Source organism: Oxalobacteraceae bacterium OTU3CAMAD1, from assembly GCA_024123915.1.
Lineage (GTDB): Bacteria > Pseudomonadota > Gammaproteobacteria > Burkholderiales > Burkholderiaceae_D > Rugamonas.
On the sequence record CP099650.1, the window covers coordinates 2,535,204 to 2,591,947 of the forward strand.

The 56,744-nt window shown below is 63.7% G+C and carries 54 protein-coding genes and 1 pseudogene (2 of these 55 cut by a window edge); 33 read left to right on the forward strand and 22 right to left on the reverse strand.

Features of this window, described 5'->3' with window-relative positions:
- Positions 1–515, reverse strand: partial view of a sterol desaturase family protein gene (locus NHH88_10865; GenBank protein ID USX16249.1) — the beginning only. 643 nt of this gene lie to the left of the window's left edge; the window shows 515 of its 1,158 coding nt (coding positions 1–515); it begins with the start codon at positions 513–515; its stop codon lies off the left edge, out of view.
- A 238-nt stretch (positions 516–753) separates the two neighbouring features.
- Here NHH88_10865 and NHH88_10870 point away from each other — a divergent pair, with 238 nt between their 5' ends.
- A complete protein-coding gene (locus NHH88_10870; GenBank protein USX16250.1) occupies positions 754–1,203 on the forward strand; it encodes an Hsp20/alpha crystallin family protein in 450 nt (149 codons plus the stop codon).
- A 37-nt stretch (positions 1,204–1,240) separates the two neighbouring features.
- Here the strand turns inward: NHH88_10870 and NHH88_10875 are convergent, their stop codons facing one another.
- Positions 1,241–2,179 (reverse strand): hypothetical protein, encoded by a 939-nt coding sequence (locus tag NHH88_10875; GenBank protein USX16251.1) that lies wholly within the window; start codon positions 2,177–2,179, stop codon positions 1,241–1,243.
- Positions 2,180–2,307: 128 nt separating this feature from the next.
- Between NHH88_10875 and NHH88_10880 the strand changes: the two genes are divergently transcribed.
- From NHH88_10880 to NHH88_10895, 4 genes are all read left to right on the forward strand, one after another.
- Positions 2,308–3,147 carry a M15 family metallopeptidase gene (locus NHH88_10880; GenBank protein ID USX16252.1) on the forward strand — a complete coding sequence of 280 codons (840 nt, stop codon included), beginning with the start codon at positions 2,308–2,310 and terminating at the stop codon, positions 3,145–3,147.
- A gap of 114 nt (positions 3,148–3,261) precedes the next feature.
- Positions 3,262–7,026, forward strand: coding sequence for a type VI secretion system membrane subunit TssM (tssM, locus tag NHH88_10885; protein ID USX17318.1), 3,765 nt, complete (start codon positions 3,262–3,264; stop codon positions 7,024–7,026).
- Positions 7,023–7,991 carry a type VI secretion system-associated protein TagF gene (tagF, locus tag NHH88_10890; protein ID USX16253.1) on the forward strand — a complete coding sequence of 323 codons (969 nt, stop codon included), beginning with the start codon at positions 7,023–7,025 and terminating at the stop codon, positions 7,989–7,991. Before tssM ends, tagF begins: the two co-directional genes overlap by 4 nt.
- A gap of 38 nt (positions 7,992–8,029) precedes the next feature.
- Positions 8,030–8,818 (forward strand): OmpA family protein, encoded by a 789-nt coding sequence (locus NHH88_10895; GenBank protein ID USX16254.1) that lies wholly within the window; start codon positions 8,030–8,032, stop codon positions 8,816–8,818.
- Between the two features lie 92 nt (positions 8,819–8,910).
- On the opposite strand, the gene icmH is transcribed toward NHH88_10895, so the two are convergent.
- Genes icmH through tssJ form a run of 3 tightly spaced genes read right to left on the reverse strand, consistent with a single transcriptional unit; the run spans position 8,911 to position 11,648 of the window.
- On the reverse strand, positions 8,911–9,693 hold the full coding sequence (gene icmH, locus NHH88_10900; GenBank protein USX16255.1) for a type IVB secretion system protein IcmH/DotU: 783 nt from the start codon (positions 9,691–9,693) through the stop codon (positions 8,911–8,913).
- Entirely contained in the window at positions 9,690–11,048 is a 1,359-nt protein-coding gene (gene tssK, locus NHH88_10905) for a type VI secretion system baseplate subunit TssK (protein ID USX16256.1), read from the reverse strand. The genes icmH and tssK overlap by 4 nt, the downstream gene beginning before the upstream one ends.
- 15 nt (positions 11,049–11,063) lie before the next feature.
- Positions 11,064–11,648: a type VI secretion system lipoprotein TssJ gene (gene tssJ, locus NHH88_10910; GenBank protein USX16257.1), complete on the reverse strand. Its 585-nt coding sequence runs from the start codon at positions 11,646–11,648 to the stop codon at positions 11,064–11,066.
- Between the two features lie 167 nt (positions 11,649–11,815).
- Here tssJ and NHH88_10915 point away from each other — a divergent pair, with 167 nt between their 5' ends.
- The 9 genes from NHH88_10915 to NHH88_10955 all read left to right on the forward strand — a co-directional run bounded on the left by NHH88_10915 (position 11,816) and on the right by NHH88_10955 (position 21,595).
- Positions 11,816–12,400, forward strand: a complete 585-nt coding sequence (locus NHH88_10915) for a hypothetical protein (GenBank protein ID USX16258.1) — start codon at positions 11,816–11,818, stop codon at positions 12,398–12,400.
- Between the two features lie 36 nt (positions 12,401–12,436).
- Positions 12,437–12,946: a type VI secretion system contractile sheath small subunit gene (tssB, locus tag NHH88_10920; protein ID USX16259.1), complete on the forward strand. Its 510-nt coding sequence runs from the start codon at positions 12,437–12,439 to the stop codon at positions 12,944–12,946.
- A 1-nt stretch (position 12,947) separates the two neighbouring features.
- A complete protein-coding gene (tssC, locus tag NHH88_10925; protein ID USX16260.1) occupies positions 12,948–14,435 on the forward strand; it encodes a type VI secretion system contractile sheath large subunit in 1,488 nt (495 codons plus the stop codon).
- 36 nt (positions 14,436–14,471) lie between these two features.
- Positions 14,472–14,963, forward strand: coding sequence for a type VI secretion system tube protein Hcp (locus tag NHH88_10930; GenBank protein ID USX16261.1), 492 nt, complete (start codon positions 14,472–14,474; stop codon positions 14,961–14,963).
- A gap of 93 nt (positions 14,964–15,056) precedes the next feature.
- Positions 15,057–15,530: a type VI secretion system baseplate subunit TssE gene (gene tssE / locus NHH88_10935; GenBank protein USX16262.1), complete on the forward strand. Its 474-nt coding sequence runs from the start codon at positions 15,057–15,059 to the stop codon at positions 15,528–15,530.
- A 2-nt stretch (positions 15,531–15,532) separates the two neighbouring features.
- A complete protein-coding gene (tssH, locus tag NHH88_10940; GenBank protein ID USX16263.1) occupies positions 15,533–18,160 on the forward strand; it encodes a type VI secretion system ATPase TssH in 2,628 nt (875 codons plus the stop codon).
- Positions 18,161–18,172: 12 nt separating this feature from the next.
- The gene (gene tssA, locus NHH88_10945) at positions 18,173–19,051 is read left to right on the forward strand and encodes a type VI secretion system protein TssA (GenBank protein USX16264.1); all 879 of its coding nucleotides are present in this window, start codon (positions 18,173–18,175) and stop codon (positions 19,049–19,051) included.
- A gap of 128 nt (positions 19,052–19,179) precedes the next feature.
- Entirely contained in the window at positions 19,180–20,910 is a 1,731-nt protein-coding gene (locus NHH88_10950) for a methyl-accepting chemotaxis protein (protein ID USX16265.1), read from the forward strand.
- Between the two features lie 46 nt (positions 20,911–20,956).
- On the forward strand, positions 20,957–21,595 hold the full coding sequence (locus NHH88_10955) for a DTW domain-containing protein (GenBank protein ID USX16266.1): 639 nt from the start codon (positions 20,957–20,959) through the stop codon (positions 21,593–21,595).
- Here NHH88_10955 and NHH88_10960 read toward each other — a convergent pair whose 3' ends face one another.
- From NHH88_10960 to NHH88_10970, 3 genes are read right to left on the reverse strand one after another with little or no spacing between them, the layout of a single operon-like run.
- Positions 21,596–24,487, reverse strand: coding sequence for a hsp70 family protein (locus tag NHH88_10960; GenBank protein ID USX16267.1), 2,892 nt, complete (start codon positions 24,485–24,487; stop codon positions 21,596–21,598). It lies immediately after the preceding gene.
- Positions 24,488–24,489: 2 nt separating this feature from the next.
- Entirely contained in the window at positions 24,490–26,355 is a 1,866-nt protein-coding gene (locus NHH88_10965; protein ID USX16268.1) for an Hsp70 family protein, read from the reverse strand.
- The gene (locus NHH88_10970; protein USX16269.1) at positions 26,352–26,960 is read right to left on the reverse strand and encodes a DUF2760 domain-containing protein; all 609 of its coding nucleotides are present in this window, start codon (positions 26,958–26,960) and stop codon (positions 26,352–26,354) included. The genes NHH88_10965 and NHH88_10970 overlap by 4 nt, the downstream gene beginning before the upstream one ends.
- Before the next feature lie 263 nt (positions 26,961–27,223).
- Here NHH88_10970 and NHH88_10975 point away from each other — a divergent pair, with 263 nt between their 5' ends.
- Entirely contained in the window at positions 27,224–28,378 is a 1,155-nt protein-coding gene (locus tag NHH88_10975) for a PA0069 family radical SAM protein (GenBank protein ID USX16270.1), read from the forward strand.
- On the opposite strand, the gene NHH88_10980 is transcribed toward NHH88_10975, so the two are convergent.
- Genes NHH88_10980 through NHH88_10990 form a run of 3 tightly spaced genes read right to left on the reverse strand, consistent with a single transcriptional unit; the run spans position 28,370 to position 30,559 of the window.
- Positions 28,370–29,017 (reverse strand): gamma-glutamylcyclotransferase, encoded by a 648-nt coding sequence (locus tag NHH88_10980; protein ID USX16271.1) that lies wholly within the window; start codon positions 29,015–29,017, stop codon positions 28,370–28,372. The genes NHH88_10975 and NHH88_10980 overlap by 9 nt on opposite strands.
- A 42-nt stretch (positions 29,018–29,059) precedes the next feature.
- Complete coding sequence (locus NHH88_10985; GenBank protein ID USX16272.1) at positions 29,060–29,587, reverse strand: NAD(P)H-dependent oxidoreductase; 528 nt, start codon at positions 29,585–29,587, stop codon at positions 29,060–29,062.
- 57 nt (positions 29,588–29,644) lie between these two features.
- On the reverse strand, positions 29,645–30,559 hold the full coding sequence (locus tag NHH88_10990) for a LysR family transcriptional regulator (protein USX16273.1): 915 nt from the start codon (positions 30,557–30,559) through the stop codon (positions 29,645–29,647).
- Between the two features lie 90 nt (positions 30,560–30,649).
- Here NHH88_10990 and NHH88_10995 point away from each other — a divergent pair, with 90 nt between their 5' ends.
- From NHH88_10995 to maiA, 3 genes are read left to right on the forward strand one after another with little or no spacing between them, the layout of a single operon-like run.
- Positions 30,650–31,201: a VOC family protein gene (locus NHH88_10995; protein ID USX16274.1), complete on the forward strand. Its 552-nt coding sequence runs from the start codon at positions 30,650–30,652 to the stop codon at positions 31,199–31,201.
- Positions 31,198–32,223 carry a fumarylacetoacetate hydrolase family protein gene (locus NHH88_11000; GenBank protein ID USX16275.1) on the forward strand — a complete coding sequence of 342 codons (1,026 nt, stop codon included), beginning with the start codon at positions 31,198–31,200 and terminating at the stop codon, positions 32,221–32,223. The genes NHH88_10995 and NHH88_11000 overlap by 4 nt, the downstream gene beginning before the upstream one ends.
- Positions 32,220–32,867, forward strand: coding sequence for a maleylacetoacetate isomerase (maiA, locus tag NHH88_11005; GenBank protein USX16276.1), 648 nt, complete (start codon positions 32,220–32,222; stop codon positions 32,865–32,867). The genes NHH88_11000 and maiA overlap by 4 nt, the downstream gene beginning before the upstream one ends.
- Positions 32,868–33,136: 269 nt before the next feature.
- Here maiA and NHH88_11010 read toward each other — a convergent pair whose 3' ends face one another.
- Genes NHH88_11010 through NHH88_11025 form a run of 4 tightly spaced genes read right to left on the reverse strand, consistent with a single transcriptional unit; the run spans position 33,137 to position 37,424 of the window.
- Positions 33,137–34,303 carry an ABC transporter permease gene (locus tag NHH88_11010; protein ID USX16277.1) on the reverse strand — a complete coding sequence of 389 codons (1,167 nt, stop codon included), beginning with the start codon at positions 34,301–34,303 and terminating at the stop codon, positions 33,137–33,139.
- Positions 34,304–34,310: 7 nt separating this feature from the next.
- The gene (locus NHH88_11015; protein USX16278.1) at positions 34,311–35,468 is read right to left on the reverse strand and encodes an ABC transporter permease; all 1,158 of its coding nucleotides are present in this window, start codon (positions 35,466–35,468) and stop codon (positions 34,311–34,313) included.
- A gap of 28 nt (positions 35,469–35,496) precedes the next feature.
- Positions 35,497–36,192, reverse strand: coding sequence for an ABC transporter ATP-binding protein (locus NHH88_11020; protein USX16279.1), 696 nt, complete (start codon positions 36,190–36,192; stop codon positions 35,497–35,499).
- A complete protein-coding gene (locus NHH88_11025) occupies positions 36,189–37,424 on the reverse strand; it encodes an efflux RND transporter periplasmic adaptor subunit (GenBank protein ID USX16280.1) in 1,236 nt (411 codons plus the stop codon). Before NHH88_11025 ends, NHH88_11020 begins: the two co-directional genes overlap by 4 nt.
- Positions 37,425–37,591: 167 nt before the next feature.
- Here NHH88_11025 and NHH88_11030 point away from each other — a divergent pair, with 167 nt between their 5' ends.
- From NHH88_11030 to NHH88_11090, 13 genes are all read left to right on the forward strand, one after another.
- Positions 37,592–38,941, forward strand: a complete 1,350-nt coding sequence (locus NHH88_11030; protein USX16281.1) for a hypothetical protein — start codon at positions 37,592–37,594, stop codon at positions 38,939–38,941.
- 123 nt (positions 38,942–39,064) lie between these two features.
- On the forward strand, positions 39,065–39,844 hold the full coding sequence (locus NHH88_11035; protein USX16282.1) for a uracil-DNA glycosylase: 780 nt from the start codon (positions 39,065–39,067) through the stop codon (positions 39,842–39,844).
- Between the two features lie 140 nt (positions 39,845–39,984).
- On the forward strand, positions 39,985–40,461 hold the full coding sequence (gene iscR, locus NHH88_11040) for a Fe-S cluster assembly transcriptional regulator IscR (GenBank protein USX16283.1): 477 nt from the start codon (positions 39,985–39,987) through the stop codon (positions 40,459–40,461).
- Positions 40,462–40,505: 44 nt separating this feature from the next.
- Positions 40,506–41,762 (forward strand): IscS subfamily cysteine desulfurase, encoded by a 1,257-nt coding sequence (locus tag NHH88_11045; GenBank protein USX16284.1) that lies wholly within the window; start codon positions 40,506–40,508, stop codon positions 41,760–41,762.
- A gap of 24 nt (positions 41,763–41,786) precedes the next feature.
- Complete coding sequence (gene iscU, locus NHH88_11050; protein ID USX16285.1) at positions 41,787–42,176, forward strand: Fe-S cluster assembly scaffold IscU; 390 nt, start codon at positions 41,787–41,789, stop codon at positions 42,174–42,176.
- 67 nt (positions 42,177–42,243) lie between these two features.
- Complete coding sequence (gene iscA, locus NHH88_11055; protein USX16286.1) at positions 42,244–42,567, forward strand: iron-sulfur cluster assembly protein IscA; 324 nt, start codon at positions 42,244–42,246, stop codon at positions 42,565–42,567.
- Positions 42,568–42,573: 6 nt separating this feature from the next.
- Positions 42,574–43,092, forward strand: coding sequence for a Fe-S protein assembly co-chaperone HscB (gene hscB / locus NHH88_11060; protein ID USX16287.1), 519 nt, complete (start codon positions 42,574–42,576; stop codon positions 43,090–43,092).
- Positions 43,093–43,205: 113 nt separating this feature from the next.
- Complete coding sequence (gene hscA, locus NHH88_11065) at positions 43,206–45,086, forward strand: Fe-S protein assembly chaperone HscA (GenBank protein ID USX16288.1); 1,881 nt, start codon at positions 43,206–43,208, stop codon at positions 45,084–45,086.
- A gap of 25 nt (positions 45,087–45,111) precedes the next feature.
- Positions 45,112–45,453, forward strand: a complete 342-nt coding sequence (gene fdx / locus NHH88_11070) for an ISC system 2Fe-2S type ferredoxin (GenBank protein USX16289.1) — start codon at positions 45,112–45,114, stop codon at positions 45,451–45,453.
- A gap of 1 nt (position 45,454) precedes the next feature.
- Positions 45,455–45,649, forward strand: coding sequence for a Fe-S cluster assembly protein IscX (gene iscX, locus NHH88_11075; protein USX16290.1), 195 nt, complete (start codon positions 45,455–45,457; stop codon positions 45,647–45,649).
- Positions 45,636–46,547, forward strand: coding sequence for an SAM-dependent methyltransferase (locus tag NHH88_11080; GenBank protein USX16291.1), 912 nt, complete (start codon positions 45,636–45,638; stop codon positions 46,545–46,547). The genes iscX and NHH88_11080 overlap by 14 nt, the downstream gene beginning before the upstream one ends.
- Positions 46,548–46,570: 23 nt before the next feature.
- Positions 46,571–47,593 carry a low-specificity L-threonine aldolase gene (gene ltaE / locus NHH88_11085; GenBank protein ID USX16292.1) on the forward strand — a complete coding sequence of 341 codons (1,023 nt, stop codon included), beginning with the start codon at positions 46,571–46,573 and terminating at the stop codon, positions 47,591–47,593.
- Complete coding sequence (locus NHH88_11090; GenBank protein ID USX16293.1) at positions 47,590–48,333, forward strand: rRNA pseudouridine synthase; 744 nt, start codon at positions 47,590–47,592, stop codon at positions 48,331–48,333. Before ltaE ends, NHH88_11090 begins: the two co-directional genes overlap by 4 nt.
- Positions 48,334–48,340: 7 nt before the next feature.
- On the opposite strand, the gene NHH88_11095 is transcribed toward NHH88_11090, so the two are convergent.
- The 7 genes and pseudogenes from NHH88_11095 to NHH88_11125 all read right to left on the reverse strand — a co-directional run bounded on the left by NHH88_11095 (position 48,341) and on the right by NHH88_11125 (position 54,015).
- Positions 48,341–49,372, reverse strand: a complete 1,032-nt coding sequence (locus NHH88_11095; protein ID USX16294.1) for a PEP-CTERM sorting domain-containing protein — start codon at positions 49,370–49,372, stop codon at positions 48,341–48,343.
- Positions 49,373–49,526: 154 nt separating this feature from the next.
- Complete coding sequence (locus NHH88_11100; GenBank protein USX17319.1) at positions 49,527–51,575, reverse strand: prolyl oligopeptidase family serine peptidase; 2,049 nt, start codon at positions 51,573–51,575, stop codon at positions 49,527–49,529.
- Positions 51,551–51,646: pseudogene (locus NHH88_11105) on the reverse strand (energy transducer TonB). The gene NHH88_11100 and the pseudogene NHH88_11105 overlap by 25 nt, the downstream one beginning before the upstream one ends.
- A gap of 81 nt (positions 51,647–51,727) precedes the next feature.
- Complete coding sequence (locus tag NHH88_11110) at positions 51,728–52,270, reverse strand: RDD family protein (protein USX16295.1); 543 nt, start codon at positions 52,268–52,270, stop codon at positions 51,728–51,730.
- Complete coding sequence (locus NHH88_11115) at positions 52,260–53,027, reverse strand: DUF3106 domain-containing protein (GenBank protein USX16296.1); 768 nt, start codon at positions 53,025–53,027, stop codon at positions 52,260–52,262. Before NHH88_11115 ends, NHH88_11110 begins: the two co-directional genes overlap by 11 nt.
- A 2-nt stretch (positions 53,028–53,029) precedes the next feature.
- Positions 53,030–53,449 (reverse strand): DUF3619 family protein, encoded by a 420-nt coding sequence (locus NHH88_11120; protein USX16297.1) that lies wholly within the window; start codon positions 53,447–53,449, stop codon positions 53,030–53,032.
- A complete protein-coding gene (locus tag NHH88_11125; GenBank protein ID USX16298.1) occupies positions 53,446–54,015 on the reverse strand; it encodes an RNA polymerase sigma factor in 570 nt (189 codons plus the stop codon). Before NHH88_11125 ends, NHH88_11120 begins: the two co-directional genes overlap by 4 nt.
- A 549-nt stretch (positions 54,016–54,564) precedes the next feature.
- On the opposite strand from NHH88_11125, the gene NHH88_11130 reads away from it, so the two are divergent.
- Both NHH88_11130 and ilvN read left to right on the forward strand, forming a co-directional pair.
- Positions 54,565–56,316, forward strand: coding sequence for an acetolactate synthase 3 catalytic subunit (locus tag NHH88_11130; protein ID USX16299.1), 1,752 nt, complete (start codon positions 54,565–54,567; stop codon positions 56,314–56,316).
- 1 nt (position 56,317) lies between these two features.
- Positions 56,318–56,744, forward strand: the 5' portion of a protein-coding gene (ilvN, locus tag NHH88_11135) for an acetolactate synthase small subunit (protein USX16300.1). Its footprint extends 65 nt past the window's final position; only the first 427 of its 492 coding nucleotides appear in the window; the start codon lies at positions 56,318–56,320; its stop codon lies off the right edge, out of view.

Sequence of the window (56,744 nt, forward strand, 5' to 3'; positions counted from 1 at the left end):
TGAATGATGTCGGTCTGCCACTCCTTGCGGAATAGCAGCTGGCCTTTGTAGAGCGGGAAGAGTTTTTCCAGCGCGGCGAAGATGATGGTGGAGCCGAGCAGATCGAGGATGAACCAGTCCAGGCCAATGTACGGCGTGTGGTCGGGGAAATCGGCGACAGGCACGTGGGAACCGCCGGCCGCTACGCTGATCAGCACGAGCGCGCCCGCCACCGCGTTGAGGCTACGCCTGCGCTTGAAGAGCACATTGAGCAGGCTGATCGAGCCGGACAGCACCAGCGCGGCAAACAGGATATGGCGTATCACATCTGGCGAGTAGGCCTGGCGCAGTTCGGGCGTGGTCAAGTATTGCGGGTAGTGGAACGCCGCCACGCCAAGCAAAGACAGTATCGCCAGCGTCAACGCCAGCACGCCGCTGGCTAATCCGACTCCCTTCGACAGGGGTCCGCTTTGCTTGAGCAGGTCGCTCGTCTCCTGAACCGCGGTACCGACCTGACTGATGACTTTGTATTCCATCACACCCTCCAAATATTGCAAATCTGCAATATTGGAAATGATAACCCAACTTAGGAGCACTGGGTTTGCGAGGGCCTTGACTGGTATCAACTTTCGCTACCGATGCCGTGGCAGGCTACTTCGCTACTGGTCGTTGCAATACCACATGGGGCAATTTTCATTTGACGCAGATCAAACCTGGTGCCGGGTCGCTTCCTATCATATTGGCATATTCAACCACTAGCCACAGGAGGATATTATGGCTAACAGTCTGATGCGTCTCGATCCGTTCCGAGACATCGCCCGCTTCGATCCCTTCCGCGATATGGATGAGTTGTTCCGTGACTTCTCGCCGCAGGTGTGGCGCCAGGAGCAAACCCCGCGCATGCGCATGGATGTGACCGAGACGGAGAAGGAGTACACCGTCAAGGCCGAGATTCCCGGCGTGCAGAAGGAGGACATCAAGGTTGCTGTCAATGGCAACCAGGTCTCGCTGACGGCGGAAATCAAGGAGGAGAAGAGCGCGGACGGTGGCGGCGCCGGTGGTACCTTGCGCAGCGAGCGCTACCACGGCCAGCTGCATCGCAGCTTTACGCTGCCGCAGGAGGTCGATGACGACCAGGCCGGTGCTCGGTATGAGAACGGTGTGCTGACGTTGACCTTGCCGAAAAAAGTCGGCACTGGCGGCAAACAGCTGGCGATTCAATAACAGATTAAATAAAGTTCAAATCACCCCCGGCCGGCAATCAATTTGCCGGCGCGCGGCAGGTCGCGTCCGATTCCCAGCGTCCGGAACAGATGCGCGAGCGGCACAGCATGCCCTCGATCAGGCCCAGCTGCTTGCAGCGCGCCAGCAGGTCAGCAGTGCTGTCGCCTTCGCGACGCTCGACGATGTCGCGGCTGCGTTCGGGCGCGACGACGGCGGGCTTGCCGGCGTGCGCCACGAGTGCGGTGAGCAACGCGACATCGGTGTCATTGGCGGGCGGGGCAGCTGTCTTGCCGCGTGATGCCGCAGCCGGGGCCGCCGTGGTGCGCGGAGTCGCGGCGCTGGCGGCGGTGGTGTTGGTGTTGGTGGCGCCGTTATATTTGTTGATGGCGCTGGTGCTGGCTGGCTTTTGATACGTGGCGCCGACCGAGGCGACGCGCGGTGCATGGGCGGCCAATGTTGCTGGCCCCGGCGTTGGCGTCCCCGCCACGGCTGCAGGCAGCGTGTAGGCCGCCGGTTCCATCGCGCGCGGCGCCGTCGTTGTCTCCGCTATTGCTTGAATCTCATTCCTGCTTTGCGCCTGCTGCGACGCCGGATCGTTCACGATCGCCGCCGGCAGTTCAGCCGGCTCCACGATCACTTCCCCCGGGTCCACGTTGGCATTTTCCAGCCGCGTGCTTGCCTGTATCTTCTCATCCATTCGCGCATACCGAGGCGATGTGCGCGTGCTGCTATAGCTTGTCTTGAAACCGCCCGATGGGGCGCTTCTTTCATGCATTATCCAGGCGATGCCGCACATCGCCAGCAGCAGCAGGCCCAGGCCCACGGTCCATCCGTCGATAGCCCAGCTGGCGGCGCGCGCCGGCTTGGACGCCGGCAGGCGCGCGCCGTGCTCCAGATGCGCGAGGATGCGCTTGGCGCCGTCCGTTGGTGCGCTCGACGTTCCCATCAAGTCCGGCTTCCGTTTCGATGTGTCCACAATATTCCCTTCGAATTTGATCTGGTCTTTCACGCCGATCGCCGATCAGGCCTACGATGAAACGTTATTGACCCGGTCGCTTGCCAGTGTCCATCCGGCGGCCAGACTTTGCTTTGACGGAGCGCACCATGTTTCTCTTTTCAGTGTTGATGTTTTTCGTGTTCGCGTGTGTTGGTGCCTGGCTGCTGCTGTTTCCGGCGGGACGCGACCTGATGACGCATTCGGCCAGCGCGATCGGGCGCCGTCTGGAGCAGCGCTTGCGGCGCGATTATCAACAAGGCACGCAACAGGCGTCGGCGCTGGGACGCGAGGCGCGCGGCGGCGCCGGTAGCGCCTTGCGATTCGTGCAACGGCGCTATCCGCTGATACTGGCCGCGTCCGTGCTGATGACCGTGCCGCCGCTGCTGGCTCTGATGCTCAGTGGTCGCGACATGCTGGGTGGATATGACGGCGCCGGCCATGTCACCAACGACCAGGTGGCCGATCTGCTCAAGGGCGAGCAACTGGTAACGCCGGCGCCGTTGCCGCCAGTGACGTTCACGACGGCCGAGGTGACATTGGTGCGGCCGATGCTCGACAGCGCCAACCGCAACTGGCAATTGCTCGACCCGGACTTTTCCCGCCGCATGCTGCTGGTGTTCCGGATCATGAAGGAGCGCCACGGTTACGACATGGCGATCCTGGAAGGCTACCGCAGCCCGGAGCGGCAGAACTCGCTGGCGGCGGCCGGTTCCAACGTCACCAACGCCAAGGCTTTCCAGAGCTATCACCAGTTCGGGCTGGCGGCCGACTGCGCGTTTCTGCGCGACGGCAAGCTGGTCATTTCGGAAAAAGATCCGTGGGCGATGCGCGGTTACCGCCTGTACGGCGAAGTGGCCGAATCGGTCGGCCTGACTTGGGGCGGACGCTGGACGATGATGGATTTCGGCCACACGGAACTGCGCGTCCCCGGCACTGTGCGCAAATAGAACAGGGCGCGGCCATCATTGTGCCCGCTCAAGAATTCGAGACATGATTGGTGGCAACATTGATCGGTCCGCCTTCCTTTCAAGCGCTGTCGTCCAAGCCCTGACCGAACCATGATGCGAAAAATTTGGCACTTCCTGACCGATACCCGTCACCTGACGATTTTTGGTTTGGCCGCGATGGCGGCGATATTCTATTTAAGCGCGCAAGTGCTGGAGCTGGCGCTGATCTGGGCGCTGGGCGCGACCGCCCTGATGCTGGCGCTGGCGGGCCTGGTGTGGCTATGGCGGTGGTCGCGCGCCAAGCGCGAGTCCGAGAAGCTGGCCGACGCCATCGGCACCAGGGCCGTAGCCGAGGAGCCGCCGAAGGATCAGGCGGGCGCCGAGGTCAAGGCCATCCGCGAGAGCCTGCTAAAGGCCATCGAGACGATCAAGGGCTCCAAGTTGGGCATCGTCTCCGGCACGCGCGCCTTGTACGAACTGCCTTGGTACATGATCATCGGGAATCCGGCCGCCGGCAAAAGCACGGCGATCACCAACTCCGGCTTGCAGTTTCCTTTCGCCGACGGCAAGGTGGTGCAGGGCGTCGGCGGCACCCGCAACTGCGACTGGTTCTTCACGCCGGACGGCATCCTGCTCGACACGGCCGGCCGCTACTCGGTCATGGACGAACACCGCGCCGAGTGGTTCGGCTTTCTCGATTTGTTGAAGAAGTACCGCCGCCGCGCGCCGATCAACGGCATCCTGATCGCCGTCAGCATCGCGGAGCTGCGCGGCGACGATCCGGAGGCTGGCATCAAGCTCGCGCTCAGTTTGCGCAAGCGGGTGCAGGACCTGATCGAGCGGCTGGAAGTTTTCGCGCCGGTGTATGTGGTGTTCACCAAGGCCGATCTGATCGCAGGCTTCGGCGAGTTCTTCGCCAAGGCCGAACGCGCGGAGCGCGAGCGCGTGTGGGGCGCGACCATGCCCTACAAGCGCAAGGCGACCAGCCAGCAGCTGCTGGCGTTTTTCGACCAGAGTTTCGCGGAGCTGTGCGACGGCTTGAAGGAGCTTAGCCTGGCTAATATGAGCCAGCAGCGCCGCGAGCGTATGGAGCCCGGCGTGTTCACCTTCCCGCTGGAGTTCGCGACGATCAGGGCGCCGCTGCGGGCGTTTCTGGCGACGCTATTCGAGGAAAATCCGTTCCAGTTCAAACCCGTGTTTCGCGGTTTTTACTTCACCAGCGCGCTGCAGGAGGGTATGCCGGTCAGCGAGCAATCGCACAGGGTGGCCAAGCGCTTCGCACTGTCGGTGCCGGATGCGCAGGCCGTCGCCGGAGCGGGGCAGTCCGGTTTCTTCCTGCAGAATCTATTCCGCAAGGTGATCTTCGCCGACAAGGACCTGGTGTCGCAGTACGCCAGCAAGCATAAGGTGCGGCTGACGTATGCCGCCTTCTTCGGCGCGGTGCTGTTACTGGGCGCGTCGCTGGGCGGATGGAGCTGGTCGTACTTGGGCAATCGCCAATTGGTCAGCAACGTCCAGGCGGATCTGGATAAGGTGATCAAGCTGCAGGACAAACGGCTCGATTTGCAGTCGCGGCTCGAGGCGCTGGAGATCCTGCAGGACCGCATCGAACAACTGGACAAGTACCGCGACGAGCGGCCGTGGTCGCTGCGCATGGGCCTTTATCAGGGCGGGCTGCTGGAGCAGAAGCTGCGCGAGGAGTATTTCTCCGGCGTTCGGGAGGTGATGATCAAGCCGGTCGTCGCCAACCTGGAGACGCTACTGTCCGAGATGAATTCCCGCGCCGATGAATTGCAGGCGCCGGGCGCCACCCCCGCGCAGCCTGCGGGCGAAACCACCGCCGTTGCTCCCATGGCCCCGGTCAACCGCCAGTTCCAGCAAGCCTCCGCCGGCAACGTGGAAGACGCCTACAACGCGCTGAAAAGCTACCTGATGCTGGTCGATAAATCGCACGCGGAGCCCAGCCATCTGAACGATCAACTGACCCGTCACTGGCGCGTGTGGCTGGAGAACCACCGGGGCGCGATGCCGCGCGAGCAGATGATCCACAGCGCCGAACGGCTGATGACCTTCTACCTGGCGCAGATCGCCGATCCGTCGTGGCCGCGCGTGGAACCGAAGCTGGCGCTGATCGACCAGGCGCGTGAGAATCTGAAGCGCGTGGTGCGCGGCATGCCGGCGCGGGAACGCGTCTACGCCGACATCCGTGCCCGAGCCAATACCCGCTTCCCGGCGATGACGGTGGCGCGCATGGTCGGCGAACAAGATCAGGCGCTCGTTACCGGCAGTCACGCGATCGCCGGCGCCTACACGCGTGAAGCGTGGGAGAAGTATGTTCAGGGTGCCTTCCGCGAGGCGGCTACGCGCGAACTGCAAAGCGCCGACTGGGTCTTGAAGACCGCCGCGCGCGACGACCTGACGCTGGAGGGCAGCCCGGAACAAATCGAGAAGGGCCTGACCGATTTGTACAAGGCCGATTACGCGCGCGAATGGCAGAAATTCGTGCAGGGCGTCACCATCGCCAATTTGAATGGTTTCGATGCCGCCGTCGTCGCCATGAACCGCTTGGGCGATCCGCAATCGTCGCCGATATCGAAGCTGCTGACCACAATCTATCAGCAGACGTCGTGGGACAACCCGGCGGTCATGAGCACCGAGTTGAAAGAGGCGCAGTCGGGTCTCGTCAACTGGCTCAAGAACACCTTGCTGCGGCGCGGATCGTCGCAAATCAACGTCAATGTGCAGTTGGACCAGAGCCGCGTCGACAGGCCGATGGGACCTATCGGCCGCGAATTTGCCGGTGTCGGCAAGCTGGTCGCCGCCAAGGACAAGGATGCATCGCTGATGCGCGCCTACATGGACACCTTGTCCAAGTTGCGCAGCCGTTTGAATCAGCTGAAGAACCAGGGCGATCCAGGTCCCGGCGCGCGTCAGTTCATGCAGCAGACGCTCGAAGGCACCGGCTCCGAGCTGGCCGACGCGCTGCGCTACGTCGACGAGCAAATGCTGACCGGGATGAGCGACTCGCAGAAGCAAGCGATACGGCCCATCCTGGTGCGGCCGCTGATGCAGACCTTCGCGGTGCTGATCGGGCCCGCCGAGACGGAGATCAACAAGACCTGGCTGGCACAGGTCTACGAACCGTTCCAGCAATCGCTGGCCAATAAGTATCCGTTCTCGCCCAACGCCCGCATCGAAGCGGCCAGCACGGAGATCGCACAGTTCTTCGGTCCCGACGGATTGATCGCCAAGTTCGCTACCACCGCGATGGGACCTTTGGTGCTGCGCCGGGGTGACGTGCTGGCGCCGCGTACCTGGGCCGACATGGGCATCAAGCTGGCGCCGCAGACGGTGGCACGCTTCCCCGGCTGGATAGCGCCGATCGGCGCCGGCGGCGTGGCTGCGTCGTCGGCTGCCGCACAAACCGTATTCCAGCTCCAGCCGATGCCAGCGCCGGGCACTCTGGAATACACGGTCGATATCGACGGCCAGCAGATCCGCTACCGCAACACGCCAGCGCAATGGACCAATATGGTCCACCCGAGCACCCAGGGCGCGTCGGGTGCGCGCATCACGGCAGTGTCGTTCGATGGCCGTAGCGTCGAAGTGTTCAACGAACCGGGGCAGTTTGGCCTCAAACGCATGATCGATGCGGCGGCCAAGCAAAGGCGCGAAGGCGGCGTGTTCGAGCTACGCTGGACCAACGGCGCTATCACAGTGGCCATGGGCCTGAAGATCATCAGCAGCCCGGAAAGCAGCGGCAACGCCAGCGCGCCGCAGGAACAGGGCTTCCGCGGCATGCGGCTGCCGGAAACCATCGTCGGCGCACCAGCCGCCCCCTCAGCACCCGCTATCGCGGTCACTGGAGCGCCACAATGAAACGCCTCCCACAGAATGTACGCATCGGCTACTTCGGCAAGCTTCCGTCCCGGGGTGATTTTATCAAGGCGACCAATAATCTGGCGCTGGCCAATTTGCTTGACGGCTGGCTGGCGGAGGTGATGAATCTGTTGAGCACCGATCCGCGCTGGAAGATCAATTACGACGCCATGCGTCCGTTGCAGTTCGCCTTCGTCGGCACGCGCAGCAGACGCGCGATCGCCGGCCATCTGGCGGCCAGCAGCGACGCCTCGCAGAGGCGCTACCCGTTTTTAAGCATGACGGCCATCGAAGTCGAGTCGCCGCGCACCTTCCTCGCGCTCAGCCCCGTGGTTCTGGCGCCGCTGTGGAACGAGCTGGAACAACTGTCCGCCGACGTGCTGGACGCGGCCGACCCCGACCCCGCGCTGCAGGTCCTGGCCGCCAGCACTTTCGATGTCGAACCCGGATCCGCCGAGCACGAAATCGCGTTCGTCGATTTCCTCGACCGTCACAACATCGCCAGCCTGGAGGCGATGCTGGGCCGCGACTCGGCGCGCCGCATGATACTGGCCATCGGGCTGCTGCTGCAGCCGGTGCGGCGCAGCGCCGAGGCGCGGCTGGAGAAAAGCCTTGCGCTGCCATTGCCGCAATCGGCCCGCCAGCGCTATCTGGTCGCCGCGTTCTGGCTGGACCTGATCGCGCCGTTCCTGCACCAGGCGGATTTCGAACTGTGTGTATTCGTGGCCGATATCCGCGAGCAGCCGTCGCTGGTGATCGGCTTCGGCGGCGCCGCTCCCGAAGCACTGCAGGCCATCATCGATCCCGCATGCGCCGTCGAACAGCAGATCAACTTCGATTATTCCGGCTGGGTCGATGAATTGATCGCCAACGACGCCGGCGTGCAAAAGCTGTCGGCCTATCTGGAGCAGGGCCAGTTGTCGCTGCGTTCCGTCCAGGCGCTGTTCCACGAGACTTTCGTCTGATTTACACACTTCGATTCCATCCAAAGAGGAGCTTTTCGATGCGCCAGCGGACCATCTGGCCGGCGGTGATGCCGGCGTTGTTATCGACATCGATCTATTGTGCGGCACAGGCCCCGGCGCCAGCCACACCCAAACCTTGCCAGGTGCTGGTCAGCGGCTCGGTGCCGGACGAGGCCAGCAAGGCGGCCATGCTCGCCCGAGTGCGGGAGCTGTATGGCGCGGAGCGGGTGGTCGACCAAGTGTCGATCGCGCCGGTGTCGCTGCCGCCCAACTGGAACGGCTACGTGCAAAAACTGATCGGTCCCAATCTGAAGTTGATCAGCAAGGGCGAAATCAAGATCGACGGCACCAACGTCACCCTGCGCGGCGAGGTGGCCAACGAGGCGCAGCGCCAGCAGATCGCCAGCGACTTCGCCACCAGCCTCAATCCCAGCTACACGGTCAACAATGGCCTGCGCGTGAGCGCGGCCGAACAAAACTTGCTCGACGAGACGCTGGCCAAGCGCATCATCGAGTTTGAGAGCGGCAAGGCGACGCTGACCGACTCCGGCAAGGGTATCCTGGACGAGATGGCGGCGGCGATGCAGAAGGTAAAAGGCAAGAAGGTGGAGGTGATCGGGCACACCGACAATGTCGGGCTGCGCGACAGCAACCTGGCCTTGAGCCACGCGCGCGCGCAGGCGGTGTGCAGCTACCTGGCCGACAGGGGGATCAGCCAGGAGATGGTGATGGTTTCGGGGCAGGGGCCGGACCGTCCGGTGGCCGAGAACAGCAGCGCCGACGGCCGCGCGCGCAACCGTCGTATCGAATTCCGCATCGCGCAGTGACGCAAACCCCCTGTGCCCTTAGCGATACGCTAGCCGTACCTCTTAGGGGTCGTACCCGCCGGGTACGACCCCGCTTGGCCGTGCGGGTTAAATCACGGCAGCGTGATCGTCACATACGCCGGCCGTGGCGCAAGCTTGACCAGATCCGAGTAGCCCGCCAGCGTGTTCTGCGTGTCGTGCGACAGCGAGGACTCCAATCCGATATAGGCCGCCAGGCCGATCACCGCGAACAGCGCGCACAAGGCCCACAACGGCGTATTGCTGCGCAATTTGTTGACGATCTGGTCGGGCCGTTCGGCCTGCGGCGCGAAGCCCTTGCTCTTGCCTTGAATGTGCGCGATCTCGTCGCCGAGGCGTGCGGTCATGTAGGCCAGCTTGTCGGCGGCGTCGAGCGCGTATTTGCCGCGAAAGCCGATCAGCAAACACATATGGAAGACCTGTAGCGCCGGCAGCCTGGCGCCACCGGTGCTGCGTAGCGCTTCCAGACGGTCGAAGAAGTGTTCGCCGGCCAGTTGGTCGCCAAAGATCACCAGTTGCAGCGGACGGCGCTCCCACGCGAAGCGCATCGGGAACTGCGATCCCAGGATGATCTCGTCGAGCGCGGCGCAGAACGCATACTTGGCGTCGTCGATATCCTCGCCTTGCGCGCGCAGCTTGCGGGCCTCGCTGTCGAATTCCGCCAGGTAGGCGGTGATGGTGTCCAGGAAGTCCGCTTCGCCCGGCGGGGCGCTGCCGTTCTTCAGCATGAACAGCAGATAGAAGCCTTCCTGCAGCAGATCGAGCAGGGTTTGTACATGGCCGTAGCCCGGCTGGATCTGCCGGCGCTGGCCGCCCATCAGCGTCGGGATCGCGCGGCGTTCGACTTGGGGCGTCATGCTGTCACCGCGATCAGGTTGATGCGCAGGTCGCGTATGCCGCTCGGTACATAGATCGAGATCGACTGCGCTTTGAGCATCTGTTCATACAACACGCCTTTGCTTTCCAGCGCAAAGTAGTAGGTATCCGGTTGGACCGGAATCGCCGCCGGCACCTGGGGCGCGTGGGTGATTTTTACGCCCGGCATGGCCGTCAGCACGCATTTTTCCACGTCGTCCGGCGCGCCGGCCTTGACGCGCAGCGGCACGATCTCCACCAGCTCCAGTGCGGACAGCGAGGCGCTGACGGCGAGATAAAGCGTGGTGCGCTGGTCGATTTTTCCGGAATCGAGCTTGCCCAGGTGGTAGCTCGGTTTTTCTTCCGACAGCGCTATCGAGAAGTACTTGGTCGAGATCACGGTGTCGAGCAAATCGCGGATGATGTCATCGAGGCCGGAGAAGCATGCCGCCATGTCGTCGTGCCGGTAGCAGGGCAGGTGGACCAGCGAGTATTGTTTCGAGTAAGTCATCAGGGCGCCGGCCAGCCCAAGCAGCGATTCGAACAACCGCTCGGGATGCAGCTCGGGATTGCGCACGTAGTGCATCAACGAAGCGGCCGAAGTGCTGACCGTGTGCAGCAGCCAGAATGACGACACGTCGCCGGAACGGAATTCGATGACGTTGCGGCTGGGCTCACGCATGTGGCCTTGCAAGGACTGCACCTTGGCCTGCAGGGCGTCCATCAGGCGGTCCAGCATGGCCTTCAGCGCAGGGGGGCTGGCGATCGACAGGCCTGGTGGGATAAACGAAGGATCGGGTTCGAAACCGCCGGTGACCAAGCGGCGCAGGCGTATCACCGGCACGCAGTCGTAAGCGCCGAGCGGCTCCTGGTCGGATACCAGCCGCACCGATTTCTTCAGATAGCTGACTTCCGCGCTGACTGCGCGCGTGTACAAGTCCGGTGTTTCACTGGTTGTTTGGCGATAGCGGGCGCCGGCCTGCTGTTCATCTTTTTGCGGGCCGTTTGATGCCGCGTTGCCGCCGCCGGGCGCCAGCGCGGGCAGGGCGGCGTACCACGTCACTTCCTGCAGGTTCGGGGGCAGGGTGGACAGATCGATCGCCACCGGCAGCGGTTCGCTCGACGGCGCGTCGACGATCTCGCCATCCTGGAAGATGATGCACAGCGCCTGCAGGCGCAGACGATCGGCCTTTAGTGCGTCGTGATCCCATTCGATGCGCCGTACGCCCCACAGGTAGGGATGCAGCGCCTGCGCGGTCTGGTGCAGGCGCGCCTCATGATACTGGTCCTGTTGCTGGAAGTGCTGTGGACGCAGGAACACGCCTTCGCCCCACAGGACCTTCGATGGAATGCTCATGTTGACTCCTTCAGGTTATTGGCAGCGCACTGCCGCCAGAGGCTTGCCGGTTTCATTGACCGCCGTTGTTGCGACGGCGCCCGCGCCGACGCTCATCGCGCACGCATGCAAGCCAACGGTGATGCCGGATTTTTCCGCGTCGGCGGCCGCGAACGACAGGCGCCAGCGCTGCTCGGCTGGCGCCTGGAACAACGCGACGACGCCGATGAAATAGGCTTCACGCGTGACCTTCTCGACCACCTCGTAGCGCTGGCCGGGAATCAGCATCACCTCTTTGACTTCCAGCAGATCGTTACCGAGTAATTCGCGTTCGGTTTGCGCGTTGAGGAAAGCATTGAAGTTCATTTGCTGGAATGCGGCGGTCTGACGCAGCTTGTAAATCCGCGTCGCCAGCGCCATCGGTTGCACCGCCTTGCCGGCGTTGAGGTTCTGCGCAGCGTGCAGCTTGATCGCCACATTGCGCGGCGGCTTTTGCGCGTCGGGCAGCTCCGGCGGCTTTTGGACGCCGGCGATTTGCAGCGCCGCCCCCGCGATGGAACCGGCCGCGCAGCCTTGCAGGGCAAGCAGTCCCGCTATCACGATCATAGTTGTTCCGTTCATGTTTTCTCCAGACGATCCATGCATTAGAACGAAAGCCGCAGCGATCGAATTTGCGGCGGCGCAAGCAATTTGGAAGGGGACGAATAATTGATTAGACGCAACTAGTGCTGTTGGCGTTCATGAATAATGGCTCTCTCGTATCTGGTTTCGCAAACAAGGAGAGAGTGATGAATATCGCAAGAACATGGTTGCCCTGCGTGGCGAGTCTGATTCTGTTGTCCGGCTGTGCGACCGACGGCGACATGGTCCGCACCAAAAAGCCGCAGGCTTCCACGCTGGAGCAGGCGCTGACCGAGGCCGGCACCGCGCTGGCCGCCGGCGAAGGCGACAAGGCGCAGGGCATCCTGAAGGCCGCCGCCACCAACTACCCCGCCGACAAGGCGCCCTGGCTGCATATGGCGCAAATCAAATTCGACCGCGCCAGCTACGGCGAGGCGATCACCAACGCGCTGGAGGCGCTGCAGCGCGACCCGAACGACAAGCTTGGCAACAGCATCGTCGCCGTCAGCGGACTGCGTCTGTCGACCAAGGCGCTGGCGGACCTGAGCCGGCAGAATAATTTGAATGGTTCGCTGCGTTCGGAGGCGCAGGAGCTGGCCAAACTGCTGCGCGGCAGCTTGGGCGAGGACGTGCTGGTGCCCTCGTCGAAGGACGCGCGCAAACCCGCTCCCGCCAAGAAAAACACAGCCACGGCGCCCGCCAAGACCAACAGCCAGACCAACAGCAGCGATCCTTTCGGCGGCTTGAAATAAGCCGCTTTCCTTGTTTCCCTTTTTGATGGAGTTTGTATGGCAAATGGTGACAGTGTCCAAAAGCGCCTGACCAAAGTGCGTCCACCACGTGTGCAGATGACGTATGACGTGGAGATCGGCGATGCGATGGAAAACAAGGAGCTGCCGTTCGTGGTCGGCGTGGTCGGTGATTTCGGCGGCAATTCGGAAGTGGGGAAGAAGCGCCTGAAGGACCGCAAGTTCGTCGGCATCGACAGCGACAACTTCGATGAAGTGATGAGCGGCGTCGAACCGGTCGCGCGCTTCAAGGTGCCGAACCAGCTGGCGGGCGACGATACCAGCTTCAATGTCGAACTGCACTTCAAGGCGATGTCCGACTTCCGGCCGGAAGCCGTGGTGCGCCAGGTCGAACCGCTTAGCCGCCTGTTGGAGGCGCGCGGCAAGCTGGCGGACCTGCGTAACAAACTGGCCGGCAACGACAAGCTGGAGGACATCCTGAGCGAGGTCCTGAGCAGCACCGACAAGTTGGCCAAGCTGAAATCGGCCAAGCCGGTAAAGGGAGACTGACATGTCGGCACAAATCAATCAACTGCAGGAAGCCGCCGTCACCACCGAGGACGTCAACCTGCTGGACCAGATCGTCGAGCAAAGCAAAGTCGCCAAATCGACGGTGGAACACGAGCGCGCGAAGGACATCATCTCGGAACTGGTCAGCCAGGTACTCGATGGGACGGTGGTCATGTCGAACAACCTGTCGGCGACCCTCGACGCACGCGTCGCGGAGCTGGATCGGCTGATCTCCAGCCAGTTGAGCGCCATCATGCACGCGCCGGAGTTCCAGAAGCTGGAGCAGAGCTGGACCGGCCTGCACTACCTGGTCAAGAATTCGGCCACCGGGCAAGGTTTGAAAATCCGCATGCTCAACGCCACCAAGCGGGAACTGGTCAAGGACTTCCAGTCCGCGCTGGAGTTCGACCAGAGCTCGATGTTCAAGAAGGTCTACGAAGAGGAATTCGGCACCTTCGGCGGCGCGCCTTACGCCGCGCTGCTGGGCGACTTCGAGATCTCGCGCCAGCCGGAAGACATGTACTTCGTCGAGCAGATGTCGCACGTTGCGGCGGCGTCGCACGCGCCGTTCATCGCCTCCGCCGCGCCCGAGTTGTTCGGGTTGGAAACCTATGGGGATCTGGGCAAGCCGCGCGATCTGTCCAAGGTGTTCGACACCGTGGAATACGCCAAGTGGAAGGCCTTCCGCGAATCGGAGGACTCGCGCTACGTCGGCCTGGCGTTGCCGCGCTTCCTGGGACGCCTGCCATTCAATCCCGTCGACGGCACCACGGTCGAGGGCTTCAACTTCGTCGAGGAAGTCGATGGCACCGATCACCAGAAGTACCTGTGGTGTAACGCCGCCTATGCCTTCGGCGCCAAGCTGACCAAGGCCTTCGACGATTTCGGCTGGTGCGCGGCGATACGCGGCGTCGAAGGTGGAGGGCTGGTGGACGACCTGCCCACGCATACCTTCAAAACCGACGACGGCGAGGTGGCGCTCAAGTGTCCGACCGAGGTCGCCATCACCGACCGCCGGGAGAAGGAACTGAGCGATCTGGGATTCATCTCGCTGGTGCACTGCAAGAACACCTCCTATGCGGCCTTCTTCGGCGCCCAGTCGGCGCAGAAAGCGAAGAAATACAGCTCCGAGGCGGCCAACGCCAACGCGGTGCTGTCGTCGCAGCTGCAGTACATCTTCGCCGTGTCGCGCATCGCCCATTACATGAAAGCCATGATGCGGGACAAGGTCGGCAGCTTCGCCTCGGCCTCCAACGTCGAGGACTTCCTCAATCGCTGGCTGATGAAATATGTTCTGTTGGACGATAACGCCAGCCAGGAACAAAAGGCGCAGTTCCCGCTGCGCGAGGCGTCCGTCCAGGTGCACGAGGTGCAAGGGCGTCCCGGCGTGTACCGCGCCGTGTCCTTCCTGCGGCCGCACTTCCAGCTCGACGAGCTGTCCGTTTCCCTCCGACTGGTCGCGGAGCTTCCGCAGTCGACCAATAGTTAATCTTTTTTTCACCACCACCTGAGACTGGAGCATGCAATGGCAATCGACGTCTATCTTCACATTGATGGCATCAAAGGCGAGTCGACCGACGACCGCCACAAGGATTGGATCGAATGTAAATCGGTCACTTTCGGCGTCGACCAGCCGAAATCGGCCACCGCGTCCACCGGCGGCGGCCACACGGCCGAGCGTTGCGAACACCGCGATATCGTCTTCTCAAAGCTGGCCGACTTGTCCTCGCCGATCCTGTTGCAGACCTGTTCCGCCGGCCGCACCATTCCAAAGGCCCGGCTGGAATTCCTGCGCGCGGACGCGCAGGGCGAGCGCGTTAAGTACTTCGAGATCGAGATCGAAAATGTGCTGATCGGCGCCGTGTCGCCGTCGGTGCACGAGGGCGACATCCTGACCGAGGAAGTCGCACTGAAATTCTCCAAGATCAAGTGGCGCTACACGCAGCAAAAAATCACCGGCGGCGCCGGCGGCAACACCTCCGGCGGCTGGGATTTGGCCAGCAACCGTATCGTCTGACGATCCCCCCAGCGCCCGTCGTTTCGCGTTGCGACGGCGCGCTTTTTTGGGCCAGGCCGGCCTGGCCTGGCCTTTTTTTTATGAGGGCTTCCGATGAATGGCTTTACACCTGGCCTGCTTGACCGTCTGCTGGGCGAGCAAAGCGCCGCCTCCCGCCCAGGCCATGGCCTGACGCTGGAACAACTGAAGGATTCCGTGGCGCGCGACCTGGAAGACCTGCTCAACACGCGCTGCGCGCTGTCCGACGAATTGTTGGACGCCTACCCCGAGTGCGCCGGCTCCATCGTCAACTACGGATTGATCGACTTCGCCGGCATGTGCCTGAGCAGCAGCGAGGATCGCGCCCGCATTTGCGCCGCGCTGAAAACGGCGATCGAACGTCACGAGCCGCGCCTGCGCAATGTGCAGGCTTGGCTGGAGCGCGAAAGCGGCTCCATCAACCGCGTCAGCTTCGCCATCAGCGCCACGCTGGCCGGCCTGCCGATGACAGAGTCGGTCAACTTCGACGCGGTGCTGCAACCCTCATCCCTGCATTATTCAATCAACCGCAGCGCCCGCGGAGTCTAAACATGAACCTGAATCTGAAAACACTGATCGGAAAATTGAATGACACCACGCGCCTGGCCGCCACACGCGCCGCCAGCATCTGCGTGGCGCTTGGCCAGTATGAAGTGGAGGTCGAGCACCTGTTCCTGGCCCTGCTCGAGCAGGAGCGCTGCGATGTGGTGCTGATCGCGCGCCAGTGCGGCGTCAGTATCGACACGCTAGAGGCCGATCTACATCATGAGGTTAGCCAGTTCAAGACGGGCAGCACGCGCACGCCGGTGTTTTCGCACCATTTGCCGCTGCTGCTGGAGAACGCGTGGCTGATCGCATCGCTGGCGACACCACAGCCCAATGGCATTCGCAGCGCGCATCTGCTGATCGCGCTGTTGACCGACCCGGAACTGTCGCAGATCGCGCACCGCGCGTCCTCCGCGTTTGCGCGGATTCCGATCGATGAAGTCAAGCACCGGCTGGAGAAATACACCATTGGCTCGCAGGAGGAAACCATCGCCGCGTCCACGGCCGGCGTCGAACCGCTCGTGGCGCCGCTTGCCGATGCCGAGCGCCTGAGCGGCCCCCGTACGCCGGCGCTCGACCAGTACACCACCAGCCTGACGCGCGTCGCCAGTGAAGGCAAGCTTGATCCCGTGATAGGCCGGGAGACCGAAGTGCGCCAGATGATCGATATCCTGCTGCGCCGCCGCCAGAACAATCCCATTCTCACCGGCGAAGCCGGCGTGGGCAAGACGGCGGTGGTGGAGGGCCTGGCCCTGCGCATCGCCGCCGGCGACGTGCCGGCCGTGCTGCGCGGCGTGGAGATCCGCACGCTGGACATGGGCCTGTTGCAGGCCGGCGCCAGCGTCAAGGGCGAGTTTGAAAACCGCCTGAAGAACGTCATCGACGAAGTCAAACAAAGTCCGCACGGGATCATCCTGTTCATCGACGAGGCGCACACGATGATCGGCGCCGGCGGCGCGGCCGGGCAGAATGACGCCGCCAACCTGCTCAAGCCGGCGTTGGCGCGGGGCGAATTGCGTACCATCGCCGCCACCACCTGGAGCGAGTACAAAAAGTACTTCGAAAAGGATGCCGCGCTGGCGCGGCGCTTCCAGGTCGTCAAGGTCGAGGAGCCGAGCGAGGAAATCGCCAGCGCCATGCTGCGCGCGATGACGCCACTGATGGAGAAGCACTTCGGCATCCGCATCCGCGATGAAGCGGTGACCGAGGCCGTCCGCCTGTCGCATCGCTATATCAGCGGCCGCCAGCTGCCCGACAAGGCCGTCAGCGTGCTCGATACGGCCTGCGCCCGCGTCGCGCTGGGGCAGAGCGGCACGCCGGCGCTGCTGGAATCGGCGGCGAAGGGCATGGAGCGCATCGACGCGGAGATCAATGCCTTGCAGCGCGAAGAGGGCGGCGAGAAGAGTGTCGATGCGGCGCGCCGACAGCGCCTGCAGAAGCTGACCGCCACCCGCGCGGCGCTGGCCGAGGAGCACGCGAAGAATGGCGATCGTTGGCATCGCGAGCAATCGATCGTCGCCGCCATCTCGCGTCTGCGCGACGGCGGCGACGGCGCAGGAGAAATCCGCGCGCTGAAGGAGGAACTGGCCGCGCTGCAGGGCGAGACGCCGATGGTGCCGGTGGAAGTTGATGCCGCCACGGTGGCCGCAATCGTCTCCGGCTGGACCGGCATCCCGCTGGGGAAAATGGTCAAGGATGAAATCCGCACCGTGCTCAAACTACAGGATGCGCTCGAAGCCCGCATCCTCGGCCAGCCGGCAGCCATCGCCGCCGTGGCGCAACGCGTACGCACCGCGCGCGCCAACCTGGACGATCCGAACAAACCGAAAGGCGTGTTCATGTTCGTCGGCCCCTCCGGTGTCGGCAAGACGGAAACCGCCCTGGCGCTGGCCGACCTGTTGTACGGCGGCGAACGCAAGCTCCTGACGATCAACATGAGCGAGTACCAGGAGGCGCACAGCGTCTCCGGCCTCAAAGGCTCGCCACCCGGCTACGTCGGTTACGGCCAGGGCGGCGTGCTGACCGAGGCGGTGCGCCGCAATCCGTATAGCGTGGTGCTGCTCGACGAGATCGAAAAAGCCCATCCCGACGTCACTGAATTGTTCTTCCAGGTCTTCGACAAGGGCGTGATGGACGACGCGGAAGGGCGCGAGATCGACTTCCGCAACACCATCATCATCGCCACCTCCAACGCCGGTTCCGCAGCCGTCATGCAGGCGTGTCTTAACAAGGAAACCCCGCCGACGGTGGATGAACTGGAACAGCTTCTGCGGCCACAACTCGTCAAACACTTCAAACCGGCCTTCCTCGGGCGTCTCAAGGTGGTGCCGTACTACCCGATCCCGGACCAGGTACTGGTGCGCATCATCGGGCTCAAACTGGACCGCATCGGCCAGCGCATACGCGACCAGCACCACGCGGAGTTCAGCTACGACGAGGCGCTGGTCGAAGCGGTGCTGGCGCGCTGCACGGAAGTCGATTCCGGCGCCCGCAATGTCGATCATATTCTGAACGGCAGCCTGCTGCCGGAGATCGCCGAGGCGGTGCTGGAGAAGATGGCGCAGGGCGCGGCGATCGCCAAAATCAAGGTCGGCGCCAGCAAGCAAGGGCAGTTCAAATACACCATCAAATAGCAAGGAGCCACCATGTTCAGCATCGCACAACTGCTGTTGCCGATTAGCGCCGATCGGATCTGCGGCGAGGACCTGTCGTTCAGCAGCGAAGTGGACGCCATCGCGCACGCGCGCACCTACGACGATCCAACCCTGGACCAGGGCGAGTGGGTCGCGGTGCTGAAGGAGGCCGACTGGCAGTTTGTCGGCAGCCGTTGCGCCGCCATGATCGAAACGAAGACCAAGGACCTGCGGCTGGCCGTCTGGCTGGCGGAAGCCCACGCCAAGACGCGCGGCCTGCGCGGCCTGGGGGACGGCTACGCCGTGCTTTCCGGCCTGTGCGAACATTACTGGGAAGGCCTGCATCCGCTGGCCGATGACGGCGACTATGACCAGCGCATCGGCAATCTGTACTGGCTGCTCACACGCACCCTGGTGCTGGTCAGGGAGATGTCGCTGGACGGAGGCGCGGCGCTGCTGCCGGATGCCGAATACTGCCTGGCCATGCTCTGTGAGCTGGAACGCGTGGTCGACCGGCGCCTGGGCGCCGAAGGTCCAGGTTTCAGCGCCGCCAAAGACGCTTTGCAAGCCTTGATCACCACTATCGCGCCTGTAGGCAGTCCGCTCGCGATGTCGATGGGCGGCGACGCCACAGCGGGCGTTGTCGGCCAGGGGGCGGCAGCCGCGCTGGGTGGCGCTGTACAAACCCGGGCCCAGGCCCTGTCGCAATTGCGTCTTGTGGCCGATTTTTTCCGCCGCACCGAGCCCCATAGCCCGGTGGCCTATCTGGCCGACAAAGCCGCAAGCTGGGGCGACATGCCGCTGCACGTGTGGCTGCGCGCCGTCGTCAAAGATCCGGGCGCCATCGCCGGCCTTGAGGAATTGTTGGGCGCACAGTCGGGCGGCGAGTGATCGCGGTGCGCATTTTTACTGAGTAGTTGTTGTGGCGCAACGCTCAATCTTTCTCTCGGTGCTACAGATTCTGGCGAACAGTGCTAGCATGGGTCAGACATTCCTGATCCTTTCGCTAGGGGTTCGCCATGAACAACCTGAAAATCGGCACGCGTCTCGGCTTCGGCTTCTCGCTCATCCTGTTGTTACTGACGACGATGACCATCATCGGCATCATGCGCCTCAGTAGCGCCAGCGCGATGACCGACCATATGATCGACGTGAAAATCCGCGACCAGCGGCTGATCGCCGAGTGGGGCAAGATCATCGAGGTCAACGCCGCGCGCACCACCGGCGCCTGGATGGTGGCCGATCCGGCCGATCAGAAAAATCTGGAAACGCTCATGGCCGGATCCTCCGGGCGCGCGACCAAGATCCAGGACCAGATCGGCGCCACCATCGAGGAAGAAGAACTCAAGCCGCTGTTCAAGCAGGTGCTGGACACGCGCAAAGCCTACACCGACGTGCGCAAGGCCGTCTTTGCCGCCAAGGCCAAGGGCGATCTCGAATTGGGTAAAAAACTCTACGAAGGCGACTTGGCGCAAACCCGCACCAGCTATCTCGCGGCGCTGAAAACCTTCTCCGACCGCCAGGCGGACTTGCTCGATGCCGCCGCCGTCCAGATCCACGACCAGTACACCAGCGGCCGCACCTTGCTGGTGATGCTGGGCCTTGCCGCCATCGTCATGGGCGTCCTCGCGGCCTGGTGGATCACCCGCACGATCACCAGGCCTATTAACGAAGCGGTGAAGGTCGCGGAAACCGTATCGTCCGGCGATTTGACCAGCGAAATCCGGGTTCACAGCAACGACGAAACCGGGCAGCTGATGAACGCCCTCAAAATCATGAACTCCAATCTGGTCAGCATCGTCGGCCAGGTGCGCAATGGCACCGACCTGATGGCCACCGCGTCCACCGAGATCGCCGCCGGCAATCAGGATCTGTCGTCACGCACCGAGGAGCAAGCCAGTTCGCTGGAGGAGACGGCATCGTCGATGGAGGAATTGACGTCGACGGTGAAGTTCAACGCGGAGAACGCGCGCGAGGCCAACGCGTTGGCGATCAGCGCCGCCGAAATTGCCAGCCGTGGCGGCGCCGTGGTGGGCGAGGTGGTGAACACCATGGGCTCCATCAACGACTCGTCGCGCAAAATCGTCGAGATCATCTCTGTCATCGACGGCATCGCCTTCCAGACCAATATTCTCGCGCTGAACGCGGCGGTGGAAGCCGCGCGCGCCGGCGAGCAAGGGCGCGGCTTCGCGGTGGTCGCCTCGGAGGTGCGCAACCTGGCGCAGCGCTCGGCGTCGGCCGCCAAGGACATCAAGAGCCTGATCAACGACTCCGTCGAAAAAGTCTCGCAGGGCTCGGACCTGGTCAACAAGGCCGGTGAAACCATGAGCGAAATCGTCACCAGCATCAACCGCGTAACCCAGATCATGACGCAGATCAGCCATGCCAGCGAAGAGCAGAGCCTCGGCATCGCCCAGGTCAACGACGCCATCACCCAGATGGACCAGGTGACGCAGCAGAACGCGGCGCTGGTCGAACAGGCGGCAGCGGCGGCGGAATCGATGCAGGAGCAGTCGGCCAAGCTGGCCGACGTGGTGAGCGTGTTCAAACTGGATGGCTTGCAGTTGCCCGCGCCGGTGGCCGCGTCCAGCCGTCTCGCTCCGCGCACGCCCACACGTCCGGCGCTACCGCCGCGACGTGCCAAGCCAGTCGCTGTAGCTGCCGTTTCCGCGCCGGCTACCAAGGCTGCCCAGGACAGCAAGCGCAAGGCGATCACCACCAACGACGCGGACGGCTGGGAAGAGTTCTAAGCGAGGCCGCGCTTCGGTACAATGACGCGCTTCGGTACAATGGCATATGATCAGTACCGACCCCACACCCTCCAAGCCGCGCAGCACCCGGGCGCAATGCCCCGCGTGTCTGCGGCCGCTGCAAACCTGCATCTGCCGCTGGGTGGCATCGGTATCGAGCCAGGTGGAGGTACTGATCCTTCAGCATCCGATGGAGGTGGCGAACGCCAAGGGTAGCGCGCGGCTGCTGCATCTGAGTTTGTCCAACAGCCGTCTGGAGTGCGGCGAAGCGTTCGAGGCGGATCGGTTGGGCGAGCTGCTCTCCGGCGATCGCCGCAACGTACTGCTGTATCCAGAGACGGCAGACGACAAATCGCTGGGACTCGCCACGCCGCAGATGTTCGATCAGGACTGGCTCGGTGAACCACAGCGATTGCGCCTGGTTGTGCTGGACGGGACCTGGCGCAAGAGCCGCAAGATGTTGTATATGAATCCACCGTTGCAGGCGCTGCCCCGGCTACCGCTGCGCGACACGCCGCCATCGCACTACCTGATACGCAAGGCGCATCTGCCGGACCAGCTGTCCACGCTGGAGGCCACGGCGTACGCGCTGGCGCAGCTGGAAAACGACCCGCATAAATTCAACCCGCTGATCGACGCCTTCGATGGTTTCGTCGCCCAACAGGCCAGCTACGTGCGTCCTTGATCAGGCGATCAGTTTCAGGCCGGGCGGCAGCGACTCGCCCAGCATGCGTTTTTCTTCGGCCTGATCGAGCTGCACCACTTCCCGCACCATCGCGCTCCAGTTGGCGGGAGCGCCGATCGCGCCAAGGCGCCGCAGTATCTCGGCGCGCAAGGTCTCGTTGATATCGCGCGAACGGTCGCCCGTCATGCGTGCCAGATGGGCCGCCGCAAAACCGGCCGGCTCCACCTTCTTCCAGTCCAGCGCCAGTATGTTGGAGAGCCACTGCTCGACGACCGCGCTGTCGACGACATCGTGCGCGCTACCGTGGAAGGGCTGGCGCGCGCCGACGCGGCTCAATCCCCACAGGAAGCGCGCCTGCGCCGCTTCCGCCTTGCCGGCGTTCGCCGCGCCGGCGCGGGTTTTGTTGGCGCCGGCCTTTGCGGCCGCGCGGGTTGCCGCGTCGAGTTGCGACAGCATCCATGCGCCGATTTCGGCTTTGTAGTTGCCGGGTATGCGTTCGAGCGACGCGCCCAGGCGCAGCATGTCCTCTTCGCTGCCATTGACCAGCGTTTGCGGGCGCCGTCCGCGCTCCTGCGCGTCCGCCTGGACGTTAAAGGCGAAATCGTCGAGCACCCGCAACTGCGCTTCCACGCTCAAGCCGCCGGCCACGCGCCGCCACAAGGTCCACCACTCGGCGCACACCTGGCTGTCCTTGTGGTGCTGGGCGCCGGCCTCAAACATCGCCCAAAGTTGTTCGATGCGCCACTCGTCGAGCGGATGGCCGAAGCCTGGGCGCAGGCAGTAGCCGCTCAGGTTAAGCCACGCGCGCTCGTGTTCCGACGACCTGCGACGGCCCTTGGCGCGTTCGATCAGCGCGTCGAACAGGCGGCGCAGCAGTGGCGTGGCCCAGCTTTCCCGGCTGCCCAACAGGTGCTCGAGCTGCGCGCGCAATTGCTTGACCTCCTTGACGTCGACCTGCAGCGCGCGGCTGCCGAAGATGCGGTCTATCTTGTCGATGGCCGCGTTCAGGCCCGCCGGCATTGGCGCGTCATGGGAGGTGTTCGTGCCCACGTCGTCGGCCTCCGCGATGCCGGTGTCGCCGCGCAGCTGGAACTCCAGCAGCCAGCGCTGCGTGTCTTCAATCGCCACGCAATGCACTTCCAGCGTGCCGACCTCACTGAGCGTGGTGGCCAGTTGCACCGGAATTTCCTTGCGGGCGTCGGCGGTGCCGCTGTCGCGCAGCACCGTGGCGATCGGTGGTAGCTGGACGTAATCGTCCGGCTGGAGCTCGACCAGTTCCCCGGCCTGCGGCGGGGAGGCGTCCGACGTCGACGACGCCAGATGGAAACGCACTGGCCGGCCAAGCCGCAGCGCGAAGGTGCGCTCGGCCAGCAGGATTTCGCGGTTCTCGGCGCTGCCGCGCGGCAGGATGCAGACTGCGCGGCGGGGTTTGTCGGCACGCAGTTCATCGTCCAGCAGCAGGAAGTAGCTGCGCGGCGAGCCGCCGCCAATGACGGGCGCCTGGCCGGCTTGTCCCAGGGCATAGGCCACACCGCCGCGCGCGACGGCGACATCGGGATCGTCGTTATTCAGTACGCGCAGCGGCTTGCCGCGCCAATTCGAGAGTACCTCCTCCAAGCGGCGGGCCAGGGCGTCGGCGCGGAAAACGCCGCCGTTCAGCAGCAACGCATCGGGAACCGGTATCGTCGCGTAATCGTCGGCTGGCAGGCCCAATGCCTCGCGGGCGGCCGCCGCGTGCTGGCGCAGGAACCCCGCCAGATGGCGGGTGATGGCGGCGTCGCTGGCGTAGGGCAGGCCGAACTCGATGATCGCGCCGCGTCCGCGCGTGGCGGGTTCGCGCGACGGATTCAATGGGAAGAAGCCGTCCACCACCAGCGCGGCCACCTCGTCGCGGGTCAGCTCGGCGGAGCGGGAACCGCCGATCAGGCGCGAGCCGGAACCGAGAAGGGTGACGGTGGCGCGCTGCGGCGCGTCTGCCGCCAGCAGCAGCTCCTTCGCCGCGCGGCAGCGCTCCGCCAGTTGCGCCAGGCGGCTCGACGACAGGCGGGGAGGAGGCGCGTCGCCGCCCTGGGCCGCCGCCATGCGCGTCTCGACCAGATGCGCCAACGCGAGATCCATGTTGTCGCCGCCAAGGATCAGGTGATTGCCGACGCCGATGCGGCTGATCTCCGGCCGGCCGTCGGCCATCCCGACCTTGATCAGACTGAAATCGGTGGTGCCGCCGCCGACGTCGCACACCAGCAGCAGGCGCGTTTCGGCGAGATCGGCGGCGAGCGTCGCGCGCTGGCGGTACAGCCAATCGTAGAAGGCCGCCTGCGGTTCTTCCAGCAGGCGCAGGCCGGACAAGCCGGCCATGCGCGCCGCTTCAAGCGTCAGCGCCCGCGCGCCCTCGTCGAAGGAGGCGGGAATCGTCAGGACGATCTGCTGGCGTTCCAGCGGATGCGCAGGAAAGCGCGTATTCCAGGCGGAGCGCAGATGCGAAAGATAGGAGGCGCTGGCGGCCACCGGCGACACCTTGGCCACATCGGCTTCGGAACCCCATGGCAGGATCGCGGCCGTGCGGTCCACATTCGGATGCGACAGCCAGCTCTTGGCGCTGGAGACCAGACGCCCCGGCACCTGCGCGCCCATGTTGCGCGCCAGCCGTCCGATGACCACCTGCCGCAAACCCGCTACGTCGTCCTGCCGCCATGGCAGTTGCAATTCGTCGTCGGCCAGCTCGCCCTCGGCCGGGTGGTAGCGCACCGACGGCAGCAGCGCGCCAGCGCCAACCTCGCCCGGCGCCACCAGCTGCTCGATGTCGAACAGCTGGATGTCGGCTTTGCCGGGCGCCGAATAGGCCAGCACCGTGTTGGTGGTGCCAAGGTCGATGCTGACGATGTATTGGCTCATGCTCAGGCGGCGGCGCTTTCAGTGGCGCCCGAGCGCACGTCGAACTCCACCTTCCAGCGTTGGCCATCATTGGCCACGGCCAGCAACTCGAGCGTGCCCGATTCGGTCGCCATCGCATGCAAGCGCACCTGCACCACGTCGCCGGCCTGACGGCCTTCCGGCGACAGCGTGGCCTGGATCTCGTTCAACTCGATCAATTCCTCCGGACCCCAGAAGTCCAGCAGGTCGCCGATCTGGTCCTGCCGGCGCACCGAGGAGCCGAAGAAGCGGAACTGCACCGGCTCGCCGACGACCAGACCGAACTCCTGGTTCGGCAGTTCGATCTCGCTGCCTTCCTCCATGCCGAACGGCGCCACGCACAACGCCTGGATCGGCGGTTCCATGCCGGGAATGGCCGGCATCGACGATTCGATCGCCACATAGTACGCGCGCGCCGTGCCGCCGCGAATCCGCACGCCGCTGCCGCGACGCACGTAGCTGTAGTAAGCCGCGCCGCGCGCCACCGCCAGATCCAGATCGGCGCCGCCCAGCATGCGCGCCGGCTCCGCGCCTTCCATGTACAGCCAGTCGTTGAGGGTGCCCATGACGCGTTGCGCCAGCAGCTCCGACTTGAACACGCCGCCGTTGAACAGCACCGCCGTCGGATGCAGGAAGGTGGCGTCGGCACTGTGCTTGCCGGCGTAGCCTTCCAGTTCGCTGGTGGCGCCGACCTGGCGTGCAAGGAAAGCGGCCAGGTGGCGCGTGATGCCCGCGTCCTGCGCATACGGCAGGCCAAGCTGCGTCAGGCCCGCGCGCGTACGCACGGCGGGACGCGTCGCCGCGTCCACCGCCGGGAAGAAGCCGTCGAGAATAAAGGTGGTCACTTCGTCGCGCGTCAGCTCGGTGCGGATCGAACCGCCGATCAGCTTCGAGCCACGGCTCGGCACCACGATAGGCCAGGTGTCGACGGTGGCATCGGCCAGCAGCTTTTCCTTGGCCGTGCGGCAGCCGTAAGTCAGCGCGCGCATCTGCCATGCGTCGAGCTGCGTGCCGTTGGCGGCCAGCTTGCGCGCAACCAGATGCGCCAGCGCCAGGTCCATATTGTCGCCGCCGAGCAGAATGTGATCGCCGACCGCGATGCGGTGCGGCTCCAGGACGCCGTCGCGTTCCAGCACGGCGATCAGCGAAAAGTCGCTGGTGCCGCCACCGACGTCCACCACCAGGATGATGTCGCCCGGTTTGACCTCTTTGCGCCAGCGGCCTTCGCTGCCCTGGATCCAGCTATACAGCGCCGCTTGCGGCTCCTCCAGCAAGGTCAGATTGGTGTAGCCGGCGGCGCGCGCCGCGTCGGCGGTCAGTTCGCGCGCGCCCGGGTCGAAGGAGGCGGGAATCGTCACCGTCACCGCCTGTTCGCCGAACGGCGCCTCCGGGTGCGCCTGTTCCCACGCCTGGCGCAGGTGCGACAGGTAGCGGGTCGACGCCTCCAGCGGCGAGACGCGCGTGACTTCTTCCGGCGCGTCGTTCGGCAGCAGGGCGCTGCGGCGGTCCACGCCCGGGTGGCTCAACCAGCTCTTTGCGCTGGAGACCAGGCGGATCGGCGTGGTGGCGCCACGGCTGCGCGCCATCTCGCCGGCCACGCCGGTTTGTTCGGCCGCCGACTGCTGCCACGGCAGGCTCAAATCGCCGGGCGCCAGTTCGTCGGCGTGCGGCAGATACAGGAAGGATGGCAGCAGCGCCAGGTCTTCCACCGTGCCCGGCGCGGTCAACTGCGGAATCGCCAGCACGCCGTGCTGGGTTTTTTCGCCGTCGCTGGTGGTCAGGTCGACATAGGACAGCGCGCTGTGGGTGGTGCCAAGGTCGATGCCGATGGCGTAGCGTGGGTCGCTCATAATTCCACCTCCGCCGGTGCCAGGATCGCCGCGTCGTGCTTTTCGGCCAGTTTAGGCAAGCGCACGTTCGATGCGCGCCAGCCGCGATGGCTCAAGGCGCCACGGAACGGCGCCTTGCCGACCACATTGCCCGTCAGGCGCACGGCGCTGGCGTCGAATCCTTCCTCCAGCACCACGCGGCTGCCTTCGGCCTCGCTGCGTACCGCTTCGATGGTGAAGTGCTCGCGCAGCACCTTGCCGCAGCCTTCGTGCACCACGCGCGCGGCGGCGCCGATGTCGGCGTCCGAATAGGCGCTCAGGTTCTCCTGGGTGAAGTCGATCAGGCGCGCTTCGCGCTGGAACAGGCCAAGCAGCTGGAGCGCGGCATCCGGCGTGGCCACGCGCAGCGTGACCGGGGCCGGTGCAGGCGCAGGTGCCGGGGCAGATGCAGGTGTCGGGGCGGGAGCCGGAGCGGAAACCGGCGCGGCGGACGGCTGCGGTTCGCCGGCGGCGATGCGCGCCAGGCGCGCGGCATATTCGGCATCGGACAGCGCGCGGAAGAAGGCGCCGATGGCGATCGATATCCGGCTAAAAAAAGACGGCAACGGTTGAGTCGAATTGTTCATGTTTAGCTCGCGTAGAGTGAGCCGGGCCGCTGCCTGGGGCGGCAGCCTGGCGGAATGTGGGGTGGGGGCGCGCGTGGCGCGGGGAAAGTCTTTCCCCCGGAAGCCCCGCATGATACCAGTTCGGACGCGGGCGCCAAAGGCGCGAAGGCCGCAGCTTTGATTTTTCGCTTGATATGGCCATTTGAAGCGCATAGAATACTGGATATATATACAGTATCGGCGCAGCACCGGCGATCCCCGCCCGGTGCCCGGGCCCAGCTATCATGAACCACGACGAAAACAACCAAGAGCACGTGATGCTGCCGCCGCCTTCGCTGAAGGCGCAAAAAGGCCGTGGCGCGGTATCGAACCTGCAGGGGCGCTTCGAGGTCAACGCGCGGGAGGCCTACGACGACGGCTGGGAGCGCGAGGAAGAGGAGGCGTCGCCGTGGAAAACCCAGGTCACCGACGAGTACTGTAAATCGATCCTGAGCCGCAACGCCTCGCCGGACCTGCCGTTCAGTGTTTCGCTGAACCCGTATCGCGGCTGCGAGCATGGCTGTATCTATTGCTTCGCCCGTCCCACGCACAGCTATCTCGGCCTGTCGCCGGGCATGGACTTCGAGAGCAAGATTTTCGCCAAGGTCAACGCGCCGGAAATGCTGCGGCGCGAGCTGGCCAAGGCGGGCTACGAGCCCGAGTCGATCGCGCTCGGCGTCAACACGGACGCCTACCAGCCCTGCGAGCGCGAGCGCAAACTCACGCGCCGCGTGCTGGAAGTGCTGCAGGAATGCCAGCACCCGGTGGGCCTGATCACCAAATCGTCGCTGATCGAGCGGGATATCGACATTCTCTCGGCGATGGCCGCCAAGCGCCAAGCCGGCGTCGCCATCACGCTGACGACCCTGGACCCGGCCATCTCGCGCACTCTGGAACCGCGAGCGGCGGCCCCGGCGCGGCGTCTGCGCACGATTCGCACCCTCACCGACGCCGGCATTCCGGTGGCCGTCAGCGTCGCGCCCATCATTCCGTTCGTCACCGAGCCGGATATCGAGCGCTTGCTGGAGGCGGTCAAGGAAGCCGGCGCCGTTACCGCGCACTACACGGTGTTGCGGTTGCCGTGGGAGGTGGCGCCGCTGTTCCAGCAATGGCTGCAGGCGCACTTCCCGGAGCGGGCGCAGCGCGTGATGAACCGCGTGCGTGAAATGCGCGGCGGCAAGGACTACGACAGCACCTTCGGTTCCCGCATGAAAGGCGAGGGCGTATGGGCGGAATTGATACGGCAACGCTTCAAGATCGCCACCGAGCGTCTCGGACTATCGGGCAAGGGCAGCCGCTTCCACAGCATGGACGCGTCGCAGTTCACGCGGCCGCTGGTGGTGCCGCCGCTGGGCGCGCGCGCCAAGCCGACCGACGCGGGGCAGCTGGATTTATTCTGACGGAACCGTTGACGGAGGGTTGTTCAACGCGGCCAGGTGCCGTTCGATCTCGAAGACGTGCTGGTCGTGGCGGCCCAGTTCGCGCAGGGCGTGCGCCAGATGATTGAGGTAGTCGCTGTTCGGGCCGCTTGGGCCGATGGAGCGGGCGATGTGGCGCGCGATTTCCTGCTCCGACGCTTCCCCCAGGAAGGCGGTGTTGTCCGGCGTGGCGATATAGACCAGGCCGACGACGCTGTCGTTATTGCTATCGCTGTCGCTGTCGCCATCGCTGGCGGTGTTATCGCTGTCCTTGCCGCCGTCATCGAACGTGATCGCCGTCGCCAGCCGCAGATAGCCGTTCTTCTCGCGGTGGTCGAGATGGGCAAAGACTTCCGGGGTGACCAGGTAAGCCATGCCATGGCAAATGGCGCCGGCTTCCTCGATGATGGTGACCACGCGGCCGGGCGCCTCTGGCGTGCCGCGATGGTCGTGCGAGCCTTGCCAAAAGCGGCGCGTCCAGTTGGCGATGCTGGCCGGACGACGTTGCAGGTAGGGGAAGTCGGCTTTGTAGATCAGCGAGCCGTAACCGAACAGCCAAACGCTATGGTGGCCGTCGAACTGGTCCATCATCTGGTTGATGGCGATGGTGTCTGCTGTCATGATCGTTTGTGTTTTGGGCATGCGCCGGAGCTCGCGTCAAGTTCAGTTTATGCCCGCGCGGGCGATGTCCAGATGCTTGACGCCGATGGACTTGAACGCCGCAGTCAACTGACCTTCGTAATTGTGCATCAGCTCGGCCTGTTGCGGGTCGTCCGCTCCCCAGCCGGACGTCACCAGCATCACGCGCTGCGAGTCGGACTGGTTCGCCGTGTCGCCGTGCAGGTGCAGCAAGCGGTCCAGCCAGGCTTTCAGGGTCGACGGCGTGAAGTAGTTGTGCATCGGTGCCCCAACCACGACGATGTTAGCGTCGACGAATTCCTGCAACAGCGACGCGCTCAGCAGCGACTCCGCCCGCAACTCCGCGTGCATCGGAATGGCGCTATTCCATTGCTTGCGCATCACCTGGAGCAGCGGCGCGCTGACGTGCGATAAGGGCGAGGCGGCAAGGTCGCGATAGTTCACGCTGGCCCCTTCGTGCGCGGACGCCAGCCGGGCCACGGCGGCGGCGGTATGTTGGCGCGATTGCGAACTGTCGCCCAGCGCGCAGGAGTCGATATGCAGAATATTCATAAACCGAAGCATACACACGCCGCATGGGCTGCGGTAGTGGGAAAAATGTAAGATATGTTAACCGAGCGGAACGTTCCACTGGTGCGCGGCGACGTAATCCCGCAGGAAGGCGACGAAACTTTCGGCTGCCGGCGACAGCGCCCGGGCGTTGCGCGTGTAGACAAAAAAACGACGCGTGAGCTCTGGATCGACCAGTTCGCGCATCCGCAACCCATACAGTTCCACCATTTTTTCCGCGTACGGCAGGCAGACGGTGATCCCCAGCCGCGCGTGCACCATCGCCAGCGCGGTGGTCATGAAGGTCACCTCGTTGTAGGGATTGAGCGATAGCTCGCGGAACGACACATGCATGTCCCGCAGCAGCCGCTCGGTGAACTGTCCTTGCAGGGAAATGAAAGGGAAGTCGTTGATGTCGGCCCAGGTGATGCGCTCGCGCGACTCCAGCGCGTGGCCGGGCGGGAACACCACCACGAACGGCATCTCGAACAGTTGCTGCGCCTCGATCTCGGCGTTGGCGTCGCGCTCCGGGCCGATGCCAAAGTCGGCTTCGCCGCTGAACACGCGCGCCGACACCTGCTCGACCGGGCTGTCGGCCAGCCGCACCTGCACGTCCGGATAGCGCGCGGAATAGGCGGCGATGGCCTCGGGCAGCAAGGTACACGACAGCATCTGCGGCGCGGCGATGCGCACGATCCCTTGCTTGAGCGCCTTTCTGCTGGCGATGTCGGCCATCGCCCGGTCCAGGTCCTGCAGCATCTTCTCGAACAACGGCGTCAGCTCGCGTCCCAGCTCCGACAACTGCGTCTTGCGCGTGGTACGCTCGACGACACGCACGCCGAGCATCTGCTCGAGCTCCTTGATCTGGCCGCTAAGCGCCGATTGCGTCAGGTTGAGGTGGTCCGCCGCCAGGGTAAAACTGCCGGTTTTGGCCAGCGCCACCAGGGCGCGCATTTGTCGCAAACTTGGATTCATGGCAAAACCTGATAAATCACGAGAAAAATACTGTTTGTATGATATCTGAGATTCGCATCTAATGTCGAAAGACTAGAAATGGAGGCAGGGATGAAGATCAAACGAATTCACCACGTCGCGTACCGCTGCCGGGACGCGAAGGAAACCGTCGAGTGGTACGTCAAGCACCTGAACATGGACTTCGTGCTGGCCATCGCCGAGGATGAAGTACCGTCGACCAAAGCGCCGGACCCGTATATGCACGTCTTCCTCGACGCCGGCCAGGGCAACGTGCTGGCGTTCTTCGAGCTGCCGACGCAGGCGCCGATGGACCGCGACCACAATACGCCGGCCTGGGTGCAGCATCTGGCGATGGAGGTCGACAGCATGGACGACCTGCTGGCCGCCAAGGAGCGGCTGATCGCCGGCGGCATCGACGTCATCGGCCCGGTCAACCACACCATCTTCAAATCGATCTACTTCTTCGACCCCAACGGCCACCGTCTCGAATTGGCGGTCAACACCGGCACCCCCGACATGATGCAAAAGCTCGACGCCGTCAAATGGGAGATGCTCGAGGAGTGGTCCAAAACGCGCAAGGCGCCCAAGCACGCGGCGTGGATGCACGCGCCGGCGGACGTCACCCCGGGAGAACCGGCATGAAGCTCGCCACATTGAAGGACGACAGCCGCGATGGCCGTCTGGTCGTGGTCAGCCGCGACCTGTCCCACTATCAGCTGGTGCCGAAAATCTCGGCCACGCTGCAGCATGCGCTGGACCATTGGGAACTGGTCAAGGACCGGCTGGAAGCGGTGTACACCCTGCTCAACGCCGGCGACTCCGTCGACGCCAAGCCGTTCGACCAGCAAGCCTGCCACTCGCCGCTGCCGCGCGCCTATCAATGGGCGGACGGCTCCGCATACATCAACCACGTAGAGCTGGTGCGCAAGGCGCGCAACGCCGAAGTGCCGGCGTCGTTCTACACCGACCCGTTGATGTACCAGGGCGGTTCGGACAGCTTCATCGGCCCGAGCGACCCGATCTACGCGCTGTCGGAGGATTGGGGTATCGATCTGGAGGCCGAGGTGGCCGTCATCACCGGCGACGTGCCGATGGGCGTGAGCGTGGCCGATGCCGGCCAGGCGATCCGCCTCGTCATGCTGGTCAACGACGTCTCGCTGCGCAACCTGATTCCGAATGAACTGGCCAAGGGCTTCGGCTTCTTCCAGTCCAAGGCGGCCAGCGCGTTCTCGCCGGTGGCGGTGACGCCGGATGAATTGGGCCTCAACTGGGCCGACAGCAAACTGCATTTACCGCTGCTGGTCGACATCAACGGCAAGCCGTTCGGCAAACCGAATGCGGGCGAGGACATGACCTTCAACTTCGCGCAGCTCGTGGCGCACGCCGCCGCCACGCGTGAGATGGCGGCCGGCAGCATCATCGGCTCCGGCACCGTTTCCAACAAGCAGGGTGGCCTCAATGGATCGAGCATCGACAACGGCGGCGTCGGATACTGCTGCCTTGCCGAGGTGCGCATGTACGAAACCATCGAGACCGGCAAGCCGCAGACCGGCTACCTGAAATTCGGCGACAGCGTGCGGATCGAGATGCTCGACGAACAGGGCGCCAGCATCTTCGGCGTGATCGAGCAGACCGTCGTGCATTACGGGGAGCGGAGGCGATGAAGCTTTATACCTACTTCCGCAGCTCCGCCGCCTACCGCGTGCGGATCGCCCTCAATCTCAAGGGATTGGCATACGAGGCGCAGCCGGTGCATCTGCTGCGCGACGGCGGCCAGCATCTGGCCGAGGCGTATCGCGCGGTCAATCCGTCCGCGCTGCTGCCAACCTTGGAGGACGACGACGGCGCCGTCATCGGCCAGTCGCTGGCGATACTGGAATATCTGGAGGAGACGCGGCCGCAAACGCCGTTGCTGCCGGCCGATCCGGCGGGCCGCGCCCGCGTGCGCGCGCTGGCGTTGACGGTGGTGGCCGATACGCATCCGCTGGGGAATCTGCGGGTGCTCAAGTACATCAAGGGCGAGATGGGCTTGACCGAGGAGGTCAAGCTGGAATGGCATCGTCACTGGCTGCGCAGCGGACTGGCGACGTTGGAAGCGCTGCTGGCCGGGGATGCGCGCACGGGCGTCTATTCGCATGGCGATACGCCGACGCTGGCCGACTGCTGCCTGGTGCCGCAAGTGTTCAACGCCCAGCGGTTCGAGGTCGATACGGCGCCTTATCCCACGGTCATGCGGATCAGCGCCGCCTGCGCCGCGCTGCCCGCGTTCCAGCAAGCGCACCCGGCGCAGCAACCCGACGCCGAGTAGTGAGTCGCGGGTCGGAACAATATATGCGTCGTCGGCGGCGCGTGCATGGCGGATTACGCTTCGCTAATCCGCCCTACGTGTTTCCGTAGCGGATAAGCGGCCCGGGAATGTCGATCAAATCCGGAGGAGCCGCCGATGGCCACGTGTTTGCGCGGCGAAATGCGGCCCGGGAATGTCGATCAAATCTGTGGGGACACGTAGGGCGGATTAGGCGGAACGCCGTAATCGGCCATGTGTAAGCCGGCGACAGCCCATGCACGACCACCACCTCAAGCCGCCCGCAATGCATCGACGATCTTCATGCGCGCCGCCCGCAGCGCGGGCAGCACCCCGCCGATAAACCCCATCGCCAGCGAAAACACCAGCGTCTTGACGACGATATCGGCCGTCAGCCGAAACCCGAACGCCAACTCCGAGAACGACTGAAAATTCGTGGTCGAGAACGAAATGAACCGCATCAGCGAAGCACACCCCAGCCCCAACACGCCGCCCACCACCGCCAGCAGCATCGACTCCGCCAAAAACGCCGCCAGGATACTGCGCCGCTGAAACCCCAGCGCCCGCAGCGTGCCGATCTCGCCAACCCGGTTGGCAACCGACGCATACATGGTGATCGTCGCCCCGATCATGGCGCCGATCGAAAAAATCACCGACAAGATCAACCCCAGCACGCTGATGAAGGTCGACAGCGCCTTCGACTGGTCGGCATAAAAGGTCTGCTCCCGCTTGGCGTCGAGCGTCAGACGCTGGTCGCCTTCGATATCCTTCTTGAAGCCATCGAACAGCGACGTGTCGGCCAAGCGCAGCACGACCGCCGAATAGGCGACCCGCCGGAACGCCGGCATCAACTGATCGGCGTCGCCCCACACCTCCGAATCGAAGCCGCTGTTCCCCGCGTCGAACAAGCCCACGACCGTCCATTCGCGCTGGCCGAAGCGCAGCGTCTCGCCGATGCCGGCGCCGGAGAAGCGGCGCGCGATGCTGGCGCCGGCGATGATCTCGGATGCGCCGGGCCGGAACATCCGCCCGGCCGTCAGCTTCACTTGCGGCCGCAGCGCCAGTCCACGGGCCCCGATGCCCCGGATGATGACGTTCGACGGCTTGGCCGAGCCGCGTTTGTTGAGCGATATAAGCACCACCGTCTCCCGCGACAGCAAGGGCTGGCCGTCGGCGCCAAGCGCGATGGAAGGGTGGCTGGAGACGATGCTGGCCTGCCCCCGTTCGACGCTGCTTTGCACCTCGGTGTCGGCGCTGCGCCGTATCAGCACCACGTTGTCGTATTCGCCGGTGGTCACCAGCGTGTTGCGCAAGCCTTCATCGAGCATCAGCACCGTCGCGAACACGAACACCACCAGCGCCAGTCCAGCGGCGGTCAGCGCCGTGGTCAGGCGGCGGGCCCACAGGTTGCGGGCGACGTAGAAGAGTGGAATCTTCATCGCATCGTCATCCTATGCTCCGCAATCCCTCGACGATATTGACGCGGGCCGCCCGCAGGGTCGGCGCGATGGCCGCGACCAGGCCGATCGCCAGCGCCGCGAGGATTTGCTGGAGCACGGTCAATCGCGTCACCTCAAACACCGGGAACATCGTTCCCATCACGCTCCCCAGGAAGGCGGCAAACGGAAACAGGATGACGATCCCCAGCGCCGCGCCGAACAGCGACAGCAACAGCGATTCGCCCAGTATCATCGCCGTCAGGAAGCCGGGGCCGAAGCCCAGCGCCTTGAGCGTGGCGTATTCGCCCAGGCGTTCGCGCGCGCTCATGGCCATCGTGTTGGCCATCACCGCCGCGATGATGACGATCACGACGAACGACACCACGCGGATCGCCATGACGATCGCCTCCGACATCGAGACGAAGCCGAGTTGAAACGCTTTCTCCGTCTCGGTCAGCGTCTCGGCCAGCGAATTGCTGAATTCCTTGTCGATCGCCGCCGAGATGGCGGCCGCGTTTTCCGGTTCGTCGATGCGCACCACGTACACGCCGATCTGGTTGGCGCGCCGGGGCAGGGTCTTCTTGAGCGACTCGTTCACGTAGTCCCAGTGGAGGAACAGGGTCGCCGTGTTGGTGGTGCTTTGCCGGCCGTCGAAGATGCCGCGCACGACCAGCTCCCAGTCTCCCGGATAAATCGTGCCTTTGAGCGGAATGACATCGCCGACCTTGAAGCCGAATTGGTCCGCCAGCTTGCGGCCGACGAGGGCGCCCTTGCGGTCGCGCAGGAAGGCCGCTCGCTGGTCGGGCGGCAGCAGGTAGTCGGGGTAGATCTCCAGATAGCTCTCGCCGGAGATGGCAAACTGCGCGAAAAAGTTTTTCGGGTCCTTGTAGGTCCCCTGGAACCAGTTGGCGTAGCCGACGCCGGTCACGCCGGGTACGGCGCGTATGCGCGCCTCGTACGACAGCGGCAGCGGAAACACCAGCGACGTCTTGTTGCGCGTGACCAGCGTTGTGTTGGACGCGCCTTCCGCCCCGGCGTACCAGGCGTCGATGACCGTTTGCAGCAGGCCGAAGGCGAAGATCGCCACCACCAGGCCGAGTATCGTCAACGACGTGCGCAGCTTGTGGCGCAGGGAGTTTTTGACGATCAGCCGCAGGGTGTACATGGTGGCGTCCTGGCGATTGAAGTCGGTTTCATGCGCGCTGCGGTTCGTCGGCGAGCAGTTCGCCTTTTTCCAGGTGCACCACGTTGCGCGCCTGCGCCGCCGCATGGGCGTCGTGCGTGACCATGATGATGGTCTTGCCCAGTTGCTGGTTCAATTGCTGGAGCAGCGACAGGATCTCGGCGGCCGACTGGCGGTCAAGGTCGCCGGTGGGCTCGTCGGCCACGATCAGGGTCGGATCGCTGACGATGGCGCGCGCGATCGCCACGCGCTGCTGCTGCCCGCCGGACAGCTCGTTCGGCGTGTGGTCCATGCGGTCCGCCAGGCTGACCATCTCCAGGGTCAGCGCCACTCTCTCGCGCCGCTCTCGGCGGGACAAGGGCGTGAGCAGCAGCGGCAGCTCGACGTTCTCGAACGCCGTCAGCACCGGCATCAGGTTATAAAACTGGAAGATGAAGCCGACGTTGGCCGCGCGCCAGCCGGCCAGCTCAGTCTCGCCCATGGCGGCGATATCGAGGCCGGCGATCCGCAGCACGCCGCTATCGGGCTTGTCGATGCCGGCGATCAGATTGAGCAGCGTGCTTTTGCCCGAGCCCGAGGGCCCCATCAGCGCGGTGAAGGCGCCGGACGGTATCGCCAGGCTGATATCGCGCAGCACCTCCACCACCTGATCCCCTCGGCGATAGGACTTCACCAGATGTTCGATCAGCACGAGCGGCGCGGTCATTTCTTCGCCACTTTGACGGCTTGGCCATCCTGCAGCTTGTCGTCCGGCGCCAGCACCACCTTGTCGCCCGGCTTCAGGCCTTTGATTTCGACCAGTTCCCCGATCTTGCGGCCCGGGGTGACGGCAACGCGGCGGACCTTGCCGCCATCGGCGTCGAGCAGGAATGCAAACTGCGCCGCCGGCGTGCCGCCGCGCGTGACGATCGCCGCCGGCTGCACGGCGGTCACCGGCAGTTTGTCCCGCTGCGGCACCGGCTGCGAGAGGAAGGCGACTTTGGCGCTCATGTCCGGCAGCACGCGCGGGTCGCGCTCCTCGAACCGCACCTTGACCAGCAAGGTCGCCTTGCTGCGGTCCATGGTCGGCACCATGCGCGAGACGGTGCCGGCCAGCCGCAATTCCGGAAAAGCGTCGAGCAGGATTTCTGCCGGCTGGTCGACGCGGATTTTGCTCAGGTTCGATTCGGAGACATCGGCCTCCACCTCCAGCGTGTCCATATCGGCGATGGTGACCACCGCGCCCTTGCTGTCCGCAGCGGAGGAGAAGGGCGTGATGTTATCGCCGACGTTGGCGCTTTTGGTCAGGATCACGCCGTCAAACGGCGCGCGGATCACCGTCTGGTCCACCGCCACCTGCGCCGCCTGCGCGTTGGCGCGCGCCGCCGCGATGGCGGCCTGGTAACCGGAGATGCTGGCCTTGGCCTTATTCAGGCGCGCCTGCGCCGTATCGTAGGCCGAGGCGGCGATGAATTTCTGGTTCAGCAGTTCCGCCGCGCGCTGGAACGCCGACTGCGCATCCTGCAACTCGGCCTGGCCCTGTTCCAGATTGGCCTGCGCGACCTTGACGTTGGCCTGCGCCTGTCCCAGCGCCGCCGCCACGTCCCGGCTCTCCAGCCGCGCGATCACCTCGTCCTTCTTGACGTGCGAGCCTTCCAGCACGCCCAGCCACTCCAGCCGGCCGGTGGCCTTGGACGACAGTGCGGCCTTGCGCTGCGCCACCACGTAACCGGTGGCGTTGAGCAAGGTGTAGTTCTGCGCCGGATAAGTCTGCGCGACCGCGACCACCTCCACGGCCGGCTTGCCGGCGAACACGCTCATGGCGGCGGCCGCCACCAGTGCCAGGGCCAGTACCAGCAGCACCATCCTGCCCCAGCGGCGGCGCTTCGGGCGCGACCCGGGTGTCGGCGCCTTGGCCTCGCGGTCAATCTTTAGACGGGAAATATCGGGAGTCGCCAATTGGTAGCCTCAGCTCAAGTTCCATAAGTCGGCCATTGCCAACTTCGCCATCAAATAGTGGGGCAAGCGCGATTGAATCGCAAGCGGCAGGCGTATCTGTGTGTTCCGGTACATACTGCAAGCTTACTGCTGTGACAGCATGGCCTTTTTCAATTGTTCGGAGCTTTATGACCACCATGCCGCGCGCCCAGCGCCCGCCAGCCTCCGTCGATGCGGCCACGCTTGCCTTGCTGAACGCATTGCAGAAGGACTCGTTCGACTACTTCGTCAACGAGGTCAACCCCGCCAATGGCCTGATCCGCGACAAGACCGCCGAGGTGTGGCCGGCCAGCATCGCCGCCGTCGGCATGGCGCTGACTTGCTATCCGATCGGCGTCGAACAAGGCTTCATGGGGCGTGCCGACGCCGTGGTCCGCACCTTGACCACCCTGCGGTTTTTCGCCAACAGCGAGCAGAGCGAATCGCCGCGCGCCACCGGCTACAAGGGCTTCTACTATCACTTCATCGACATGAACAGCGGCGCGCGCGCGTGGCAATGCGAGCTGTCGAGTATCGACACGGCGCTGTTGATCGCAGGCATGTTGACGGCGGCCGAATATTTCGTGGAGGATACGCCCGAGGAAAACGAAATCCGCGCGCTGGCTGACATGCTGTACCGCCGCGTCGACTGGCAGTGGATGCGCGGGCGCGACAATCTGATCTGCCACGGCTGGAACCCGGAAAGCGGCTTTCTGCGCTGGCACTGGGAAGGGTATGACGAGGCGCTGATCCTCTACGTACTGGCGTTGGGCTCGCCCACTTTCCCCGTGGAACGGGACAGCTACGACGCCTGGAGCCGGACCTACGAATGGAAGACGGTGTACGGCATCGACTATCTGTATGCCGGGCCGCTGTTCATCCATCAGATGTCGCACGTGTGGCTGGATCTGCGCGGCATCCGCGATGATTTCATGCGCGCGCACGATTCGGACTACTTCGAGAACAGCCGGCGCGCCACTTACGTGCAGCAACAATATGCCATCCAGAATCCGCTCGGCTTTCCGGAGTATGGGGCGTTGTGCTGGGGTATCACCGCCAGCGATGGGCCCGGGCCCGTCACGCGCCGCATTGATGGCGTGCAGCGCAAGTTCTGGGACTACGTCGCGCGCGGCGTGCCGTACGGGCCGGATGACGGCACGTTGGCGCCATGGGCGGTGGCCGCGTCGCTGCCGTTCGCGCCGGAAATCGTCATGCCCAGCATCATCCACTACCAGGGCATGCAGTTGTGCGAGGCAAATCCCTATGGATTCAAAGCCTCGTTCTCGACCGTGTTTTCGCACGGCCGGGTTGCATGCCAGCACTGGGTATCGCCATACCACTTCGGCATTAACGAAGGGCCGACGGTGATCATGGTGGAAAACTATCTGCACGATTTCCCCTGGAACATCATGCGCGGCAATACCTACCTGCAAACGGGGTTGCGCCGCGCCGGATTCGCCGGCGGCTGGCTGGACGAGGAGGCACGTAGGGCGGATTAGGCGGAACGCCGTAATCGGCCATGCATGCGCCATCGATGCGCATGCATGGCCGATTACGCTGCGCTAATCCGCCCTACGGTCTTACGGTATACTTCCGCCTTTCCCGCCCCCGCTACTATTAGTATGACGATCCCCGCTCCCATCCTTGATGCGCTGTCGCGCGCCGATGCCTCATGGCGCCCGTTGCTGATCGACGGACTCAACGCGATGCAGGCCGCCACGCCCGGCTACCTCGCCCAGCTGGCCGACGACCTCTATCTGCCGACCGAACAACGCCTGTTCGCCGCCTTCGCGCTGCCGCTCGACCAAGTACGCTATGTATTAGTAGGGGAGGGACCCTACCCGCGCGAGGACAGCGCCACCGGCGTCTGCTTCATGGACGGCGCCGTCGGCAGCCTGTGGTCGAACGAAGAGGGCGGCGGGCTGTCCAAGCCTGTCAACAAGGCCACGTCGCTGCGCAACTTCATGAAGATGCTGCTGGTGGCCGATGGGCAACTAACACTGGCCGACACCGGCGGCGCGGCGATGGCGGCGGTTTCCGCCCTTGCCCGCAGCGGAAGCGGCACCCATATTCAAACCCTGGCCGAGATGCAGAAGAAGCTGACCGAACAGGGTTTCCTGCTGTTGAATGCCTCGCTGGTGTTCCGCAGCCATGTGCCGCCGGTCAAGGATGCGAAAGCCTGGCTGCCGTTCTTCGAGACGGTCATGGCCGGTCTGGCGGCCAAGGCGCCGGCCAAGCCGACAATGATTCTATGGGGGAAAATCGCGGAGTTGCTGAAAAAGTTGCCGGTAATGAAAGATTTCCCGCAGATCACGGCCGAGCATCCGTACAACCTCAGCTTCATCGGCAACCCGGACATGCACGCGCTGTTCGAGCCGATGAGCTTGCTAAAAGGCAAGTAGAAGGTAATCAAGACCGAGGGGCCGAGGGGCCTCCCGGCAAACTTTCATAAAGTTTGGTATACTTGACTAAATCGATCAACTAATCAGGCTTTCGTTGAGCAGTCGGGTCGATATTTTAACCTAGCTGAACCGAGGTAGTGATGCGTCTGACCACCAAAGGCCGTTTTGCTGTGACTGCGATGATCGATCTGGCTTTGCGCCAAGGCAAAGGCCCGGTCACGCTCTCGGGCATCAGCCAGCGGCAGGCGATCTCGCTGTCGTATCTGGAACAGCTGTTCGGCAAATTGCGCCGCCACGAAATCGTCGAATCGATCCGCGGCCCGGGCGGCGGCTACAGCCTGGCGCGCCGGGCCGACAAGGTCACGGTGGCCGACATCATCATCGCCGTCGACGAGCCGCTGGACGCGACCCAATGCGGCGGCAAGGAAAATTGCCACGGCGCCGACGCCGCCAGCGGCGTGCGCTGCATGACCCACGAACTGTGGGCCACGCTGAATGAAAAGATGGTTGATTATCTGGATTCCGTTTCGTTGCAGGATCTGGTCGATCAACAGAAGCAAAAGAATGCTGAACAAAACGTGGTCGTGATGCACCGTAACCACGCCGCGCTTGGTTGAGCGCTTTAGCTACTAATATAGACAGAGAAAACCGGAGTTACCAGATGAACGCCCCAGAAAAAAACCTCGCCGCAGTGAAGTTCCAGACCGCCCCGCATTTCCCGATCTACATGGACTACTCGGCCACCACGCCGATCGATCCGCGCGTCGCCGACGCCATGATTCCTTACCTGCGCGAGCAGTTCGGCAATCCAGCTTCGCGCAGCCACATGTACGGCTGGACGGCTGAGAAGGCGGTCGAAGAGGCGCGCGGCCACGTCGCCGCCCTGGTCAACGCCGACCCGCGCGAAATCATCTGGACCTCCGGCGCCACCGAGTCGAACAACCTCGCCATCAAGGGCGCGGCGCAGTTCTACAAGACCAAGGGCAAGCACATCATCACCGTCAAGACCGAGCACAAGGCGGTGCTGGACACGGTGCGCGAACTGGAGCGCGTCGGCTTCGAGGCGACCTACCTGGAACCGCAGGACAACGGCCTGATCACCATCGAGCAGCTGACCGCCGCGATCCGTCCGGACACGATCCTGGTGTCGGTCATGCTGGTCAACAACGAAATCGGCGTCATCCAGCCGATCGACGAGATCGGCACCCTGTGCCGCTCGAAGGGCATCATCTTCCATTGCGACGCCGCGCAAGCGACCGGCAAGATCGTCATCGACCTGCAAAAAACCAAGGTCGACCTGATGACCTTCACCGCCCACAAGACCTACGGTCCGAAAGGCATCGGCGCGCTGTACGTCTGCCGCAAGCCGCGCGTGCGCATCGAAGCGCAAATGCATGGCGGCGGTCACGAGCGCGGCCTGCGTTCGGGCACCTTGCCGACCCACCAGATCGTCGGCATGGGCGAAGCGTTCCGCCTGGCCAAGGTCGAGATGGACAGCGAAATCGCGCGCATCAAGTCGCTGCGCGACCGCCTGGCCAACGGCCTGCAAGAGATCGAAGAGACCTACATCAACGGCGACATGGAGCACCGCGTGCCGCACAACCTCAACGTCAGCTTCAACTACGTCGAGGGCGAATCGCTGATCATGGCCGTCAAGGACCTGGCCGTGTCGTCGGGTTCCGCTTGCACGTCGGCCTCGCTGGAGCCGTCGTACGTGCTGCGCGCGCTGGGCCGCAGCGACGAGCTGGCGCACAGCTCCATCCGTTTCACCATCGGCCGTTTCACGACGGAAGAGGATATCGACTTCGCCATAGACCTGATGAAGTCCAAGGTACACAAACTGCGTGAACTGTCGCCGCTGTGGGACATGTTCAAAGAAGGCATCGACATCAGCTCGATCCAATGGGCAGCCCACTAATTTTAAGATTACAGGAGCATCAAAATGGCTTACTCGGAAAAAGTGTTGGACCACTACGAAAACCCACGCAACGTCGGCGCCTTCGAAAAGGGCGATGACAGCGTCGGTACCGGCATGGTCGGCGCGCCGGCCTGCGGCGACGTCATGAAACTGCAGATCAAGGTCGGCGCCGATGGCCTGATCGAAGACGCGAAATTCAAGACCTACGGCTGCGGTTCGGCCATCGCATCGAGCTCGCTGGTGACCGAATGGGTCAAGGGCAAAACGCTGGATCAGGCGCTGGCCATCAAGAACACCCAGATCGCCGAAGAACTGGCGCTGCCGCCGGTGAAGATCCACTGCTCGATCCTGGCGGAAGACGCGATCAAGGCAGCTGTTCTGGATTACCAGACCAAGCACCCGGTCGCAGCTTAAATCGGCTTCATAGCACTGTTTTACAGCGGCGCGCGGATGAAAGTCCGCCGCCGTTACGGAGAACCACATGGCAATCACCCTGACCGAAAAAGCAGCTAAGCACATCAACCGCTACATCGAGCGTCGCGGCAAGGGCGTCGGCTTGCGTTTTGGCGTGCGCACCACCGGCTGTTCGGGCCTGGCGTACAAGCTTGAGTATGTCGACGAAGTGGCGGACGAGGACAGCGTCTTCGAATCGCACGGCGTCAAAGTGTTCGTCGATCCGAAAAGCCTGCCGTACATCGACGGCACGGAACTCGATTTCGCGCGCGAGGGGCTGAACGAAGGCTTCAAGTTCCACAACCCGAACGAAAAAGACGCATGCGGTTGCGGCGAGAGCTTCCGCATCTGATAACACATGCAAAACCACTTTGAGCTGTTCAATCTGCCGCAGAAGTTCGCCGTCGACACCGGGGCGCTCGACAGCGCCTACCGCGACGTGCAAAGCCGGGTCCACCCCGACAAGTTCGTCAACGCGACCGACGCCGAAAAGCGCGTCGCGATGCAATGGGCCACGCGCGCCAACGAAGCCTACCAGACCCTGAAAAATCCGCAGAAGCGCGCGCAGTACATGTGCGAGCTGCACGGCGTCGATTTACAGACCGAGTCCAACACGGCGATGCCGATGGCCTTCCTGATGCAGCAGATGGAATGGCGCGAAGAGCTGGGCGACGCCCGCGCCGGCAAGGACGCCGACGCGCTCGAAGCGCTCGACAAGCAACTGCGCGCCGCGCGCAAAGAGCGCCTGGCCGAGATCGAGCAGCAGATCGACGCCGACGACTACGAGCAAGCCGCGCAAGGCGTGCGCGCGCTGATGTTCCTCGAAAAATTCAAAGACGAAATAGAACACAGCTTCTCAGCGATCGAAGACAACTAACAAAACTCCGGGGTCAGGTCCTCCATTGCTACACGAACGCTGCCGTAAGGGCCGTTAGTGCCGAGGCCGTGTAGCAATGGAGGACCTGACCCCGGATTAAAGGCTTGAATCACATGGCACTTCTGCAAATTTCCGAACCGGGTATGTCGACCGCGCCGCACCAGCATCGACTGGCGGTGGGCATCGATCTAGGCACCACCAATTCGCTGGTCGCCACCGTGCGCAACAGCATTCCAGAAGTGCTGAACGATGAGGATGGCCGGCCGCTGCTGCCGTCCGTGGTGCGCTATTTGCCGAACGGCCACGCCAACATCGGCTACAAGGCGCAGGCCGCGCAGACCACCGATCCGAAAAACACCATCGTCTCCGTCAAGCGGTTCATGGGACGCGGCCTGGCCGATATCGCCTACGCTGAGAACATGCCCTACGATTTCCAGGACACGCCCGGCATGGTGCAACTGAAGACGATCGCCGGCATCAAGAGCCCCGTCGAGATCTCCGCGCAAATCCTGGCCACCTTGCGCCAGCGCGCGGAAGATTCGCTCGGCGATGATCTGGTCGGCGCGGTCATCACCGTGCCCGCGTACTTCGACGATGCCCAGCGCCAGGCCACCAAGGATGCGGCGCAGCTGGCCGGCATCAACGTGCTGCGCCTGCTGAGCGAGCCGACTGCCGCAGCGATCGCCTACGGCCTCGATAACGGCTCCGAAGGCATCTTCGCGGTCTACGATCTGGGTGGCGGGACCTTCGATATCTCGATCCTTAAATTGAGCAAAGGCGTGTTCGAAGTGCTGTCCACCGGCGGCGATTCCGCGCTGGGTGGCGACGATTTCGATCACCGCCTGTTCTGCTATATCCACCAGCAGGAGAAACTGGCGCCGCTGTCCGACGAGGACACCGCCATCCTGATGGTGAAGTCGCGCGAAGCCAAGGAACTGCTGTCGACCAAGAACGAAGTGACCGTCGACGCGATCCTGAACTCGGGCGAGGAGGTGCATCTGAAGATCACCGCCGAGACCTTCCAGGAGATCACCAAGCACCTGATCGCCAAGACCATGAGCGCCATCAAGAAGGCGTTGCGCGACGCCAGCGTCGATGCCGACGATGTCGACGGCGTGGTGATGGTCGGCGGCGCGACGCGCATGCCCCACGTGCAGCGCGCCGTCAGCGAGTACTTCCACACCATCCCGCACGCGAACATCGATCCGGACAAGGTCGTCGCGCTGGGCGCGGCGGTGCAGGCCAATCTGTTGGCCGGCAACCGCGCGCCGGGTGACGACTGGCTGCTGCTGGACGTGATTCCGCTGTCGCTCGGTATCGAGACGATGGGCGGCCTGGTCGAGAAGATCATCCCGCGCAATTCGACGATTCCTTGCGCCCGCGCGCAGGAGTTCACCACGTTTAAAGACGGCCAGACGGCGCTCGCGGTACACGTGCTGCAGGGCGAGCGCGAGCTGGTCTCTGACTGCCGTTCGCTGGCGCGCTTCGAGCTGCGCGGCATCCCGCCGATGGTTGCGGGCGCCGCGCGCATCCGCATCACTTACCAGGTCGACGCCGACGGTTTGCTGTCCGTGTCGGCGCGCGAGCTGCGCTCCGGCGTCGAGGCGTCGATCACCGTCAAGCCGGCTTACGGCCTGGGCGACGACGACGTCGCGCGCATGCTGCAGGATTCGTACAAGTCGGCCGATGTCGACATGGTCGCCCGCGCGCTGCGCGAAGAGCAGGTCGAGGCCGAGCGCATCATCCTGGCCACGCAATCGGCGCTGGACGAAGACGCCGGCCTGCTGTCGGACGAGGAACGCGCATCGGTCGATGTCCTGATGAACAAGGTGCGCGACGTGATCGCCCAATCGCAGACTGGCGCCGCCGACCACGTGGCCGTCAAAGCCGCCGTCGAGGCGCTGGCCCACGGCACCGAAGAATTCGCGTCGCGCCGCATGGATCGCAGCGTGCGCAGCGCACTGGCCGGCAAGACGCTCGACCAGGTAGTTTAAGAACCCATAAGAACAGAGGTATCAAGTGCCACAAATCGTATTCCTGCCCCACGCAAAACTGTGCCCGGACGGCGCCGTCGTCGAAGCCGAAGTCGGTAAAACCCTGTGCGACATCATGCTGGAAAATGATATCCACATCGAGCACGCGTGCGAGAAGTCCTGCGCCTGCACCACCTGCCACGTGCTGGTGCGCGAAGGCTTCAATTCGCTGAGCGAAGCCAGCGAAACCGAGGAAGACCTGCTGGACAAGGCCTGGGGCCTGGAAGCGGTGTCGCGCCTGTCGTGCCAGGCCGTGGTGGCAGAGGAAGACCTGGTCGTCGAAATCCCGAAATACACCATCAACCACGCCAGCGAAGGCGGACACTGATATGAAGTGGACGGACATCACCGCGATCGCCGAAGCGCTTTACGATAAGCACCCGGACATCGATCCGCTGACTATCCGCTTCACCGATTTGCACAACTGGATCGTGGAACTCGAAGAGTTCGACGACGACCACACGCGCGGCGGTGAAAAAGTTCTCGAAGCGGTACAGCAGGCGTGGATCGATGAAGCAAAATAAGCCAAGCAAGCCAGCCAAGGCCGCGCCGGCCAAAATCGGCGCCACCGTCACCGGCGCCGACAACATGCCGGAAATCCGCGAAGGCCAGACCGTCGCGCTGCTGCAGGAACTGCACATCCTGACCCGTGACGGCAAGATGAACCAGGACAGCCGCCGCAAGCTCAAACAGGTCTACCATCTGTACCAGTTCATCGAACCGCTGCTGAAGGAAGTGCTGGCCGAGAAGGGCGAAGTGTCGCTGGTCGACCACGGCGCTGGCAAGTCCTACCTCGGCTTCATCATTTACGACCTGTTCTTCAAGGCGCTGAACGATAATTCGCACATCTACGGCATCGAAACCCGCGAGGAACTGGTCTCACGCTCGCAGGAGCTGGCCAAGCAGTTCAACTTCCCCGGTATGTCGTTCCTGCCGCTGTCGGTGGCCGAATCGACCGAGTCCAAGCTACTGCCGGACCAGATCGACATCGTCACCGCGCTCCACGCCTGCAACACGGCCACCGACGACGCCATCCAGTTCGCGTTGAAGAAGAAGGCCAAGTACATGGTGCTGGTGCCTTGCTGCCAGGCGGAAGTCGCCTCGGTGCTGAAGAAGAACAAGGGCCAGTCGCTGGGCAAGTCGGCGCTGACAGAAATCTGGCGCCACCCGATCCACACGCGCGAATTCGGCAGCCAGATCACCAACGTGCTGCGCTGCCTTCAATTGGAGGCGCACGGCTACCAGGTCAACGTGACCGAATTGGTGGGCTGGGAGCACTCGATGAAGAATGAGCTGATCATCGCAACCTACAAAAACCTGCCGCGCCAGCGTCCCTCCGAGCGTTTGCGCGAGGTGCTTGAAACGGTCGGACTGCAGGAAATGGGCAACCGCTTCTTCACCGAGCAGCTAGAAACACAATAAACAAACGAAAGGGTGACGGAACGATGAGTGATCTGAAAGAAAATTGGTTGGATCTTCGCAGCGACACCGTCACCCGCCCCAGCGCGGCGATGCGTGCGGCGATGAACGCGGCCGACGTCGGCGACGACGTCTACGGCGACGATCCTACCGTCAACCGCCTGCAGGAATATGCGGCCGATTTGTTCGGCTACGAGGCGGCGCTGTTCGCGCCGTCCGGCACGCAGAGCAATCTGCTGGCGCTGCTGGCCCACTGCGGTCGCGGCGACGAATACCTGGTCGGGCAGGAAGCGCATACCTACAAGTACGAAGGCGGCGGCGCGGCGGTGTTGGGCAGCATCCAGCCGCAGCCGATCATCAACCAGGCCGACGGCAGTCTGGCCCTGGCCGACATCGCGGCCTACATCAAACCCGACGACATCCACTTCGCCCGCACCAAGCTGCTGGCGGTGGAAAACACCATTGGCGGCCGCGTGCTGCCGCTCGATTACCTGAAGCAGGCGACCGTGCTGGCGCATGAACGCGGCCTGGCCACGCACATGGACGGCGCGCGCATCTGCAACGCGGCGGTCAAGCTGGGCGTGAGCCCGCGCGCGGCGGTGGCGGGCTTCGATTCGGTCTCGGTGTGCCTGTCCAAGGGACTTGGCGCGCCGGTCGGCTCCATCCTGTGCGGCAGCAAGCCGCTGATCAAGGAAGCCACGCGCTGGCGCAAGATGCTCGGCGGCGGCATGCGCCAAGCCGGCATGATTGCCGCCGGCGGCTTTTACGCGCTGGAGCACAACATCGCCCGCCTGGCGGAGGACCACGACAACGCCGCATATTTTGCCGGCGAGCTGGCTAAGCTCAAAGGCATCCAGGTCAGCGCGCCGCAGACCAACATTTTTTACGTCGATATCCCGGCCGATGCGTGCCGGGGTTTGAACGACGTTTTACAACTGACCCGCATCCGCGTGTCGATGGCGCCGCGCCTGCGCATCGTCACGCACATGGATGCGTCGCGCGACGATATCGATCGCGCCATTACCGTTTTTGGGGATTTTTTCGGATGACCGACCGCACCACAGATAACAGCCTTCGCCTGGCCAAGCGCCTGGCCGAGATACTTCCATGCTCGCGCCGCGAGGCCGAACTCTATATCGAGGGCGGCTATGTTAGCGTCGATGGCGTATTGGTGGAGGAGGCCGGCGCGCGCGTCACCGAAGAGCAGAAGATCGAACTGGCACCCGACGCCACCTTGCTGGAAATCGTCCCGGTCACGATCCTGTTGCACAAGCCCGCCGGCGCCAACGGCGGCGTGGGCAAGGACGGTTCGCCGGCCATGCATCTGCTGAATGCCGAATCGCTCACGCGCTCCGCGCCCGGCCAGCGCTTCCTCAAGCGCCACCTGGTCAACCTGACCTTGACCACGCCTTTGGAGACCAAGGCCAGCGGCCTGCTGGTGTTCACGCAGGACTTCCGCGTCAGCCGCAAGCTGGTGGACGAGCAGGCGAAGATGGAGCAGGAGATCATCGTCGAAGTCACCGGCAAGATCATGGAAAACGGATTGGCGCTGCTCAATCACGGGCTGCCGTTCAATGGCAAGCCGCTGGCGCCTAACAAGGTGAGCTGGCAAAACGAGAACCGTCTGCGCTTCGCGGTGAAGAATCCCAAGCCGGGCCAGATTGAACACGTGTGCAAACTGGTCGGCCTGGGTGTGGTGTCGATGAAGCGCATCCGCGTCGGCCGCATCGCGATGAGCAGCCTGCCGCTAGGCGAGTGGCGCTACCTGCAGGACCACGAGCGCTTCTAGACGGGCGTTACGCCTTCGGTGCGGCGCGGCGACGGCGCGCCATGAAGCCCAGCAGGCCAAGGCCGCCGGCCATCATCGCGTAGGTAGATGGTTCCGGCACCGCCGAGACGCTCGACAGCAGCAGCGTGCCGCAGTCGGTGCCACGGCAGGCCGAGACGGCGATCTGGTTGAATTCGTTGATGGCGATCGCATCCTTGATAAACCAACCGTCCAACCCGGTAACCAGCGAGTTGATGTCGTACATTACGCCGCCTTGCCACAGGAAGCCCGTGCCGAAGCCATCGCGGCCAACCACGGTACCGGCGTTGTTGACGTCCTTGGCGGAAAGTGAGAATCCGTCGATAGCCGTCGCCACGCCGTCGGCGTAGAGGTAAGCATGGTCGCTCTGCGTCGAATAGTCGCGCGAGTTGATCACGGTATTGCCGTTGTCGCTGATGGCGGCCGCATAAGAGATGGTGCTGCCGTCGTTCGGGATTGTGGCCGACAGGTTGGTCGTGCCGCCGTTCGAGAAGATCACGGCCTCGTTGAGCAATTGGCCTGCGCTGCCGGCGATCTGACCATTGTTGTTGATCCCGTTTGCCCCGCTATTGGTGGCGTTGGCCGGCGTCAGCTTAGTGACGCTTCCATTCGAATATACAAACCCATAGGAGCCGTCGTCCGTTGACACATTGCCGGTGATTTGGCCGGCGTTGTTGATGCCGGTAGCCGAGCTGTTCGCCGGGCCGATGGTGGTGTAGACGCCGTTGGAATAGCTGAACGCCTGCGTGCTGCCGTACTCGCCGACGATCTGGCCGGAGTCGTTGATGCCATAGGCGAAACTTCTGCCCGATGGAGAACCCAGGTAGCTCAAGCCGCTGCCGTTGTACAGCACCGCTTGGGTCGCGTCATTGCCGACTACCTGGCCGAGATTGTTCATCGCCTTCGGGCTGAAGGCGCCGAGATACGTCATGCTGAACTGCGGCGCCGTGGCGGCCAGGGCGGGCAGGGTCGCGACGCTGAGGATCAGCGCAGCGATGCATTTCATTTTGGTCGAGATCAAGACAATTTCCTTCGAAAGGAGGGTGGGGGAGCTGCACGCCGTGGTACGGCGCGCAGGGGGAGTTAAAAACGGATGAATTTTTAGCTACCTTAACAATATCTTAATTCAAATATTGCAACTACCACAGCCCCGTTCGATTGAAAGTCGCTTTATTTTATTTGCCGTCTCCGCCGCCGGTTTGCGACAGGATGAAGGCGTAGGTATCGGCCGACTCGGCATCCTGCTGGGCGCGGGTCGAGCCCATGCCGTGGCCGGCGTCGAAGTCCACGCGCAGCAGCACAGGCTTGCCGCTGGCGGTGGCCGTTTGCAGCCGCGCCGCCATCTTGGCCGGATGGAACGGCGCCACGCGCGGATCGGTCACGCCGGTCGTCAGCAGCACCGCCGGATACTTGGTGCCGTCGACCACCTGCTGATAGCTGTCGATGCTCTTGATCGCCTTGAAGCCGGCCGGGTCCGAGATCGCGCCCCATTCAGGTTCTTCCGCATAGCCGTTCTGCTCGGCCACGTAGCGCAGCGGATTGTGCCAGCCCACGCCCGACACCACCGCCGCGAACAGGTCCGGACGCTCTTCCATCGCGCGTCCCATCGGGATGCCGCCGGCCGAGCGGCCGCCGATGGCCAGGTGCGCCGGCGCCGTGTATTTGTTGGCCACCAGGTCCTCGCTGACGGCGATCAGGTCGCGCCAGGTGTTCGGCTTGTTTTCCAGCTTGCCGGCGCGATGCCACTCGCGGCCGAATTCGCCGCCGCCACGCACGTTGGCGTAGCCGATGACGGCGCCCTGGTCGGCCAGCGCCAGCGCGCGGCTGGCGAACGACGGCGTATAGGCGGCCGCGCCGTAGCTGCCGTAGGCGGAGATGAAGGCCGGATTCTTGCCATCCATCTTCAGGCCCTTTTTGTAGATCAGGCTGTACGGAATTTGCGTGCCGTCCTTGGCCTTGGCGAAGCGGCGCTCGGTCGTGTAGCCGCTGGTGTCGATCGCCGGCTTCGGCGTGATGCCGGTGTCGGCCACCTTGCCGTCGGCGCCGACGCTCCAGATGCCGGCCGGTTCGAGCCAGCCCGACAGGATGGACAGCGCGCCCGGCGAGTCCGCGTCGGCTTCGATCGAGCGCAGCGTGCCGTCGAAGGGCAGGGCGATGTCGACCAGCTTGCCGTCGTCGCCGAGGCGTTGCAGCTTGCTGATGCCGCCGTCCATCGAACGGATGTAGAGGCCGTCCTTGGCGCGCGCCGTGCCCTGCAACACCAGCGCCGATTCCGGCACCACCTCGACCGCCTTCTCCAGCGACGGCGACTTGGCCGAGGTCTTCAGCAAACGCCCGCGCGGATGGCCTTTGGTCGACAGCAGATACAGGTCGTCGCCGTGCAGATCGATGCCGGTGATCTCATCCTCGAAACCGGCCACCGGCTGCCACTTGGCCTTGCCTTTGATGACATCGGCCAGCGGCGCGCTGAACACGCGCTGCTCCGGCCGCACATCGGCCAGGATCAGCAGCGCGGTGGACGAGTGCGGCGACGTGCCGACGTACGGCGACTGGATCTTTTCATACTTCACCGACGGATCGAGGTCGCGCTTCATGATGATCGGATCGCGTTCCGGCTTGCCGCCCAGCTTGTGGAAACGCACCTGCGAATCGAGATAGCGTTCCGGCGTGTTGATCTTGCCGGTCAACTGATTGTAGAAGAAGCCCGAGCTGTCCTCGAGCCAGTTGGGATTGGCGCCCTGGGTGTTGGCGATACGTTCCTTGAGGACGGCGCCGGTGCGCACGTCCATGATCTGCAGCACCGAATCCTCGCTGCCGTCCTTCGACAGGCCGTACACCAGCTTGCTGCCGTCGGGCGACGGTTGCCACCAGTCCAGCGAGTAGTGGCTGGTTTTCGTGTCGAGCTTGGTCGGGTCGACCAGCACGCGCTCCTTACCGCTCATGCCGTCCCGCACGAACAGCTTGAAGTTGTTGGCGCCAGCCGGACGCTGTTGGTAGAAGATGCGGCTGCCGGCCTTTTGCACGCGCGCCGGCGCGGCCACGTCGCCCGACAGCTGCTCGATGCGTTTGAGCAGCACATCGCGCTTGGGCAGCGCGTCGAGCACGCCGCGCGCGTGGGCATTCTGTTGTTTGAGGAAGGGCAGCCAGTCGGGGTCCTTGTCGTTCTCCATCCAGCGGTAGCGGTCGACGATGGCTTCGCCGAAGTAGGTGTCGGTGACGGGCACGATTTTGGCGACGGGGGCGGGTGGAACGGGCTTTTGCGCCAGGGCGGCGGTAGCGGTCAGGGCAAGGGCGGCCCCGTACATCAGGCGGACTAACTTGGTCATCTTATCTCCTAGTGGCGGAACACCTATTCTGCCACAGAAGATTGTGAAAATTACACCGCCGGCGCGGTCTTCTTTTTCTTTTCCGGCGCCGGCAGTTGCACCAGCCGGGTACCGCTCAGTTTGTCGTGCAGGAACTGACGGTCCTTGTCGAAAAAGGCGGTAAGCGACCACAGCAGAATGCCGACGCCGACCGCGCCCAGCGCCTGCCAGCGGTGCAGGTCCAGCGCCAGGCTGACGACCAGCGCCGGCAGCACCCACATCCAGCTCAGCAGGTAGCGCATGGCGGCGGCCTTCGGCGACACGTGCGCGTGGCCGGGGCGGACCAGTTTGAGGCGCCAGGTCTTCATTGCCAAGGTCTGGCCGTCGCGGCTCCACTGGTGGACGAAGTACACGCCCAGCACCAGGAAGGCCAGCGCCTGGCGCATGTGCTCGACCAGCGGCGCGTGACTGGCGCCGGTGATCATCTCAAAAATCAGGAAGGGGAGGAACAGCACCGCGAACCCCAGCAGGCACTCGTAGACCATGGACACCAGGCGGCGCTTGATGGTGGGCCGGGTGGTAGCCTGCAGGGTCGGCGAAACGCTATTTTGCATTGTCGCCGGCCGCTGGCGCGGTGGGTGGGGTTGGCGCGGCGGCGGGCGCCGGCGCCGGTGCCGGTGCCGGTGCCGGGGCGGGCGAAGAAATCACCGGCGCGATATTCGAGGCGTTCGGCAACGGCCCACCGGTGGCCGGATCGATCCACGGCGGATGCGCCGTCGCGGGGGGCGCGGTGGCGCCAGCGGCCGTGCCGGTGGTCGGCCCGCCAGGCTTGATCGGCGCCGGCATCTTCATCTTGCTCTGGGTCGGCGTCGGCAGGTTGGCCAACTGCTTCTTGGTCGGCGACTTGGCCGCCAGCGCCTTCTTCTCTTCGTCGGACAGCTGCTGGTAGGATTCCCACTGGGTCGATTTCTGCGACGGGTCGAGTTTTTGCGCGCGCGCGAAGTTCTGCCGCACCTGGCGGCGTTCCTCCGGCGTCATCCGGACCCACTCGCGCATGCGTTCCTGCACGCGGACCTGCTCGTCCGGCTTCATCGACGCGTAGCGCTTGCCGATGCCCAGCCACTTTTGCTTGCGGATGGGTTCCATCGTGTCCCACTCGCCGGCCAGCGGCTCGAGCGCCTGCTTTTGCGCCGGCGTCAGGTCTTTCCACAGGATTTTTTCAGGCGGGATGTCGCCGGTGTTGACAGTCGTCGGGGCGGAAGCGAGCACGGGCGTACCGGACTGGTTGCCCACCAATACCGCGCCGGCCGCTGCTACCGCTACCACCGCCGCCGCAGCAGCGCCCCATTTTGCCCGACCGCTCAATGCCATACTTATTGCTCGCTTTGGGACAGATACGCGTTAAAGCCGTGGTCCAGGTAGGCGGACAGCGGCAGTTCATCGGACAGGACGGCCGCATCGAGCTCGGCCAGATCGGCGATGCGCTGTTGCTGCTCGTATTGGTAGATCCCGGCCAGGCCGGCGACCAGCACCAGCATTGGCACAGCCACGCCCATGCGGCCGAGCCAGCCGAAGCCTTTGGGCAGCAAGCCGCCCATGAAGCCGCCGGCGGTGGCCATCTCGGTCTTACTGACGCGCACGCTCATCGGCGCCTCGACATGGGCCTTCTTGCGGGCCAGCGCCATCTTGCGCGCTTGCGCCAGGCGGTCCGTGGTCGAGGCGGGCAAATCGTCCAGCCGCTCGTTGAGCGCGTGACGCACCTTGTAGGCGAAGTTCAGTTCATCGGTATTCATAGTTTAATTCCCTTGGCTTTGAGCGACTCGGCGAGAGTGTGTGTTGCGCGTGAGCAATGCGTCTTCACGCTCCCTTCGGAACATCCCATTGCTTCGGCTGTTTCAGCCACGTCCATATCCTGCCAATAACGCATAAGGAAGGCTTCCCGTTGACGTGCCGGAAGCTTTTGTACCTCCGCATCGATCAGGGCGAGCATTTGCTGGCGTTCGACCTTGTCGGCGCTCGATTCGGAGGCCTCGGTGCCTTCCTCGGCGGCATATGATTCCAGTATATCAAAGTCGTCGCCGCCTTCCCCGGAGGGCGCCATGCCCGAAAACAGGCTGACCCACGTGTTGCGGACCTTTTCGCGGCGGAAGTAATCGAGGATGGTGGTTTGCAGGATGCGCTGGAACAGCATCGGCAGCTCGGCGGCCGGCTTGTCGCCGTATTTCTCGGCGAGCTTGATCATCGCGTCCTGCACGATGTCCAGGGCCGATTCGTCCTTGCGTACCGCGTAGACGGCTTGTTTGAAGGCGCGCCGCTCGACGTTTTCGAGAAAGTCGGATAATTCTTTGTCTGTGGCCATGCGTTGGGTGAGGTACTGCCGGGATCACCGGCGATAGGCGCATAATTGCTGCTGATTGTTGTTGATATTGCTAGCTGGCGGCGATTTGCGAACTGAGCGCATGCTAGCAAAAATCGGCATTCCTTGCACCGTTTTACGTCAAAACCCCGGATTTTTGCACCGGTAACAAGCTTTTTACCGCCGTTTATCCAATTTGTCCTTGCTCAAACCGGTACCCAAGGTGTACCGTATGGGACGCTTTGAACACCCCGAAGCTTTATGGTCTTGTCGCAGCAGGCACACAACGCCGCCATCGACACGACGCGCTTTCATATGTAGGCAGTTTGCTCTAACCCGTGCCACAAGCGCGAGAGGTACGCACAACCGCTACAGAAGGATCCGGCAGAACGATATTTGCGTTGAGCGCCGCTTTGCACGCCACTACGGTTGGCGGAAGAGGCTGGTGTGACCGCATGACAAAGGGAAGCTGGACAAAGCTGTAGGGGCAGGCATACTTCGCGAGGAAAGAGCATCCGATCAATCTCCAATGGACCTTGAAAGGAATGTTTCATGAACACCGAAGCATCGTCACAACAATCTGGTGGCCAAAACGGCCAACTCACCGGCGCGGAAATACTCGTGCGCTGCCTGGCGGAAGAGGGCGTGGAACACGTCTTCGGCTATCCCGGCGGAGCCGTCCTGTATATCTACGACGCCATCTTCAAGCAAGACAAATTCCAACACGTGCTGGTGCGTCACGAGCAGGCCGCGGTCCACGCCGCCGATGCGTACTCGCGCAGTTCGAACAAGGTAGGCGTTGCGCTGGTCACGTCCGGTCCGGGTGTCACCAATGCCGTCACCGGCCTTTCCACCGCTTACATGGACTCCATCCCCATGGTCGTGATCTCGGGCCAGGTGCCTAGCCACGCCATCGGCCAGGATGCCTTCCAGGAATGCGACACGGTCGGCATCACCCGCCCCGTGGTCAAGCACAATTTCCTCGTCAAAGACGTCAAGGATTTGGCGGAAACCGTCAAGAAAGCCTTCTTCATCGCCCGCACCGGCCGTCCAGGCCCCGTGCTGGTCGACATCCCGAAGGATATCTCGATGCACAAGACGACGTACTCGTACCCGAAAGAGGTCGAGATGCGTTCGTACAAACCGGTCGACAAGGGCCACTCGGGCCAGATCCGCAAGGCCGTCCAACTGCTGTTGCAAGCCGCACGTCCGATGATCTACACCGGCGGCGGCGTGATCCTGGCCAACGCCTCGCCCGAGCTGAACAAGCTGGTCGACAAGCTCGGCTTCCCGGTCACCAACACCCTGATGGGCCTGGGCGCGTATAAAGCGTCGAGCGAGCACTTCGTCGGCATGCCCGGCATGCACGGCACCTACGAAGCGAACATGGCGATGCAGCACTGCGACGTCCTGATCGCCATCGGCGCCCGCTTCGACGACCGCGTGATCGGCAACCCGAAACACTTCGCTTCGCACCCGCGCAAGATCATCCACGTGGACATCGATCCATCGTCGATTTCCAAGCGCGTGAAAGTTGATATCCCGATCGTCGGCAACGTCAAGGACGTGCTGATCGAGTTCCTGGCGCAGCTGGACGCGACCGACGCCAAGCCGAACGCGCCCGCCGTCAAGGACTGGTGGAAGCAGATCAACGAATGGCGCGGCAAGGATTGCCTCAAGTTTGCCTCGTCGGACCTGGTCATCAAGCCGCAAGCGGTGGTGCAAAAGCTGTGGGAAGTGACCAAAGGCGACGCCTTCATCACCTCCGACGTCGGCCAGCACCAGATGTGGGCCGCGCAGTACTACCCGTTCGACAAGCCTAAGCGCTGGGTCAACTCGGGCGGCCTGGGGACGATGGGCGTGGGCCTGCCGTACGCCATGGGCGTGCAGATGGCCAACCCGGACGCCACCGTCGCCTGCATCACCGGCGAAGGCTCGATCCAGATGTGCATCCAGGAGCTCGCCACCTGCAAGCAATACCATCTGACGCCGAAGATCATCATGTTGAACAACCGCTTCCTGGGCATGGTGCGCCAGTGGCAGCAGATCGACTACGGTTCGCGCTACTCCGAGTCCTATATGGATTCGCTGCCGAACTTCGAGAAGCTGGCCGAGGCCTACGGCCACGTCGGCATGCGCATCGAAAAACCGGGCGACGTCGACGGCGCGCTGCGCGACGCCTTCGGCATGAAGGACAAGCTGGTGTTCATGAACTTCATTACCGATCAATCGGAAAACGTCTGGCCGATGGTGAAAGCGGGCAAGGGGCTCTCTGAAATGCTGTTGGGTTCGGAGGACTTATAAGATGCGACACATTATCTCTGTATTGCTGGAAAACGAAGCCGGCGCGCTGTCCCGCGTCGTCGGGCTGTTCTCGGCGCGCGGCTACAACATCGAAACGTTGACCGTGGCCCCGACCGAAGATCCGACCCTGTCGCGCATGACCATAGTCACCAGCGGCTCGGACGACATCATCGAGCAGATCACCAAGCACCTGAACCGCCTGATCGAGGTGGTGAAAGTGGTGGACCTGACCGAGGGTCAGCACATCGAACGCGAGCTCATGCTCATCAAGGTGCGCGCTGTCGGCAAGGAACGGGAAGAGATGAAACGGACGGCGGACATCTTCCGCGGCCGCATCATCGACGTCACCGAGAAAACCTACACGATCGAACTGACCGGCGCCAAGAGCAAGCTCGACGCGTTCATCGATTCGATCGACCGCGCCTCCA

What these genes read in the sequence shown, in the direction of transcription:
- NHH88_10955 (USX16266.1), top strand. Translation starts at nt 20,957, where the DNA reads ATGATCAGTACCGACCCCACACCCTCCAAGCCGCGCAGCACCCGGGCG.
- NHH88_11010 (USX16277.1), bottom strand. Translation starts at nt 34,303, where the DNA reads ATGAAGATTCCACTCTTCTACGTCGCCCGCAACCTGTGGGCCCGCCGC.
- tssK (USX16256.1), bottom strand. Translation starts at nt 11,048, where the DNA reads ATGAGCATTCCATCGAAGGTCCTGTGGGGCGAAGGCGTGTTCCTGCGT.
- NHH88_11080 (USX16291.1), top strand. Translation starts at nt 45,636, where the DNA reads ATGAAGCAAAATAAGCCAAGCAAGCCAGCCAAGGCCGCGCCGGCCAAA.
- tssC (USX16260.1), top strand. Translation starts at nt 12,948, where the DNA reads ATGTCGGCACAAATCAATCAACTGCAGGAAGCCGCCGTCACCACCGAG.
- NHH88_10870 (USX16250.1), top strand. Translation starts at nt 754, where the DNA reads ATGGCTAACAGTCTGATGCGTCTCGATCCGTTCCGAGACATCGCCCGC.
- NHH88_11000 (USX16275.1), top strand. Translation starts at nt 31,198, where the DNA reads ATGAAGCTCGCCACATTGAAGGACGACAGCCGCGATGGCCGTCTGGTC.
- NHH88_11035 (USX16282.1), top strand. Translation starts at nt 39,065, where the DNA reads ATGACGATCCCCGCTCCCATCCTTGATGCGCTGTCGCGCGCCGATGCC.
- NHH88_10915 (USX16258.1), top strand. Translation starts at nt 11,816, where the DNA reads ATGAATATCGCAAGAACATGGTTGCCCTGCGTGGCGAGTCTGATTCTG.
- tssM (USX17318.1), top strand. Translation starts at nt 3,262, where the DNA reads ATGCGAAAAATTTGGCACTTCCTGACCGATACCCGTCACCTGACGATT.
- tssH (USX16263.1), top strand. Translation starts at nt 15,533, where the DNA reads ATGAACCTGAATCTGAAAACACTGATCGGAAAATTGAATGACACCACG.
- NHH88_11125 (USX16298.1), bottom strand. Translation starts at nt 54,015, where the DNA reads ATGGCCACAGACAAAGAATTATCCGACTTTCTCGAAAACGTCGAGCGG.
- ltaE (USX16292.1), top strand. Translation starts at nt 46,571, where the DNA reads ATGAGTGATCTGAAAGAAAATTGGTTGGATCTTCGCAGCGACACCGTC.
- tssJ (USX16257.1), bottom strand. Translation starts at nt 11,648, where the DNA reads ATGAACGGAACAACTATGATCGTGATAGCGGGACTGCTTGCCCTGCAA.
- NHH88_10975 (USX16270.1), top strand. Translation starts at nt 27,224, where the DNA reads ATGAACCACGACGAAAACAACCAAGAGCACGTGATGCTGCCGCCGCCT.
- hscA (USX16288.1), top strand. Translation starts at nt 43,206, where the DNA reads ATGGCACTTCTGCAAATTTCCGAACCGGGTATGTCGACCGCGCCGCAC.
- NHH88_10990 (USX16273.1), bottom strand. Translation starts at nt 30,559, where the DNA reads ATGAATCCAAGTTTGCGACAAATGCGCGCCCTGGTGGCGCTGGCCAAA.
- NHH88_11120 (USX16297.1), bottom strand. Translation starts at nt 53,449, where the DNA reads ATGAATACCGATGAACTGAACTTCGCCTACAAGGTGCGTCACGCGCTC.
- tssE (USX16262.1), top strand. Translation starts at nt 15,057, where the DNA reads ATGAATGGCTTTACACCTGGCCTGCTTGACCGTCTGCTGGGCGAGCAA.
- NHH88_11130 (USX16299.1), top strand. Translation starts at nt 54,565, where the DNA reads ATGAACACCGAAGCATCGTCACAACAATCTGGTGGCCAAAACGGCCAA.
- NHH88_10970 (USX16269.1), bottom strand. Translation starts at nt 26,960, where the DNA reads ATGAACAATTCGACTCAACCGTTGCCGTCTTTTTTTAGCCGGATATCG.
- iscX (USX16290.1), top strand. Translation starts at nt 45,455, where the DNA reads ATGAAGTGGACGGACATCACCGCGATCGCCGAAGCGCTTTACGATAAG.
- tssA (USX16264.1), top strand. Translation starts at nt 18,173, where the DNA reads ATGTTCAGCATCGCACAACTGCTGTTGCCGATTAGCGCCGATCGGATC.
- iscA (USX16286.1), top strand. Translation starts at nt 42,244, where the DNA reads ATGGCAATCACCCTGACCGAAAAAGCAGCTAAGCACATCAACCGCTAC.
- tagF (USX16253.1), top strand. Translation starts at nt 7,023, where the DNA reads ATGAAACGCCTCCCACAGAATGTACGCATCGGCTACTTCGGCAAGCTT.
- NHH88_11110 (USX16295.1), bottom strand. Translation starts at nt 52,270, where the DNA reads ATGCAAAATAGCGTTTCGCCGACCCTGCAGGCTACCACCCGGCCCACC.
- NHH88_11015 (USX16278.1), bottom strand. Translation starts at nt 35,468, where the DNA reads ATGTACACCCTGCGGCTGATCGTCAAAAACTCCCTGCGCCACAAGCTG.
- hscB (USX16287.1), top strand. Translation starts at nt 42,574, where the DNA reads ATGCAAAACCACTTTGAGCTGTTCAATCTGCCGCAGAAGTTCGCCGTC.
- iscR (USX16283.1), top strand. Translation starts at nt 39,985, where the DNA reads ATGCGTCTGACCACCAAAGGCCGTTTTGCTGTGACTGCGATGATCGAT.
- NHH88_10965 (USX16268.1), bottom strand. Translation starts at nt 26,355, where the DNA reads ATGAGCGACCCACGCTACGCCATCGGCATCGACCTTGGCACCACCCAC.
- NHH88_10930 (USX16261.1), top strand. Translation starts at nt 14,472, where the DNA reads ATGGCAATCGACGTCTATCTTCACATTGATGGCATCAAAGGCGAGTCG.
- NHH88_11030 (USX16281.1), top strand. Translation starts at nt 37,592, where the DNA reads ATGACCACCATGCCGCGCGCCCAGCGCCCGCCAGCCTCCGTCGATGCG.
- NHH88_10950 (USX16265.1), top strand. Translation starts at nt 19,180, where the DNA reads ATGAACAACCTGAAAATCGGCACGCGTCTCGGCTTCGGCTTCTCGCTC.
- NHH88_10880 (USX16252.1), top strand. Translation starts at nt 2,308, where the DNA reads ATGTTTCTCTTTTCAGTGTTGATGTTTTTCGTGTTCGCGTGTGTTGGT.
- NHH88_10895 (USX16254.1), top strand. Translation starts at nt 8,030, where the DNA reads ATGCGCCAGCGGACCATCTGGCCGGCGGTGATGCCGGCGTTGTTATCG.
- NHH88_10995 (USX16274.1), top strand. Translation starts at nt 30,650, where the DNA reads ATGAAGATCAAACGAATTCACCACGTCGCGTACCGCTGCCGGGACGCG.
- tssB (USX16259.1), top strand. Translation starts at nt 12,437, where the DNA reads ATGGCAAATGGTGACAGTGTCCAAAAGCGCCTGACCAAAGTGCGTCCA.
- NHH88_10985 (USX16272.1), bottom strand. Translation starts at nt 29,587, where the DNA reads ATGAATATTCTGCATATCGACTCCTGCGCGCTGGGCGACAGTTCGCAA.
- NHH88_11115 (USX16296.1), bottom strand. Translation starts at nt 53,027, where the DNA reads ATGGCATTGAGCGGTCGGGCAAAATGGGGCGCTGCTGCGGCGGCGGTG.
- NHH88_10960 (USX16267.1), bottom strand. Translation starts at nt 24,487, where the DNA reads ATGAGCCAATACATCGTCAGCATCGACCTTGGCACCACCAACACGGTG.
- NHH88_10980 (USX16271.1), bottom strand. Translation starts at nt 29,017, where the DNA reads ATGACAGCAGACACCATCGCCATCAACCAGATGATGGACCAGTTCGAC.
- maiA (USX16276.1), top strand. Translation starts at nt 32,220, where the DNA reads ATGAAGCTTTATACCTACTTCCGCAGCTCCGCCGCCTACCGCGTGCGG.
- NHH88_11090 (USX16293.1), top strand. Translation starts at nt 47,590, where the DNA reads ATGACCGACCGCACCACAGATAACAGCCTTCGCCTGGCCAAGCGCCTG.
- iscU (USX16285.1), top strand. Translation starts at nt 41,787, where the DNA reads ATGGCTTACTCGGAAAAAGTGTTGGACCACTACGAAAACCCACGCAAC.
- NHH88_11045 (USX16284.1), top strand. Translation starts at nt 40,506, where the DNA reads ATGAACGCCCCAGAAAAAAACCTCGCCGCAGTGAAGTTCCAGACCGCC.
- icmH (USX16255.1), bottom strand. Translation starts at nt 9,693, where the DNA reads ATGACGCCCCAAGTCGAACGCCGCGCGATCCCGACGCTGATGGGCGGC.
- NHH88_11020 (USX16279.1), bottom strand. Translation starts at nt 36,192, where the DNA reads ATGACCGCGCCGCTCGTGCTGATCGAACATCTGGTGAAGTCCTATCGC.